The 56,526-nt window shown below is 67.7% G+C and carries 48 protein-coding genes and 3 pseudogenes (1 of these 51 only partly in view); 24 read left to right on the top strand and 27 right to left on the bottom strand.

What is annotated here, in order from left to right; translation table 11 throughout:
- The 4 genes from CFE50_RS20260 to CFE50_RS20245 all read right to left on the bottom strand — a co-directional run.
- On the bottom strand, positions 1 to 1,255 hold the 5' portion of the coding sequence (locus tag CFE50_RS20260; RefSeq protein ID WP_286737064.1) for a dynamin family protein. It extends 704 nt beyond the left edge of the window; 1,255 of the gene's 1,959 nt are visible here — the first part of the coding sequence; its start codon is at positions 1,253 to 1,255; the stop codon falls past the left edge of the window.
- Between the two features lie 118 nt (positions 1,256 to 1,373).
- On the bottom strand, positions 1,374 to 1,967 hold the full coding sequence (locus CFE50_RS20255; RefSeq protein ID WP_007161663.1) for a YggT family protein: 594 nt from the start codon (positions 1,965 to 1,967) through the stop codon (positions 1,374 to 1,376).
- A 9-nt stretch (positions 1,968 to 1,976) separates the two neighbouring features.
- Positions 1,977 to 2,795 carry a pyrroline-5-carboxylate reductase gene (gene proC, locus CFE50_RS20250; protein ID WP_286737063.1) on the bottom strand — a complete coding sequence of 273 codons (819 nt, stop codon included), beginning with the start codon at positions 2,793 to 2,795 and terminating at the stop codon, positions 1,977 to 1,979.
- A gap of 9 nt (positions 2,796 to 2,804) precedes the next feature.
- A complete protein-coding gene (locus CFE50_RS20245; protein WP_286737062.1) occupies positions 2,805 to 3,500 on the bottom strand; it encodes a YggS family pyridoxal phosphate-dependent enzyme in 696 nt (231 codons plus the stop codon).
- A gap of 126 nt (positions 3,501 to 3,626) precedes the next feature.
- On the opposite strand from CFE50_RS20245, the gene pilT reads away from it, so the two are divergent.
- Both pilT and CFE50_RS20235 read left to right on the top strand, forming a co-directional pair.
- Entirely contained in the window at positions 3,627 to 4,661 is a 1,035-nt protein-coding gene (pilT, locus tag CFE50_RS20240) for a type IV pilus twitching motility protein PilT (protein WP_007161666.1), read from the top strand.
- The gene (locus CFE50_RS20235) at positions 4,661 to 5,803 is read left to right on the top strand and encodes a PilT/PilU family type 4a pilus ATPase (protein ID WP_007161667.1); all 1,143 of its coding nucleotides are present in this window, start codon (positions 4,661 to 4,663) and stop codon (positions 5,801 to 5,803) included. The genes pilT and CFE50_RS20235 overlap by 1 nt, the downstream gene beginning before the upstream one ends.
- Here the strand turns inward: CFE50_RS20235 and CFE50_RS20230 are convergent.
- The 3 genes from CFE50_RS20230 to CFE50_RS20220 all read right to left on the bottom strand — a co-directional run bounded on the left by CFE50_RS20230 (position 5,800) and on the right by CFE50_RS20220 (position 9,300).
- Entirely contained in the window at positions 5,800 to 7,248 is a 1,449-nt protein-coding gene (locus CFE50_RS20230; RefSeq protein WP_241807631.1) for a UdgX family uracil-DNA binding protein, read from the bottom strand. The two genes, CFE50_RS20235 and CFE50_RS20230, sit on opposite strands and share 4 nt — an antisense overlap.
- A complete protein-coding gene (locus tag CFE50_RS20225; protein WP_145007638.1) occupies positions 7,249 to 8,460 on the bottom strand; it encodes a putative DNA modification/repair radical SAM protein in 1,212 nt (403 codons plus the stop codon).
- 132 nt (positions 8,461 to 8,592) lie between these two features.
- Entirely contained in the window at positions 8,593 to 9,300 is a 708-nt protein-coding gene (locus CFE50_RS20220; protein ID WP_241807630.1) for a C40 family peptidase, read from the bottom strand.
- A 281-nt stretch (positions 9,301 to 9,581) separates the two neighbouring features.
- Between CFE50_RS20220 and CFE50_RS20215 the strand changes: the two genes are divergently transcribed.
- A complete protein-coding gene (locus CFE50_RS20215; RefSeq protein ID WP_007161671.1) occupies positions 9,582 to 9,986 on the top strand; it encodes an NINE protein in 405 nt (134 codons plus the stop codon).
- A gap of 50 nt (positions 9,987 to 10,036) precedes the next feature.
- On the opposite strand, the gene CFE50_RS20210 is transcribed toward CFE50_RS20215, so the two are convergent.
- The 7 genes from CFE50_RS20210 to gshB form a co-directional block, all read right to left on the bottom strand.
- The gene (locus CFE50_RS20210; RefSeq protein ID WP_241807628.1) at positions 10,037 to 11,314 is read right to left on the bottom strand and encodes a dihydroorotase; all 1,278 of its coding nucleotides are present in this window, start codon (positions 11,312 to 11,314) and stop codon (positions 10,037 to 10,039) included.
- Positions 11,311 to 12,309: an aspartate carbamoyltransferase catalytic subunit gene (locus tag CFE50_RS20205; RefSeq protein ID WP_286737059.1), complete on the bottom strand. Its 999-nt coding sequence runs from the start codon at positions 12,307 to 12,309 to the stop codon at positions 11,311 to 11,313. Before CFE50_RS20205 ends, CFE50_RS20210 begins: the two co-directional genes overlap by 4 nt.
- A gap of 15 nt (positions 12,310 to 12,324) precedes the next feature.
- Complete coding sequence (gene pyrR / locus CFE50_RS20200) at positions 12,325 to 12,834, bottom strand: bifunctional pyr operon transcriptional regulator/uracil phosphoribosyltransferase PyrR (RefSeq protein ID WP_241807626.1); 510 nt, start codon at positions 12,832 to 12,834, stop codon at positions 12,325 to 12,327.
- A gap of 2 nt (positions 12,835 to 12,836) precedes the next feature.
- A complete protein-coding gene (gene ruvX, locus CFE50_RS20195) occupies positions 12,837 to 13,289 on the bottom strand; it encodes a Holliday junction resolvase RuvX (protein WP_007161675.1) in 453 nt (150 codons plus the stop codon).
- Positions 13,286 to 13,855 (bottom strand): YqgE/AlgH family protein, encoded by a 570-nt coding sequence (locus tag CFE50_RS20190; RefSeq protein ID WP_007161676.1) that lies wholly within the window; start codon positions 13,853 to 13,855, stop codon positions 13,286 to 13,288. The genes ruvX and CFE50_RS20190 overlap by 4 nt, the downstream gene beginning before the upstream one ends.
- A 55-nt stretch (positions 13,856 to 13,910) precedes the next feature.
- Positions 13,911 to 14,789, bottom strand: coding sequence for a TonB family protein (locus CFE50_RS20185; RefSeq protein WP_286737058.1), 879 nt, complete (start codon positions 14,787 to 14,789; stop codon positions 13,911 to 13,913).
- 103 nt (positions 14,790 to 14,892) lie between these two features.
- Positions 14,893 to 15,843 (bottom strand): glutathione synthase, encoded by a 951-nt coding sequence (gene gshB, locus CFE50_RS20180; RefSeq protein ID WP_286737057.1) that lies wholly within the window; start codon positions 15,841 to 15,843, stop codon positions 14,893 to 14,895.
- 220 nt (positions 15,844 to 16,063) lie between these two features.
- On the opposite strand from gshB, the gene pilG reads away from it, so the two are divergent.
- The 8 genes from pilG to CFE50_RS20140 all read left to right on the top strand — a co-directional run bounded on the left by pilG (position 16,064) and on the right by CFE50_RS20140 (position 29,186).
- Positions 16,064 to 16,471, top strand: a complete 408-nt coding sequence (gene pilG / locus CFE50_RS20175) for a twitching motility response regulator PilG (RefSeq protein ID WP_007161679.1) — start codon at positions 16,064 to 16,066, stop codon at positions 16,469 to 16,471.
- 40 nt (positions 16,472 to 16,511) lie between these two features.
- Entirely contained in the window at positions 16,512 to 16,877 is a 366-nt protein-coding gene (pilH, locus tag CFE50_RS20170) for a twitching motility response regulator PilH (RefSeq protein ID WP_007161680.1), read from the top strand.
- Between the two features lie 49 nt (positions 16,878 to 16,926).
- On the top strand, positions 16,927 to 17,463 hold the full coding sequence (locus CFE50_RS20165) for a chemotaxis protein CheW (protein ID WP_158893609.1): 537 nt from the start codon (positions 16,927 to 16,929) through the stop codon (positions 17,461 to 17,463).
- A 161-nt stretch (positions 17,464 to 17,624) separates the two neighbouring features.
- Positions 17,625 to 19,655 carry a methyl-accepting chemotaxis protein gene (locus CFE50_RS20160; protein ID WP_286737055.1) on the top strand — a complete coding sequence of 677 codons (2,031 nt, stop codon included), beginning with the start codon at positions 17,625 to 17,627 and terminating at the stop codon, positions 19,653 to 19,655.
- Between the two features lie 61 nt (positions 19,656 to 19,716).
- Positions 19,717 to 20,565 (top strand): CheR family methyltransferase, encoded by an 849-nt coding sequence (locus CFE50_RS20155; protein WP_286737054.1) that lies wholly within the window; start codon positions 19,717 to 19,719, stop codon positions 20,563 to 20,565.
- Between the two features lie 11 nt (positions 20,566 to 20,576).
- On the top strand, positions 20,577 to 27,695 hold the full coding sequence (locus CFE50_RS20150) for a hybrid sensor histidine kinase/response regulator (RefSeq protein WP_286737053.1): 7,119 nt from the start codon (positions 20,577 to 20,579) through the stop codon (positions 27,693 to 27,695).
- Positions 27,688 to 28,707, top strand: a complete 1,020-nt coding sequence (locus CFE50_RS20145; protein WP_286737052.1) for a chemotaxis protein CheB — start codon at positions 27,688 to 27,690, stop codon at positions 28,705 to 28,707. The genes CFE50_RS20150 and CFE50_RS20145 overlap by 8 nt, the downstream gene beginning before the upstream one ends.
- 11 nt (positions 28,708 to 28,718) lie before the next feature.
- On the top strand, positions 28,719 to 29,186 hold the full coding sequence (locus tag CFE50_RS20140) for a chemotaxis protein CheW (protein WP_007161686.1): 468 nt from the start codon (positions 28,719 to 28,721) through the stop codon (positions 29,184 to 29,186).
- On the opposite strand, the gene CFE50_RS20135 is transcribed toward CFE50_RS20140, so the two are convergent.
- From CFE50_RS20135 to CFE50_RS20125, 3 genes are all read right to left on the bottom strand, one after another.
- Positions 29,183 to 29,842 carry an HAD-IA family hydrolase gene (locus tag CFE50_RS20135; RefSeq protein ID WP_241807620.1) on the bottom strand — a complete coding sequence of 220 codons (660 nt, stop codon included), beginning with the start codon at positions 29,840 to 29,842 and terminating at the stop codon, positions 29,183 to 29,185. The genes CFE50_RS20140 and CFE50_RS20135 overlap by 4 nt on opposite strands.
- A gap of 67 nt (positions 29,843 to 29,909) precedes the next feature.
- A complete protein-coding gene (locus CFE50_RS20130) occupies positions 29,910 to 30,638 on the bottom strand; it encodes a 16S rRNA (uracil(1498)-N(3))-methyltransferase (RefSeq protein WP_241807619.1) in 729 nt (242 codons plus the stop codon).
- Positions 30,639 to 30,651: 13 nt separating this feature from the next.
- Positions 30,652 to 32,052, bottom strand: a complete 1,401-nt coding sequence (locus CFE50_RS20125) for an adenosylmethionine--8-amino-7-oxononanoate transaminase (RefSeq protein ID WP_241807618.1) — start codon at positions 32,050 to 32,052, stop codon at positions 30,652 to 30,654.
- 234 nt (positions 32,053 to 32,286) lie between these two features.
- Here CFE50_RS20125 and CFE50_RS20120 point away from each other — a divergent pair.
- The 7 genes and pseudogenes from CFE50_RS20120 to CFE50_RS20090 all read left to right on the top strand — a co-directional run.
- Positions 32,287 to 33,838: pseudogene (locus CFE50_RS20120) on the top strand (flavin monoamine oxidase family protein); the annotation flags it as partial.
- Positions 33,839 to 33,977: 139 nt separating this feature from the next.
- A complete protein-coding gene (locus CFE50_RS20115; RefSeq protein ID WP_027598427.1) occupies positions 33,978 to 34,532 on the top strand; it encodes a cytochrome b in 555 nt (184 codons plus the stop codon).
- A gap of 35 nt (positions 34,533 to 34,567) precedes the next feature.
- Positions 34,568 to 35,146: a YceI family protein gene (locus CFE50_RS20110; protein ID WP_007161692.1), complete on the top strand. Its 579-nt coding sequence runs from the start codon at positions 34,568 to 34,570 to the stop codon at positions 35,144 to 35,146.
- A 346-nt stretch (positions 35,147 to 35,492) separates the two neighbouring features.
- Positions 35,493 to 36,689 carry an efflux RND transporter periplasmic adaptor subunit gene (locus CFE50_RS20105; protein ID WP_286737050.1) on the top strand — a complete coding sequence of 399 codons (1,197 nt, stop codon included), beginning with the start codon at positions 35,493 to 35,495 and terminating at the stop codon, positions 36,687 to 36,689.
- 12 nt (positions 36,690 to 36,701) lie between these two features.
- Positions 36,702 to 39,839 carry an efflux RND transporter permease subunit gene (locus CFE50_RS20100; RefSeq protein ID WP_145155721.1) on the top strand — a complete coding sequence of 1,046 codons (3,138 nt, stop codon included), beginning with the start codon at positions 36,702 to 36,704 and terminating at the stop codon, positions 39,837 to 39,839.
- Between the two features lies 1 nt (position 39,840).
- A complete protein-coding gene (locus CFE50_RS20095) occupies positions 39,841 to 41,343 on the top strand; it encodes an efflux transporter outer membrane subunit (RefSeq protein WP_286737049.1) in 1,503 nt (500 codons plus the stop codon).
- Positions 41,344 to 41,461: 118 nt separating this feature from the next.
- On the top strand, positions 41,462 to 42,049 hold the full coding sequence (locus CFE50_RS20090) for a YajG family lipoprotein (RefSeq protein ID WP_007161696.1): 588 nt from the start codon (positions 41,462 to 41,464) through the stop codon (positions 42,047 to 42,049).
- 60 nt (positions 42,050 to 42,109) lie between these two features.
- Here CFE50_RS20090 and CFE50_RS20085 read toward each other — a convergent pair whose 3' ends face one another.
- Positions 42,110 to 43,270, bottom strand: a complete 1,161-nt coding sequence (locus CFE50_RS20085) for a 1-acyl-sn-glycerol-3-phosphate acyltransferase (RefSeq protein ID WP_286737048.1) — start codon at positions 43,268 to 43,270, stop codon at positions 42,110 to 42,112.
- A 107-nt stretch (positions 43,271 to 43,377) separates the two neighbouring features.
- Here CFE50_RS20085 and CFE50_RS20080 point away from each other — a divergent pair, with 107 nt between their 5' ends.
- From CFE50_RS20080 to CFE50_RS20070, 3 genes are all read left to right on the top strand, one after another.
- A complete protein-coding gene (locus CFE50_RS20080) occupies positions 43,378 to 43,560 on the top strand; it encodes a CPXCG motif-containing cysteine-rich protein (protein WP_017639858.1) in 183 nt (60 codons plus the stop codon).
- Entirely contained in the window at positions 43,560 to 43,820 is a 261-nt protein-coding gene (locus CFE50_RS20075; RefSeq protein ID WP_007162730.1) for a putative signal transducing protein, read from the top strand. The genes CFE50_RS20080 and CFE50_RS20075 overlap by 1 nt, the downstream gene beginning before the upstream one ends.
- A 154-nt stretch (positions 43,821 to 43,974) precedes the next feature.
- Entirely contained in the window at positions 43,975 to 44,592 is a 618-nt protein-coding gene (locus CFE50_RS20070) for an SOS response-associated peptidase (RefSeq protein WP_241807615.1), read from the top strand.
- Between the two features lie 4 nt (positions 44,593 to 44,596).
- On the opposite strand, the pseudogene CFE50_RS22940 reads toward CFE50_RS20070, so the two are convergent.
- From CFE50_RS22940 to CFE50_RS20060, 3 genes and pseudogenes are all read right to left on the bottom strand, one after another.
- Positions 44,597 to 45,124: pseudogene (locus CFE50_RS22940) on the bottom strand (methyl-accepting chemotaxis protein); the annotation flags it as partial.
- A gap of 330 nt (positions 45,125 to 45,454) precedes the next feature.
- Positions 45,455 to 45,655, bottom strand: a pseudogene (locus CFE50_RS22935) (HAMP domain-containing protein); the annotation flags it as partial.
- Between the two features lie 1,198 nt (positions 45,656 to 46,853).
- A complete protein-coding gene (locus tag CFE50_RS20060; protein WP_286737047.1) occupies positions 46,854 to 48,983 on the bottom strand; it encodes a methyl-accepting chemotaxis protein in 2,130 nt (709 codons plus the stop codon).
- Between the two features lie 162 nt (positions 48,984 to 49,145).
- Here CFE50_RS20060 and CFE50_RS20055 point away from each other — a divergent pair, with 162 nt between their 5' ends.
- On the top strand, positions 49,146 to 49,967 hold the full coding sequence (locus CFE50_RS20055; protein WP_286737046.1) for a M48 family metallopeptidase: 822 nt from the start codon (positions 49,146 to 49,148) through the stop codon (positions 49,965 to 49,967).
- Positions 49,968 to 50,150: 183 nt separating this feature from the next.
- Here CFE50_RS20055 and CFE50_RS20050 read toward each other — a convergent pair whose 3' ends face one another.
- Both CFE50_RS20050 and CFE50_RS20045 read right to left on the bottom strand, forming a co-directional pair.
- Complete coding sequence (locus CFE50_RS20050; RefSeq protein ID WP_286737045.1) at positions 50,151 to 51,152, bottom strand: methyltransferase; 1,002 nt, start codon at positions 51,150 to 51,152, stop codon at positions 50,151 to 50,153.
- Between the two features lie 28 nt (positions 51,153 to 51,180).
- The gene (locus tag CFE50_RS20045; protein ID WP_286737044.1) at positions 51,181 to 52,140 is read right to left on the bottom strand and encodes a 2-hydroxyacid dehydrogenase; all 960 of its coding nucleotides are present in this window, start codon (positions 52,138 to 52,140) and stop codon (positions 51,181 to 51,183) included.
- A gap of 94 nt (positions 52,141 to 52,234) precedes the next feature.
- Here CFE50_RS20045 and CFE50_RS20040 point away from each other — a divergent pair, with 94 nt between their 5' ends.
- Positions 52,235 to 52,822: an acyl carrier protein phosphodiesterase gene (locus CFE50_RS20040; protein WP_286737043.1), complete on the top strand. Its 588-nt coding sequence runs from the start codon at positions 52,235 to 52,237 to the stop codon at positions 52,820 to 52,822.
- Here the strand turns inward: CFE50_RS20040 and CFE50_RS20035 are convergent.
- Positions 52,765 to 53,562 (bottom strand): lysophospholipid acyltransferase family protein, encoded by a 798-nt coding sequence (locus CFE50_RS20035; protein WP_241807608.1) that lies wholly within the window; start codon positions 53,560 to 53,562, stop codon positions 52,765 to 52,767. The genes CFE50_RS20040 and CFE50_RS20035 overlap by 58 nt on opposite strands.
- Positions 53,559 to 54,287, bottom strand: a complete 729-nt coding sequence (locus CFE50_RS20030; RefSeq protein WP_286737041.1) for a GNAT family N-acetyltransferase — start codon at positions 54,285 to 54,287, stop codon at positions 53,559 to 53,561. Before CFE50_RS20030 ends, CFE50_RS20035 begins: the two co-directional genes overlap by 4 nt.
- Positions 54,288 to 54,512: 225 nt before the next feature.
- Between CFE50_RS20030 and CFE50_RS20025 the strand changes: the two genes are divergently transcribed.
- Positions 54,513 to 54,998 carry an FKBP-type peptidyl-prolyl cis-trans isomerase gene (locus tag CFE50_RS20025; protein ID WP_027598438.1) on the top strand — a complete coding sequence of 162 codons (486 nt, stop codon included), beginning with the start codon at positions 54,513 to 54,515 and terminating at the stop codon, positions 54,996 to 54,998.
- A 258-nt stretch (positions 54,999 to 55,256) separates the two neighbouring features.
- Here CFE50_RS20025 and attM read toward each other — a convergent pair whose 3' ends face one another.
- Positions 55,257 to 56,048 carry an AttM family quorum-quenching N-acyl homoserine lactonase gene (gene attM / locus CFE50_RS20020; protein WP_286737039.1) on the bottom strand — a complete coding sequence of 264 codons (792 nt, stop codon included), beginning with the start codon at positions 56,046 to 56,048 and terminating at the stop codon, positions 55,257 to 55,259.
- 134 nt (positions 56,049 to 56,182) lie between these two features.
- On the bottom strand, positions 56,183 to 56,526 hold a 344-nt coding region (locus CFE50_RS20015), incomplete at its 5' end, for an aldehyde dehydrogenase family protein (RefSeq protein WP_286737037.1).

The raw sequence follows: 56,526 nt of genomic DNA, 5'->3' as shown, positions 1-56,526 counted from the left end.
GGGTGGTGCGCAGATCCAGCAGGCGGCGGTGATAAAGGTCGTATTCCTGGCGGGTGCGGGCGGTCTGCAATTCCAGGCCGGCACCGGGCAATTCCTCGTCGGCCAGTTGCGCGTACTGGGCGCGAATGGCTTCCAGGCGCTGCTCGATCAGGGTGCGGCTGGCCCCCAGCAGACCACTGGCCTGCTGCACGATGCGCTGCTGCAGCAGGCGCTCGCGGGCGCCGACGATGCGTTCGGCGAGCAACTGTTCGAGGCTGTCCAGCTGGCTGCGCGCGAGCAGTTCCAGATCGCCACGGACCTTGCCCAGCAAGGCCTGCTTGGCCGACAGCGGCAGGATGTGCTCGGCCGGCAGCGCCAGTTGCCGGGCGCTGGCCTGGCGGACGTTTTCCAGCGACTGGGCGACATGGGCGACGCCGCCGAGGTCGTCCCAGAGGCTGTCGATCTTGTTCATCACCGCGAACAGCCGCTCCGGGGCATCACCCAGGGACGGCTTGACGCACTGCTCCCAGAGCGCGAGGTCCGAGGCGGTCACGCCGGTGTCGGCACCGATGAGAAAGAGCACGGCCTGGGCGTGGGGCAGCAGCGACAGGGTCAGTTCGGGTTCGGCGCCCAGGGCGTTGAGGCCGGGGGTGTCGAGGATGCGCAGGCCCTGGCGCAGCAGCGGATGATCGATGCTGATCAGCGCATGGCGCCAGGCCGGGATACTGACCAGGCCGTCGCTGTCGAGTTGTTCCAGCTGCTCGGGATCGAAGCCCAGCTGCACGGCGACGGCGGTTTCCACCTCGCGGGTCTCGGTGACCTTGGCCAGCAGGGCGGCCATGGCGTCCGCGTGGCTGTCGTCCAGGGCGAAGCGCTGCCAGGCCTCGGGCGCCTTGCGCCAGGCGGTCAGGCTGCGTTCGTCCAGGCGGCTGTCGATGGGCAGCAGCTGCAGATAGGGACCGTCGGCCGCGGCGTCGAAGAAGATCTCGGTGGGGCACATGGTGGTGCGCCCGGCCTGGGACGGCAGCATGCGCTGGCCGTAGTCGGCGAAGAAGAGGGCGTTGATCAGTTCGGTCTTGCCGCGGGAGAACTCGCCGGCGAAGGCCAGGGTGATGCCATCGGCCTGCAATTCGCTCTGGCAGGTCGCCAGGGCGGCGTCGAGGGCCGGAGAGGCCAGACGATTACGCTGCAACCAGTCGCGGTAGCGGCCCAATTGGGTGTCGAGTTCGGCTTTCCACGCGGCATAGGCATCGACGTGGCGGAACAGGCGTTCCATAGGGGGACTTCCTTGACCTGAACAGCAAAGGCTGGACGGTGCCCCAGCGTCCAAAGGACGTCAATGCCGCCTCCGCCACGACGCGGCGGGCGGTCGTGGCGGATGCGCGAGTGGTGCGTCAGAGGAAGGGTGCGAGAATCTGCGGCATGCCGGTGGCCGCGGCCAGCTGGCCGATGACGAAGCGGTCCAGCAGATTGATCACGATGAAGGCGAAGATCGGCGACAGATCCAGGCCACCCAGGCTGGGCAGGATACGGCGGAAGGGGGCCAGCAGCGGCTCGCAGATCTGGTTGACCAGTTCGGCGGCCGGATTGTGGGTCTGGGGCGCGACCCAGGAGAGGATAACGCTGACGATCAGGGCGAAGAAGAACACCTTGAGGAACAGCGAGGCCACGCCGAGCAGGGCCCAGATCAGCAGGGCGGGGAACAGGCCGCCGATGCTGGCGCCGAGCAGCACCACCACGACCATCATCAGCGCCAGCTGGACCAGCACGGCCAGCACCAGGGCCGCCAGATCGACGCCGCCGAAGCCGGGAATGATGCGCCGTACCGGCTTGAGCAGCGGCTGGGTGGCGCGCACGGTGAATTGCGACAGCGGATTGTAGAAGTCGGCCCGGACCAGCTGCAGGATGAAGCGCAGCAGGATGATCAGCAGATAGAGACTGCCGAGGGTCTGGATGACATAGACGAGAGCTTGCGCGAGAGCGGACATGGATACTCCTTATCGATCCGGCAACTGGGCCAGTTCCGCAGCCCGGTCGGCCGCGGCGGTGAGGGCTTCTTCCACCAGGTCCTCGAAGGCCCCGGCTTGGAAGGTTTCGATGGCGCGCTCGGTGGTGCCCTTGGGGGACATCACCGAACGACGCAATTGTTCGGGGCTGCGGTCACCCTGGCAGGCCATGGCGGCGGCGCCGCGGGCGGTGTGCAGGGTCAGTTGCTGGGCGACCTCGGCCGGCAGGCCGAGCTTGGTGCCGGCCTGGGTCATGGCTTCCATCAGCAGGAAGAAATAGGCCGGACCGCTGCCGGAGACGGCGGTGACCGCGTCCAGCTGCTGTTCTTCCTCGACCCACAAGGCCAGGCCGACCGCGGCGAGGATCTCTTGGGCCCGGGCACGCTGCTCGGCGCTGACCTGGTCATTGGCGAACAGGCCGCTGGCGCCCAGGCGCAGCTGCGAGGGCACGTTGGGCATGCAGCGCACCAGCGCGCGCTGGCCCAGCCAACGGGTCAGGCTGGCGCAGGTGATGCCGGCGGCAACCGAGACTATCAGCTGGTCCGGGCGCAGATGGGGGGCAAGCTCCTGGCATACCTCGCCCATGACCTGGGGCTTCACCCCCAGCACCACCACGTCGGCGTCGGCGAGCACGGCGCTGTTGCTGGCCTCGACGCGGATGCCGTGCTCCCGGGCCAGGGCTTCGCGCTTGGCCGGATTGCGATTGCTGGCGCTCAGCTGCCGGGCCGGCACGCCCTGGGCGAGCAGGCCGCCGATGATGGCACCGGCCATGTTGCCGGCGCCGATGAAGGCGATGCGGGTGTCGTTCATCGAGACTTCCTAGGTTGAAGAGGCGGCGCCGTAGTCGCGGGCGCCAAAGAGGGCGGTACCGACGCGGACCCAGGTGGCGCCCTCGGCGATGGCGGCTTCCAGATCCTGGCTCATGCCCATGGACAGGGTGTCCAGGCCCAGGTTCAGGGCTTCGCTCAGGGTGCGCAGCCGGGCGAAGGCGGCGCGCTGGCTGGCCGGGTCGTCGGTGGGGTCGGGAATGGCCATCAGGCCACGCAGGCGCAGGTTGGGCAACCCGCTGACCGTGGCGGCCAGGGCCGGCAGTTCGTCGGGGTGGCAGCCGGACTTGCTGGCTTCGCCACTGACGTTGACCTGCAGGCAGATGTTCAGCGGGCCGCGCTCGGGCGGGCGCTGCTCGGCCAGTCGCTGGGCGATCTTCAGGCGATCCACCGAATGCACCCAGTCGAAATGTCTGGCAATGGCGCGGGTCTTGTTGGACTGGATGGGGCCGATGAAATGCCACACCAGGGGCAGGTCGGCCAGCGCCGGCTGCTTGTCCAGCGCCTCCTGCAGATAGTTCTCGCCAAAGTCGCGCAGCCCGGCTACGGCGGCCTCGCGCAAGGCGGCGGCGGGCTTGGTCTTGCTCACCGCCAGGAGGCCGACAGTCGCGGGATCGCGGCCTGCCGTCCGGCTGGCGGCGGCGATGCGTTCGAGTACGGTTGCGCTATTCTCGGCTATCGTGGACATTCAGCCCCTGCTTGCGTCGGCGCATCCGGCAGGCCTCGGCGTACCGGATGAGTGAGTGGCGGTGACCAGGTCAGACCGCCAGTGCTGCGCGGCATTCTACCTGCTTGCTCGACATCTGGGAGTCCCATGGATATCACCGAATTGCTGGCCTTTTCCGCGCGGCAAGGCGCCTCCGACCTGCACCTGTCCGCCGGCCTGCCGCCGATGATCCGCGTCGACGGCGACGTGCGCCGCATCAACCTGCCGGCCTTCGAGCACAAGCAGGTGCACGCGCTGATCTACGACATCATGAACGACAAGCAGCGCAAGGACTTCGAGGAATTCCTGGAGACCGACTTCTCCTTCGAGGTGCCGGGCGTGGCGCGCTTCCGGGTCAACGCCTTCAACCAGAATCGCGGCGCCGGCGCGGTGTTCCGCACCATTCCGTCCAAGGTGCTGAGCATGGAAGAGCTCGGCATGGGCGAGGTGTTCAAGAAGATCACCGACGTCCCGCGCGGCCTGGTGCTGGTGACCGGGCCGACCGGCTCGGGCAAGTCCACCACCCTGGCGGCCATGCTCGACTACCTCAACAACACCAAGTACCACCACATCCTCACCATCGAGGACCCCATCGAATTCGTCCACGAATCCAAGAAGTGCCTGGTCAACCAGCGCGAGGTGCACCGCGACACTCTGGGCTTCTCCGAAGCCTTGCGCTCGGCGCTACGCGAGGACCCGGACATCATTCTGGTGGGCGAGCTGCGCGACCTGGAGACCATCCGCCTGGCGCTGACCGCGGCCGAGACCGGGCACCTGGTGTTCGGCACCCTGCACACCACCTCGGCGGCCAAGACCATCGATCGGGTGGTGGACGTCTTTCCGGCGGAAGAGAAATCCATGGTGCGTTCCATGTTGTCCGAATCCCTGCAGGCGGTGGTTTCCCAGACCCTGCTCAAGAAGGTCGGCGGCGGCCGGGTGGCGGCCCACGAGATCATGATCGGCACGCCGGCCATCCGTAACCTGATCCGCGAGGACAAGGTGGCGCAGATGTATTCCTCGATCCAGACCGGTGGCGGCCTGGGCATGCAGACCCTGGACATGTGCCTCAAGGCGCTCTTGGCCAAGGGCCTGATCAGCCGCGACGCGGCCCGCGAGAAGGCCAAGACGCCGGAGAACTTCTGATGGATTTCGACAGGTTCCTGCAGCTGATGGTGGACAAGGGGGCGTCCGACCTCTTCATCACCACCGGCGTGCCCCCTTCGATGAAGATCAACGGGCGCATGACGCCGGTCACCAAGGACTCGCTCACGCCCGAGCAGTGCCGGGCCCTGGTGCTGGGGGTGATGAACGACGAGCAGCGCCAGGAATTCCAGCAGAAGCGCGAGTGCAACTTCGCCATCAGCGCCCGCGGCATCGGCCGCTTCCGGGTCAGCGCCTTCTACCAGCGCAACCTGGTGGGCATGGTGCTGCGCCGTATCGAGGTCAACATTCCCACCGTCGAGCAGCTGCGGCTGCCGGAGATCATCAAGAAGCTGGCCATGACCAAGCGCGGCCTGGTGATCTTTGTCGGCGCCACCGGCACCGGCAAGTCCACCTCGCTGGCGGCCATGATCGGCCACCGCAACAAGAACTCGGCGGGGCACATCATCTCCATCGAGGACCCCATCGAGTACATCCACCAGCACCAGGGCTGCATCGTCACCCAGCGCGAGGTGGGCATCGACACCGAGTCCTTCGAGGTGGCGCTGAAGAACACCCTGCGCCAGGCGCCGGACGTCATCATGATCGGCGAGATTCGCAGCCGGGACACCATGGAGCACGCCTTGGCCTTCGCCGAGACCGGCCACCTGTGCCTGGCCACCCTGCACGCCAACAACGCCAACCAGGCGCTGGACCGCATCATCCACTTCTTCCCGGCCGATCGGCACAGCCAGACCTGGATGGACCTGTCGCTCAACCTCAAGGGCATCGTCGCCCAGCAACTGGTGCCCACTATCGATGGCCAGGGCCGCCGCGCGGTGATCGAGGTGCTGCTCAATACCCCGCTGGTCGCCGACCTGATCCGCAAGGGCGAGGTGCACGAACTCAAGGCGCTGATGAAGAAGTCCGGCGAGCTGGGCATGCAGACCTTCGACCAGTCGCTCTACGGGCTCTATCGCGATGGCGAGATCACCTACGAGGCCGCCCTGGCCCACGCCGATTCCGCCAACGACCTGCGCCTGATGATCAAGCTGGGTTCGGAAACGGATGCCGATCACCTCAATCAGATCACCCGCAACCTCTCGGTGGACATGGGCGACGAGCCGCCCAAGCGCTTCCGCTAGCCTTCGGCTGTGCTGCCGGCCGCCAGGGCCCTGGCCTCGCGCAGGGCGGCGACCAGGGCTTTGCGCGCCTGGTCCTGCTGCTCGGCATCCGGGGTACGCAGGATGTAGGAGGGGTGATAGGTGGCGATGATCCAGCGCTCGTCCAGTCGCAGGGGTCGGCCCATGAATTGCGCCAGACCCCTTGGCTTGCGCTTGAGCAGGGCTTCCAGGGCGGTCGAGCCCAGGGCCACCACCACGGTCGGCTGGATGTCGCGCAATTCCTGCTCCAGCCAGTAGCGGCAGGGGGCGATCTCCGGTCCCGGGGTGACGTGCTTGCGTCTCCTGCCCTGGGGAATCCACTTGAAGTGCTTGACCGCATTGGTGAGGAACACCTCGCTGCGCTCGAGGCCGGCTTCGGCCAGCGCTGCCATCAGCACCTGCCCGGCCGGGCCGACGAAGGGCCGGCCCGCCAGGTCCTCCTGATCGCCAGGCTGTTCGCCCAACAGCAGGATGCGCGCGGTGCGCGGGCCTTCGCCGGCCACCGGTTGGGTGGCCTTTTCCCACAGCTCGCAGCGACGGCACTCGTCGAGGGTGGTGGGCAGCGGGCGTTCGGGCTGGGCGCGCTCGGCCGCGATCAGCACCTCGCGACCGCTCTGGCGGCCGACGGCCTCGGCCTGGGCCAAGCGCTGGGCGCCGGCCCGCGCCTCGCTGAGCAGCGCCGGGATCAGCGGCCCTTCCGGCAGATCCTTCCAGAAACGCGCCGGCATGTTGCCCCTCAGGGTGCGTGGATTGGCCCGCGCCGGATTGAAGGTGCTGCGGTAATAGGCGCGCCAGAGTTCGTCGCCGGCGTTGCGGTCGTCGTCTTCCGGCGTCTGCCGGGCCAGGCGCTGCAGCTCGGCGGGGCAGGGCTCCACCAGTTGCAGCGCCTGACCGTCCCAGAGCGCGGCGGCTTCGGGGGTCGCGATCAGCCAGCTGCTGTTGCCCATGCGGTCGCAGAAGTGCGGCGCCGCCAGGGCCAGGACGTCGTGGGCCGGCTGGTGCCAGGCCACCCAGGCCGGCGGACCGGCGCTTTCCGCGCGTGGCCGAAAGCGCAGGAAGGCATGCACATGGTGGATCTCGCGGCGGATCGCCTTGACCCGGCGCTGCAATTCGCTGCCGTCTTCGTCACCGGCCAGCATCGCCGCACGTTCGCCGCGGGCGACGCGCCAGAGCACCTGGTAGAGCAACGCCCAGCGATCGTCGCTGCGAAAGCAGGCAGCGTAGCTCAGGGCTTCGGCCAGTTGCGGCGGGATGCGTATGGCGCCGCTGGGTGGGGGCGCCACGGCTGCGGCCGGTTCGTCGAACAGATCGCCCAGGCCGCGACTCTCCTGCCAGCTCACCTGGGCCGGCGGGATACCGGCCTGTAGCAGCCGCCGTGCTTCCTTGCGCCAGCCGGCGAAGGTGCCGTCGAAATCGACTCTCTGCATCTAGAGCAGGGCGAGCTGGGCGGGCGGTTCGGCCAGCTGCCGGCGCAGGTCCAGGGACTCGGCCAGGCGCGGTTGCGGGCGATAGTCCTGGGTGACGATGAAGGGGCGCGCCTTTTCCACGCTGCATTTGAGGCGGATCAGGTCGGCGTAGCGGATGCGTCGCTCGCGTCTGAGCTCCACCAGCCGCTTGGCCGAGAGCACGCCGATGCCGGGTACCCGGGCGATCAGCGCCTGGTCGGCGCGATTGAGATCCAGCGGGAAGATGGCGCGATTGTGCAGCGCCCAGGCCAGCTTGGGATCCACGTCCAGCGGCAGCTGGCCGTCTTCGGTGGGCAGTTCCTCCGCCTGGAAGCCATAGCCACGCATGAGGAAGTCGGCCTGGTACAGGCGGTGCTCGCGCAGCAGCGGCGGCGGTTGCAGCGGCACCGTGCCCGGGCTTTCCGGAATGGGGCTGAAGGCCGAGTAGTAGACGCGCTTGAGGCGATAGGCGCCATACAGCGTCTGGGCGGTATCGAGGATGGTGCGGTCGTTGGTGGCATCGGCACCTACGATCATCTGGGTGCTCTGGCCCGCCGGCGCGAAACGCGGCGCCTTGGCTTCGGCCTCGGCTTCTTCCAGTCCCAGGCGGATATTGCCCATGGTCTTGCGAATGCTGCTGCCGTTCTTTTCCGGCGCCAGCTTGATCAGGCTGCTCTCGGTGGGCAGCTCTATGTTGACCGACAGGCGATCGGCATAGAGACCGGCCTGGGCGATGATCTCGGGATCGGCGTCGGGAATGGTCTTGAGGTGGATGTAGCCGCGGAACTGGTGCTGTTCGCGCAACAGCTGGGCCACCCGGGTCATCTGCTCCATGGTGTAGTTGGAGGAGCGGATGATGCCGGAGCTGAGGAACAGCCCGCTGATGACGTTGCGCCGGTAGAAGTCGAGGGTCAGCTGCACCACTTCCTCGGGCGTGAAGCGCGCCCGCGGCACGTTGCTGCTGCGGCGATTGACGCAGTACTGGCAGTCGTACTGGCAGAAGTTGGTCAGTAGCACCTTGAGCAGCGCCACGCAGCGCCCATCGGGGGTGAAGCTGTGGCAGATGCCCATGCCATCCGTCGAGCCCAGGCCGTCCTTGCCCTTCGAGCTGCGTTTGGGCGCGCCGCTGCTGGCGCAGGACACGTCGTACTTGGCGGCATCGGCGAGAATGATCAGCTTGTCGGCGAGCTCCATCGAGATCTCCTGGACTGTGATTGCATACAGTATCCAGGAAGCGGAGCGTCGTTCAATGGCTTTGCGCCGGGCGGCGCCGAGTGGAGCGACACTCCGCCGGGCGGTAGTGCCCGGCGGAGCGAGGAGGAGGGATCAGGACTTGCGGGTACGCTTGGTACGCGGCTTGTCCGCGACGGGATCGGTTTCCGCCGCCAGGGTGGTGGGCTGCTGCAGTACGCGCTTGGCCGAGGCGAAGCGCTTGGTCCAGTAGGGCTTGCTCAGGTGATCGACGCGCACGCTCTCGCCACTGCGCGGGGCATGGACGAATCTATCGTTGCCCAGGTAGATGGCGACGTGATCGATACCGCTGCGCTGACCGGTCTTGAAGAACACCAGGTCGCCGGCCTTGAGATCGCCACGGGCGACCTTGGGACCTTTGAGCTGGGCCAGTTCCCGGGAAGTACGCGGCAGCTTGACGTTGTGCACGTCGCGATAGACGTAGTTGACCAGGCCGCTGCAATCCAGACCGTTCTGCGGATTGGTACCGCCGAAGCGATAGGGCGTGCCGACCAGGTCCATGGCGCGGGTCGCCACCTGGGCGCCGACGTTGCGGGTGGCAGCCTGGGCGGTGGCCTGTTTGCGGTGCAGGGCGCTGGTCGCACGGGCGGCGCGCTTGGCGCGGGCCGCGGAGGCTGCCTGGGTATGGTCGACGCTGGCAACGTGGCGAGCGGCGGCCTTGGGCGCGGGAGCAGCGGCGGCGTGCCGGGCGGTCTTGGGAGCTGAGGCGGCGGTGACATGCCGGGCTGCGACCTTGTGGACCGGAGCGGCAGTGCGCGCTGCAGAGTTCTCTTTCGCTTGCACTGCCGCGGGCAGTACAAGACAGGCGGAGAGCCATGTCAGAAGAAATAAACGCATTGTCGTAGGGGTGTCTGAAGATCGAAGCGAGGGATTCTATACCAACCCTGTGGATATTTTGTGCACCTCTCATCAAGAAATTATGTAATTTTTAGCGGAAAGTGAGGTCCCTTGAGCGCCAACCAGTGAGACTCCCTGGGCATTCATCCAGTTTTCGACATAAAGTCACGGTGAAGGTAAGGGTGTAGGTAAGGCGGGTCTTTTCCTTCAGTCGCGAGGTAGTAGGCATGCGGTATCAGGACACCCACAGCAAGGTCATGGGCTATCTGCTGTGGATCTTCGGCTTTCTCGGCGCCCACCGCTTCTACTATGGCAAGCCGGTCACCGGCACGATCTGGTTCTGCACCCTGGGCCTGCTGGGCATTGGCTGGCTGATCGATCTGTTCCTGATCCCGGCCATGGACCGCGAGGCGGATCTGCGTTTCCAGTCCGGTTCGCTCAACTACAGCCTGGGCTGGATCCTGCTGACCTTTCTCGGCATCTTTGGCGTGCACCGCCTCTACCTGGGCAAGTGGATCACCGCCATCCTCTATTTCTTTACGGCGGGTTTCTTCCTGCTGGGCGTGCTCTACGACTTCTGGACGCTCAATTCGCAGATCTCCGAGGAGAATCGCCGGCGGCTGGTGCGCTAGCGTCGGCTGGATGGCAGGAAGAAGGGGCTCCATGGAGCCCCTTCTTCTATTCAGGCGTCACGGCGGTAGGTGGTGCGGCCACCCACCAGGGTGCGCTCGATGCGGCCCCCCAGGGTGAGGCCCTGGAAGGGGCAGTTGCGCCCACGGGACAGCCAGGGCGTGGCGGCCTGGGCGGTCGGCTGCTGGGCGAACAGCACCAGGTCCGCCGGCAGGCCCTTGGCCAGGCGGCCCGCCGCGAGGCGCAGGGCCTGGGCCGGGCCGCTGGTGAGGCGGGCCAACAGGGTCGGCAGATCCAGCAGGCCGTCGTCCACCAGGGTCAGGGCCAGGGGCAGCAGCAATTCGACACTGCTGATGCCCGGCTCGGTGGCGGCGAAAGGGGCCAGCTTGGCATCCGCCTCGTGGGGCTGGTGATGGCTGGAGATGGCGCCGATCACCCCGTCCCGTACCCCGGCGCGCAGCGCGTCGCGATCCCGCGCGGTGCGCAGCGGCGGCTTGACGTGATAGAGACTGGAAAAGCCCTGCAGGGCCTCGTCGGTGAGCAGCAGCTGGTAGAGCGCCACGTCGGCGGTCACCGGCAGGCCGCGTGCCTGGGCGGCAGCGATCATCTCCACCGCGCGGGCACTGGTCAGCTGCCCGAAGTGGGCGCGCACGCCGCTCTGCTCCACCAGCAGCAGGTCACGCGACAGGGCGATGGTCTCCGCGGTCTCCGGGATGCCGGTGAGCCCCAGGAAGCTGGCGGTGGGACCTTCGTGGGCCAGGCCGCCGTGGGCCAGCTCGGCATCCAGGGCGGTAAAGACCACGGTGAGGTCGAAGGTGGCGGCATATTCCAGCGCGCGTCGCTGCACCCGCAGATTCTCGAAGGGCTGCAGGCCGTTGGTGAAGGCCACGCAACCGGCGTCGCGCAGGGCCATCAGTTCGGCCAGCTGCTCGCCGGCGAGGCCCTTGGTCAGGGCGCCGATGGGATGGACGCGGGCGTGATCGGCGGTACGCGCCCGGTCGAGGATGAGTTCGGCCACCGCCGTGGTGTCCAGCACCGGGCGGGTGGTGGGCGGGCAGCAGAGGCTGGTGACGCCACCGGCCGCGGCGGCGCGGGTCTCGCTGTCGACGTTGCCCTTTCGGGTCAGGCCCGGTTCGCACAGGGCGACATCCAGGTCGACCAGGCCGGGCGCCAGGGTCAGGCCGCTGGCGTCCAGCTGCTCGTCGGCCTGGAAGCCCTGGGGCGCCTCGCCGAGGGCGAGGATGCGACCCTGGTCGACATGGACGTCGCTGATCTGGTCGAGACCGGTGGCCGGGTCGATCACCCGGGCATTGCGGATGCTCAGGCTCACTGCGCATTCTCCTGTAGCTGACGCTGGGCCGTCTGCCCGCTCATGGTCATCGACAAGACCGCCATGCGGACCGCGATGCCGTAGGTGACCTGGTTGAGGATGACCGACTGCTTGCCATCGGCGACCGCGGATTCGATCTCCACGCCCCGGTTGATCGGCCCGGGGTGCATGACAATGGCATCGGGCTTGGCGCGCGCCAGGCGCTGGCGGGTCAGGCCGAACAGCCGGTAGTACTCGCCTTCGCTGGGCAGGAGGCCGCCCTGCATGCGCTCGCGTTGCAGGCGCAGCATGATCACCACGTCCACGCCGTCCAGGCCCTCGGCCAGGTCGGTGAAGGTGCGCACGCCATAGAGTTCTTCGAGGCCGACCGGCAGCAGGGTGCGCGGGGCGATCACGCGGATGTCGCGGCAACCCAGGGTGCGCAGCGCCAGCATGTCGGAGCGGGCGACCCGCGAATGCAGGATGTCGCCGACGATGGCCACCGACAGGTTGGCGAAATCGCCCTTGTGCCGGCGGATGGTCAGCATGTCGAGCATGCCCTGGGTGGGGTGGGCGTGGCGCCCGTCGCCCCCATTGATGATGGCCACATCGGGGCAGACGTGTTCGGCGATGAAGTGGGCGGCGCCGGAATCGGCGTGGCGCACCACGAACATGTCGGCGGCCATGGCCTCCAGGTTGCGCAGGGTGTCGAACAGCGTCTCGCCCTTGCTGGTGGAGGAGGTGGAGACGTTGAGGGTGATGACGTCCGCCGACAGCCGCTTGGCCGCCAGTTCGAAGGTGGTGCGGGTGCGCGTCGAGTTCTCGAAGAAGACGTTGCACACGGTCTTGCCGCGCAGCAGCGGCACCTTTTTCACTGCCCGGGCACCGACCTCGAGAAAGGAGTCGGCGGTGTCGAGCAATTCGGTGAGGAGTTCGGCGGGCAGGTCGTCGAGTGACAGGAAGTGGCGCAATTGGCTCTGGGCGTTGAGTTGCAGCGAACGCGTAGCGTCGGTCATGGCGGCAGATCCAGGTCAGGCGGCGGGGACGTCGCGGTATTCGAGGGCGAGCGGCGTGGGGCCGGTCAGCTTGACGCGCTGGGTGGGGGCCAGGGTCAGGGTGGCGCCCACCACGTCAGGCTGGATCGGCAATTCGCGGGCATTGACGTCCAGCAGGCAGACCAGGGTCACACTGGCGGGACGGCCATAGTCGAAGAGTTCGTTGAGCGCTGCGCGCACGGTGCGGCCGCTCATCAGCACGTCGTCCACCAGCACCAGGTGGCGCCCGTCGATCTCGAACGGCAGGGCCGAGGGGCGCACCTGGGGGTGTAGACCCTTCTGGGTGAAGTCGTCGCGGTAGAAGGAGACGTCCAGGCTGCCCAGCGGGGTGTCCAGGCCGAGTTCGGCCAGCAGGGCCTCGGCGACCCAGAGGCCGCCGGTGTGGATGCCTACGAAGCCGGGGTCGGTGATGCCACGGCGATCCAGCGACAGGCGCAGGTCGGCGGCCAGCCGCGGCAGGAGCTCGGCGGGAGAGGGCAGGTGCATGGCTACTCCGATTGCGGGCGCGCGGCCCGTTCCAGTTGTTGGGTCAGCCAGCCTTCCAGGAGAAGGGCGGCGGCAAGGGCATCCACCGGGCGCTCGCGATAGCCGTCGCGCTGACCGCCCTGCAGGCGCTCGCCCTTGGCGGCATAGGTGGTGAGGCGCTCGTCATGGGTATGTACGGGCAGGCCGTAGCGACCCTGCAGGCGGCGGGCGAAACGTTCGGCGCGTTCGCTCATCTCGCTGGGCGTGCCGTCCATGTTCAGCGGCAGCCCGACCACCAGGGCGGTGGGCCGCCACTCGTCCAGCAGGCGCTGGATCTGCTGCCAGTCGGGCACGCCGTTCTGCGCCTTGAGGGTGAGCAGCTCGCGAGCCTGGCCAGTCACGGCCTGGCCGACGGCGACGCCGATCTGCCGGGTGCCGTAGTCGAAGCCCAGGTAGAGACCGCTGGGCGCGCTCATGCGTGGCCCGCCTGGCGCGAGAGCAGGCGCAAATCGACCCCCAGCAGGGCGGCGGCCGCGCCGAGGCGCTGCTCGCTCGGCGTCTCGAACAGCAGGGCGCTGGTGGCCGGGGTGGTGAGCCAGAGATTGGCGGCGAGTTCTTCTTCCAGCTGGCCGGGACCCCAGCCGCTGTAGCCCAGGGTGATCAGGTGGCGGCTCGGGCCGGTGCCGTCGGAGAGGGCGAAGAGCACGTCCGGCGAGGTGGTCAGGCTCAGTTCTTCGAGTTCCAGGGTGTTCTGGAACACCGGGCCGGCGTCATGCAGGACGAAACCGCGATCGGTCTGCACCGGACCGCCGGCATAGAGCACGACCCGGGTGTCTTCCGGGGTGGCCGGTATGTCCGGACGCAGCTGTTCGAGCAGGTCGTCCAGGTGCAGGCCATTGGGCCGGTTGATCACCAGGCCCATGGCGCCGTCCGGGCCATGGTCGACGAGGTAGATCACCGTCTCGGCGAAATTGGGATCGTCCATCTGCGGCATGGCGATCAGGAGCTGGTGCTGTAGGGTGGTGCTGGAGGTCGGCTTCATGACCGGCAAGTTTCCCGGTTGCGCGGTCCGGCTTCAAGTCCAACGGCGTCCCGGGCTATTGACTGGACAGGCGGTCGCCGCGCTCGAAGCGCCAGGTGCGGATGATCTCCAGGCGGTCGATGTCGGCCAGATCGCCGCTGAAGGGGGCGAAGGGCGCCGCCAGCCGGACGATGCGCAGCGCCGCCTGATCCAGTACCTGGCGCCCCGAGGACTCCAGCACCTGGACCTCGTAGAGCGAGCCGTCCTTGTTGATGGACACCAGCAGGCGCAGGCTGCCGTAGAGGCGGTCGCGCTTGGCCTGTTCGGGGTAGTTGAGATTGCCGATGCGCTCGATCTTGCGCCGCCATTCTTCCTTGTAGCGGGCGCCCTTGTCCTTTTGCGTCGAGGCGGCGTTGATCCGCCAGATCTTCGGCCGCTTGGCGTATTGCTGGCGCTCTTCGGCGAGCTGGGCCTCCAGGCTGGCGAGTTCGGCGGCCTGGCTGTCGGACTCCGGTGCCGGCGCATCGCGCTGCTCCCGCTCGGGGGTCTCGCGACTGGGTTCGGCCTTGGTCGGCCGCGCGGCGCGGGTGGTCACCGCCGCCTTGGGCGCCTGGGCGCGATCCGCCGCGGGCGGGCGGGCCGGAGGCGCGGCTTGGCGGATCTCGCTGTCGTGAAAGGGCGCCTGCACCGGGGTGCTCGGGGCCGCCGCCTTGTCCAGGGTGCCGCTGCCCTGCTGGTTCTCCTGGGCGAGGAAGTCGGCCTGCTTGGGCGCCTCGTCGCTCTTGAAGCTGGCCAGCGTCACCTCCAGGGTACGACTGATCTGGGTGGGCTCGGGCAGCGAAAAGCCGACGCCTAGAATCAGCACGACGTGCAGCAGGGTCGCGATGAGCAGCGTGAAGCCCAGGCGGTCGGCGGGACGAACCTGGCTGGCGGGGGAGGAGGCGGTGCTGGGCATTGACTGGGTCGGCAAGGGCAGAGGACGCGCGGCAGGGCTGGCGCCAGTCTGCGGATTGTGTCCGCGGTTGTCCATGCCGCCACGGGCGGCACGGACCCTCGCCTCAGCCCGCGCGTTGCTGCGCGATCACGTCCATGAGGCGCTCGGCGATGCGGGTGTCATAGGCCGCATCGATCTCGCGGATGCAGGTCGGACTGGTGACATTGATCTCGGTCAGGTGCTCGCCGATCACGTCCAGGCCGACAAAGAGCAGGCCGCGCTTGCGCAGTTCCGGGCCCACCGTGGCGGCGATCTCGCGATCCCGCGGCGACAACGGCTGGGCGACGCCACGGCCACCGGCGGCCAGGTTGCCGCGGGTCTCGCCTTGGGCCGGAATGCGCGCCAGGCAATAGTCCACGGGTTCGCCGTTGATCATCAGGATGCGCTTGTCGCCGTCCTTGATGCCCGGCAGGTAGCGCTGGGCGATGATCTGCTGGGTGCCGTGGGCGGTCAGGGTCTCGAGGATCACCGAGAGATTGGGATCCCCTTCGCGGTGGCGGAACACCGAGCTGCCGCCCATGCCGTCCAGCGGCTTGAGGATGACGTCGCCATGGGTGCGGGCGAATTCGCGGATGATGTCGGCGCGGCGGCTGACCAGGGTCGGCGGCGCCAGCTCGGGAAACAGGGTGGCAAAGAACTTCTCGTTGCAGTCGCGCAGGCTGGCCGGGCGATTCACCACCAGGGTGCCGCCACGCTCGGCCTGCTCCAGCAGGTAGGTGGCATAGACGAATTCGTTGTCGAAGGGCGGGTCCTTGCGCATCAGGATCACGTCCAGTTCGCGCAGGGGCAGGTCGACGTCCTCGCCAAAGGCGAACCAGCGCTCCGGATCCTGGAACACGTCCAGCTGCCGACCGCGACCGCGGGCCTCGCCATCGACCTGGTACAGGTCCTGAATCTCGAAATAGTGCAGGGTCCAGCCGCGCGCCTTGGCCGCCCACAGCATGGCCATGGAGCTATCCTTCTTATAGGAGATGCGTTCGATGGGATCCATGACGATCCCCAGGCGGATACTCATTGACGCTAGACCTCGGTTGTACGTGGGCAAGGCGTCAGAATAGCCCTTCGATCCCCTCCAGTGCCAATGCTTGCGCGATCGTCGTGGCGGGCGGGCCGGCGGTCCGCCACCAGGGGATCTGCGTGGTACGTCACGGTATTGTGTGCTACAAAGAGGCGCCGCCAAAGTGCCCGGATCGACATCATTCACGTTTCCTCGACGATGAGCTGGTAGCTTGAACATGGAACAGTATTCGGAAGGGCTGAAGGTCATGGTGATCGACGACTCGAAGACGATTCGTCGGACCGCCGAGACCCTGCTCAAGAAAGTTGGCTGCGAGGTCATCACCGCCATCGATGGATTCGATGCGCTCGCCAAGATCGCCGATAGTCATCCCCACATCATCTTCGTGGACATCATGATGCCGCGACTGGATGGCTATCAGACCTGCGCGCTGATCAAGAACAACAGCGCCTTCCGCGCGACGCCCGTCATCATGCTGTCCTCCCGTGACGGACTCTTCGACAAGGCCAAGGGTCGCATCGTCGGCTCTGACCAGTACCTCACCAAACCCTTCAGCAAAGAAGAGCTGATCGGTGCGATCAAGACCCACGTCCCCAGTTTCACTCCGCTCGAACAAGCGTCCTGAGTGTCCTGAGGCGGGCGATTCAATCTAGTAGGAAATTTTCATGGCTCGAATTCTGATCGTCGACGACTCTCCCACCGAGATGTACAAGCTCACCGCCATGCTGGAAAAGCATGGGCATCAGGTGCTCAAGGCCGAGAACGGTGCCGACGGCGTCGCCCTGGCCCGCCAGGAGAAGCCGGATGCGGTCCTCATGGATATCGTCATGCCCGGCCTCAATGGCTTCCAGGCCACCCGGCAGCTGACCAAGGATGCCGAGACCAGCCACATTCCGGTGGTCATCGTCACCACCAAGGACCAGGAAACCGACAAGGTCTGGGGCAAGCGTCAGGGCGCCAAGGACTACCTCACCAAGCCCATCGACGAAGACACCCTGCTGCGCACCCTGGCGGGTGTCCTGCAAGGCTGAGGTCTTTCGTCCGTTTCTCGCGGCAGCGCCCCACTGGGCAGGGAATCCTATGAGCGACGCCTCCACGCCCTACGAACTCTTGCGCCTGATCGACCTGCGCTGCCGCGAGCGGGCGGCCGGCCTGCCGGCGCAGCAGGAAAACCAGCGCAGCTGGAGCGGTATCGGCTTTCGCCTCGGTGAATTGCGCTTCGTGATTCCCATGGGCGAGGTCAGCGAGATCCTGCCGGAGCCGCGTTTCACCGCGCTACCCGGCGTCAAGCCGTGGCTCAAGGGCGTGGCCAACGTGCGCGGTCGCCTGCTGCCGATCGCCGACCTGGGGCAATTCCTCGGGGTGAAGATCCAGGCCCTGCGCAAACAGCGGCGCATCCTGATCGTCGACCATGGCGACCTCTTCGTCGGATTGGCGGTTGACGAAGTCCTGGGGATGCAGCATTTCGACATCGAGGCCTATCGCGAGCACGCCGACAGCGTGCCGGCGGGCCTGCACTTCTTTCTGGAAGGTGTCTTCCAACGCGACGTGCCCTGGCTGGTCTGCAGCCCGCGCGCCTTGGTCGAGCATCCCGAGTTCATGGACGTCGCGGCCTAGCGGGTCGGAGGTCCGGACGCTGCAAGGCGGATCGGGGTCGGGATGGCAGGAGCCGTCGCCGACGGGTGGGGGTAGGGCGACGAGCACCGGCTTCAAGCGAACCGGTCCGGCGACCGACAAGGATAGAACTAAAGGAACCAAGGTCCAGGCGGGGGCCGCTGATGAACAAACTCAATACCGGGAAACTCAACGCGTGGGTCGCGGGCATGTTCGTGGTGCTGATCGTCGCGATCGTGCTGCTGTTCGCCAACTTCGCGTACCTGGGCACCCAGACCAACTACGACAACCAGTACCAGGGCCAGGCCACCGAGCTGCGCATCCTCTCGCAGCAGTTGGCCAAGAGCGCCAGTGAGGCCGCGACCGGCAAGGCCGAAGCCTTCAAGGACCTGCGCCAGGCCCGTGCCGAGTTCGAGCGCCGCCTGAACATCCTGCGCAGCGGCGATCCGCAGACCGGCTTGCCGCCGTCGCCAGCAATTCTGGGTCCGCGGCTGGATACCTTAGAGTCCCAGTGGGAGACCCAGCGCAAGCAGGTCGATACCATGCTCGGCAGCGAGCAGACCGTGCTGTCCCTACACCAGCTGTCCGGCGCCCTGGCCGACACCATTCCCCAGCTGCAGGTCGAGAACGAAGAGATCGTCGACATCCTGATCGAGCGCGGCGCGCCCGCCAGTCAGGTGGTGGTGGCCCAGCGTCAGGCACTGCTCGCCGAGCGGATCCTTGGCGCCATCAACAAGATCCTCACCGGCGACGAAGCCGCCGTGCAGGCGGCCGACAGCTTTGGTCGCGACGCCAGTCTGTTCGGCCGGGTGCTCAAGGCCATGCGCGAAGGCAATGCCTCCATGGGCATCGCCAAGATCACCGATCCCGAGGCGGTCGGCCGTCTGAACGAAGCCAACAAGCTGTTCGAATTCGTCTCCGGCAACGTCGACGAGATCCTCGCGACCTCGCCCGAACTGCTGCAGATCCGTTCCGCCGTGGGCCTGATTTACCGCGGTTCCCAGGCGCTGCTCGGTTCCGCCTCGGACCTGAGCGCCGGCTACGCGTCGCTGGCCCAGAGCCGCAAGATCAACACCGTGGGCAGCTACCTGCTGGTATTCATCGCCCTCGGCGCCATCCTCTGCATCGGCTACATCCTGGTCCGCGACACCCGCCGCCGCCTGGCCGAGACCGACGAGAAGAACCAGCGCAACCAGACTGCCATTCTGCGCCTGCTGGACGAAATCGCCGACCTCGCCGACGGTGACCTGACCGTGCAGGCCACGGTGACCGAAGACTTCACCGGCGCCATCGCCGACTCCATCAACTACTCCATCGACCAGCTGCGCGAACTGGTGGAGACCATCAACCAGACCGCCGTCCAGGTGGCCGCCGCCGCCCAGGAGTCCCAGGACACCGCCACCGTGCTGGCCGAGGCCTCGGAACACCAGGCCCAGGAAATCGCCGGGGCTTCCGCGGCGATCAACGAGATGGCCGTGTCCATCGACCAGGTATCCACCAACGCCTCCGAATCCACCGCGGTGGCGGAGCGTTCCGTGGCCATCGCCAACAAGGGCAACCAGGTGGTGCACAACACCATCATCGGCATGGACAGCATTCGCGAGCAGATCCAGGACACCGCCAAGCGGATCAAGCGCCTGGGCGAATCCTCCCAGGAGATCGGCGACATCGTCGGCCTGATCAACGACATCGCCGACCAGACCAACATCCTGGCCCTGAACGCCGCCATCCAGGCCTCCATGGCCGGTGATGCCGGCCGCGGCTTCGCCGTGGTCGCTGACGAGGTCCAGCGCCTCGCCGAACGTTCCTCCGGCGCCACCAAGCAGATCGAGGCTCTGGTCAAGGCGATCCAGACCGACACCAACGAAGCGGTCATCTCCATGGAGCAGACCACCTCGGAAGTGGTGCGCGGGGCCGCCCTGGCCCAGGACGCCGGTGTGGCCCTGGAAGAGATCGAGAAGGTATCCCAGAGCCTCGCCGGACTGATCCAGAACATCTCCAATGCCGCGCGCCAGCAGTCTTCGTCCGCCAGCCACATCTCCAGCACCATGAACGTGATTCAGGAGATCACCTCGCAGACCTCGGCCGGCACCACCGCCACCGCGCGCAGCATCGGCGAACTGGCCAAGCTGGCCAGCGAGATGCGGCGTTCGGTCTCGGGCTTCAATCTGCCGAACGAGCAGCCGCTGGGCTGAACACTGCGGCCACATCGCGGTGTGGCGAGGGGGAGACGGGGTGGGGGAGTCGAGTTGGGCGTTGCGCCGTGCTCCCGAGCTGCCGGATGCGGACTTCGAGCGTTGGCGACAGTTGCTGGAAACCCGTGCCGGCATGGTGCTGGACGATCGCCAGCGCAGCTTTCTGCAGATCCAGCTGGCCGCGCGCATGCGCGAACTGGCGATCGCGGACTACGACAGCTACTACCAGATCGTCTGCGCGGGCATTGGCGGGCGCATCGAATGGGTGCGGTTGCTTGATCGACTGACCATCCAGGCTACCCGCTTCTTTCGCCATCCACCGTCCTTCGCGCTGCTGGAAACCTATGTGAACGAGTTCGCCAAGACCGCCGAGGGCGATAGTCTGACCCTCTGGAGTCTGGGGTGTGCCAGTGGCGAGGAAGCCTTTTCGATGGCCATCAGCACCGCCGAAGTGCTCGCGCGGCAGGCGCGCGCCCTGACGTTCGCCCTGACCGGTACCGACATCAGCAGCGAAGCCCTGCGCCAGGCGCGGCAGGGGACCTACAGCCTGCAGCGGCTCGCTGGAGTGCCTGCCGGCCTGCGCGAGCGCTATTTCCGTGCTCAGGCGGACGGCAGTTTCGAAGTCGTCGCGGGCCTGGCGGAGCGACTGTGCTTCGCCCGACTCAATGTGCTGGAGCTGGGGCAGGCCCCCTTGCAGGGGCTCAATGTCATTTTTTGTCAGAACTTGCTGATTTATTTCCGCCGCTGGCTGCGTCGAGACCTGCTCAACCAGCTGGTCCAGCGGCTTGCACCGGGTGGGCTCTTGGTCCTGGGTGTCGGTGAGGTGAGCAATTGGAGCCACCCGCAACTGGTACCCGTCGATCATCCCGAAGTCCTGGCGTTCACCCGCCAGGTAAGCCCCCCGGCATGACAGGAGCCGAGATGATCGATCGACACGACTACGTAGCCCTCGAGTGGGTCAAGGGAGAGATCGCCGAAACCTTGCAGCAGGCCCGCAAGGCGCTCGAGGCGTTCGTCGACAACCCGCACGACCGTAGCCGCCTGGGTTTCTGCCGGACCTATGTGCACCAGGTCTACGGCACCCTGCAAATGGTGGAGTTCTATGGCGCCGCGCTGCTCGCCGAAGAGATGGAGCTGCTGCTGCAGGCCCTTCACGAAGAACGGGTGAACAGCTCGGACGAGGCGCTGGAAGTCCTGATGCAGGCCATCCTGCAGGTGCCGCCCTATCTGGACCGGGTCCTGGAGGCCCGCCGCGATCTGCCACTGGCCATCCTGCCGCTGCTCAACGACCTGCGCTCGGCGCGCGGGGAAAAGCTGCTCTCGGAAACCAGCCTGTTCTCGCCGGATCTGTCCGCCACGCCGCTGTCGCTGAGCGATGCCGAACTGGCCGACCGCGCGGCGCCGGACTGGCTGCCGCGCCTGCGCAAGCTGCGCCAGGCGCTGCAGGGCGCCCAGGTCGGACTGTTCCGCGACCGCGACGTCCAGTTGCACCTGGATTATCTGCTGCGGGTCTTCGAGCGGCTGGATCAGCTCTGCGCCGGCTCGCCCTTTGGCGCCCTCTGGCCGGTGGCGGCGGGTCTGACCGAGCTGTTGCAGGCCGGCGAGCTGGACAACAGCAGCTCGATCCGCGGTCTGCTCCGGCAACTGGATCGTGAGCTCAAGCGACTCATCAGCGATGGGGTGACCACCCTCAACCAGCCGGCGCCGGCCGATCTGCTGAAGAATCTGCTGTTCTACCTGGCCAAGGCGCCGGTGCAGAGTCCGCGCATCGCCGCGCTCAAGGCGCACTATCGTCTCGACGAGGCCCTGCCGGATGCCGAGCTGGTGGGCTTCGAGCGTTCGCGCATCGTCGGCCCGGATCGCGAAGCCATGCGCTCGGTGGTGACCGCGCTCTGCGAAGAGCTGGTACAGATCAAGGACAGCCTGGACCTGTTCGTGCGCAGCGATCGCCAGCAGCCCGGCAGCCTGCGCGGCCTCCTGGCGCCGCTCAAGCAGATCGCCGATACCCTGGCGGTGCTGGGCTTCGGCCAGCCGCGCAAGGTGGTGCTGGAACAGCACGAAGCCGTGGCCGAACTGGCCGAGGGCGTGCGCGAAGCCAGCGACGCCGCCCTGATGGATATCGCCGGGGCGCTGCTCTATGTCGAAGCCACCCTGGCCGGCATGGTCAGTGGCAACGAGGTCGGCGATGCCGAAGAGAGCCGGCTGCCCACCACCGACATCGATCAGCTGCATCGGGTGGTGGTGCGCGAGGCGCGCAACGGCCTGGAGCAATCCAAGGACGCCATCATCGAGTTCATCGCCTCCCAGTGGAACCATGTCCACCTGGAGTCGGTGCCCCTGCTGCTGACCCAGGTCCGTGGCGGCCTGGCGATGATTCCGCTGGAACGGGCCGCGGCCCAGGTGCAGGCGGCCAACGACTACATCTGCCAGCAGCTGCTGGGCAAGCAGGCCGTGCCCGACTGGCAGAGTCTGGACACCCTGGCCGACGCCATCACCAGCGTCGAGTACTACCTGGAGCGCCTGGCGGAAGACCCGTCCACGCCCCACGACATGATTCTCGACATCGCCGACGAAAGTCTCATCGCCCTCGGCTATCCGCCCAGGGCGGCTGGCGAAGACGAGGCGGCGGCCGCGCCCCTGGCCTCCGGCGACGTCGAGCCGCCGCCTCAGGCGCTGCCCGAAGAAACGCCGTCGCCGGCGGAGCCGGTGGCCGAAGAGGCGCTGGAACCTACCGCCCTGTCGGTCGAGGAGCCTGCGGACGCCGACGATGAATTCCTGGTCGAATTTGAGCCCGCCGCAGCCCAGGAGCCTCCGACCTCCGCGCCCCAGGCGGACGAAGAGGACGCGGCCGCGGTGACCGATGAAGCGCCGCAGGCCGAGGCCGAGCCTGAGAGTGCAGAGCCCGAGGAGTTGCTGGCCGGCATCGAGCTGGACAGCCTGCCGCCGGCGACCCCCGATGCCGAGGCGATCGCCGAGGTGCTGGCGGCGCCGGTCAATCCCATCAATCCTCCGGCGGCGCAGGTGCCGCAGGCGTTGCTGCCGCCCGCGGCCGATGCCGAGCCGGTCGAGGAGGAGCTGCGCGAGGTCTTTATCGAAGAGGCCGGCGAGGTCCAGGCCGAACTGGAGCGCTGGCTGCCGACCTGGCAGGCCGAGCCCGAGCAGCGCACCGCGCTGAGTGAATTGCGGCGCAATTTCCACACCCTCAAGGGCAGTGGCCGCATGGTCCAGGCGCTGGTCATCGGCGAACTGGCCTGGGCGCTGGAGAATCTGTTCAATCGCCGGCTGGATCACAGCGTCGCGCACAGCGCTGCCGTGCAGACGGTGGTCGAACAGACCTGCGCGCTGCTGCCGGAGCTGGTCGCGGAATACGCTGCGGATCGTCAACGGCAACGCGACGACGTCGACTGGCTGGCCCACGCCGCCCATGCGCTGGCCCGCAACGAAGCCCTGCCCGAGCGAGCGCCGGCAGGCAGTACAGCCCAGTCAGCGGCAGCTGCGCTGCCCGTGGCAGAGGTCATCGAATCCGCGATCCCTGTACCTGCACCTGCCGTCGCCGAAGCCGATACCCAGCTGCTGGATATCTTCCGCACCGAAGCCCAGGCGCATCTGGAAACCGTGCGCCGTTTCCTCGAGTCGGCCGACGCCGGCAGTGCCCAGCCGGTCTCCGACAATCTCCTGCGCGCCCTGCACACCCTCAAGGGCAGTGCCCACATGGCGGGCAGTTCGCCGATGGCCGAGCTGGCGTCGGCGCTGGAGCGGCTGGCCAAGGAATACAAGCTCGCCCATGTCGCCTTCGCCGAACCCGAGTGCGGCCTGCTCGCCCAGGGCGCCGAGTTGCTGGAGCAGCGACTGGCCGAACTCGACGAAGGGTCGCTGGCGACCCCGCTGGCGGGTGCGGCGGAAGTGATCGCGCGCTGCGAAGCGCTGCTGGAAGAGCTGAATCCCCAGTTGCCGATCCCCGCGGCGCCGCTGCCGGAGCAGCGTGACGTCCTGCGCCTGACCGATTTCCTGATGCCGGCCATGGATCTGCTGCTGGAAGCCGACGAGCGCCTGCATGCCTGGCGCACCGACGGTGATCTGGCCGCCTGCCCGGATCTGCTGGCCGAACGCCTGAACACCTTTGCCGACGGAGCCGCCCGGGTCGGGCTGGCCGATGTCGAGCAACTGGCCGAAGCCCTGCAGGTGGTCTATGCCGCCGCGGCGAGCGGTTCGCTGCCCGCCGATGCAGCCTTCTTCCGCGAGGCGGAAGAGGCCCAGGAAGCCCTGATCAGCATGCTCAATCAGCTGGCCGGTGGCATGCGGGCGACGCCCAGCGAGGAACGCATCCAGGGCCTGCGCGGCCTGCTGGCCGGCATTCTCGCCGGGTTGCCCATGGCGGACACCAGCCTGCTGGCCGAGCCCGAACCCGAAGCGCTGTTCGATCCGGCAACGGCCACGCCGGTGGCACCCGAGCGGGCGCTGGACGTCGAACTGCCCGCCGAAGCCGAAGCCGAAGCCGAAGCCGAAGCCGAAGCCGAAGCCGAAGCCGAAGCCGAAGCCGAAGCCGAAGCCGAGCCTGACCTCGAGCGGCCGGAAGCGCCGCAGCCGCTGGCAGCGGACAGCGAGCCGGCGGCGGTCGAGCCCGAGGCTGCCGAGCCCGTCGATCCGGAAATGCAGCTGATCTTCCTCGAAGAGGCCCAGGATCTCCTGGACAGCGCTGACCGGGCATTGAAACGCTGGTTGGTGGAGCCGCAGCAGCGCTTCCACCTCGGCACCCTGCAGCGCGATCTGCATACCCTCAAGGGCGGCGCCCACCTCGCCGGGGTGGCGCCGGTCGCGCACCTGGCCACGGAGCTGGACGCCATCTACGAAGGCCTGCTCGATGGCCGTCTCGCTGGCGGTGCCGAACTGGCCCAGCCCCTGAGTGACGCCCATGGCTGCCTGGCAGCGCAGCTCGAAGAACTGGCGGCGGGGGAGCCGGTCAGCGAGCATGCCGATCAGGTCGAGCGCCTGCAGCGGATCCGTAGCGGTCATCTCGATGACCTGCCGGTGCTGGACGACAGCGGATCGGCCCCGAGCGAGCCCGCACTCGGCGAATCGCTCGCGGAGCACCCGGCAGACGCCGAGTCCGCGCTCCGAGAGCCGGCGCCCATGGCGACTGCGCCGGAGGCGGAGGAAGGTCCCGACGCCGAGTTGCTGGCCATCTACATCGAAGAGAGTCGCGACCTGCTCGACAGCATGGCGACCTCGCTGCGCGCCTGGGAAGCCGAGCCGCACAACAGTCTCGAACTGGAATCCCTACTGCGCGACCTGCACACCCTCAAGGGCGGTGCGCGGCTGGCCGAGGTGGATGCCATCGGCGATCTCGCCCATGCCCTGGAGACCTTCTACGAAGGACTGGCGCGCGGACGGATCAAGCCCGGCGCGGAGCTGGGCGACCTGCTGCAGCGCTGCCATGACCGCCTGCACGAGCAACTCGAAGCCCTGGCCCGGGACGAGACCCCGCTCCCGGCCGCCGATCTCATCGCGGCCTTGCGCGACTACCGCGGCGAGCCGCTGGCGACCGGCGTGACCGCCGCGGCCGTGGTGGCGGCACCGGTCTTCGACGCCGACACCGATGCGGAAATCCTCGAGATCTTCATCGAGGAAGCCCAGGACCTGCTGGTCAGCATGGACGAGGCCCTGGCGGACTGGTCGGCCGCGCCCGATGTGGCGGTGGACGAATTGCTGCGCTGCCTGCATACCCTCAAGGGTGGCGCGCGCCTGGCCGGTCTGCACGGCCTGGGCGAGCAGGCCCATGAACTGGAACAGCAACTGGCGGAATTGCGCTCGCTCGCCGTGGGGCTGAGCGAGGGCGACCGCGAACGGGTACGCGCCCTGGCGACCCAGGGCGTCGACGGGCTGCAACTGGCGGTCGCCCAGCTGTCGCTGCCGGCCGCCGCCCAGGCGAGTGCGACGGCCGAGCCGGTCGAGATGGCCGAGGCCGAACCGGACGCACCGCGCGAGGCTGAGCAGCCACCGGTCGCGGATGTCGCCGAGGAGGAGGCGCCTGCCGACCCGGACGTCGAGCCCGCCGTCGAGGGCCTGCCTGTTGCCCTGCCTGAGCAAGACAGCGCGGCGGCCCCCGTCATGGTCGCGGCCAAGACACCCGCGGCCCCAGTGGCGCCACTGCCCTTCGTGCAACGCCTGCAGCAGGTCCGCCAGCAGGCGGCGCAGCGGCGTTCGTCCCAGGAGCTGGTGCGGGTACCGGCCGCGCTGCTGGAGCAGCTGGTCAACCTGGCCGGCGAGACCTCGATCTTCCGCGGTCGCGTCGAACAGCAGGTCAGCGACATCGGCACCACCCTAGGCGAGATGGAAGCCACCATCGAGCGGGTGCGCGATCAGCTGCGCCGGCTGGATACCGAGACCCAGGCGCAGATCATCAGTCGTCACCACGAAGACGTGGATCGCGCCGGCTACGAGGATTTCGACCCCCTGGAGCTGGATCGCTATTCCCAGCTGCAGCAGCTGTCCCGCGCCCTGTTCGAGTCGGCGTCCGACCTCCTGGATTTGAAGAACACCCTGGGCCAGCGCAATCGCGATGCCGAGACCCTGCTGCTGCAACAGGCGCGGGTCAACACCGAGCTGCAGGAAAGCCTCATGCAGACGCGCATGGTGCCTTTCGAACGCATGGTGCCGCGACTACACCGGGTGGTACGCCAGGTCAGCGCCGAACTGGACAAGCCGATCGAGCTCAGGGTCGGCAACGCCGAAGGCGAGCTGGACCGCACGGTGCTCGAGCGGATCATTCCGCCGCTGGAGCACATGCTGCGCAACGCCATCGACCACGGCGTCGAGGACGCCGCCGGACGCCAGCGCGCCGGCAAGCCGGCCGAAGGCGTGATCAGCCTGGATCTGCGCCGCGAAGGTGGCGACATCATCCTGACCCTGGCCGACGACGGCCGTGGCATCGACCTGGCCGCGGTACGCCGCAAGGCCATCGAGCGCGGCCTGATGGCGGAAGACGCGCAGCTCGCCGATGAGGAGCTGCTGCAATTCATCCTCGAATCGGGCTTCTCCACCGCGCCGACCGTCACCCAGATCTCCGGGCGGGGCGTGGGCATGGACGTGGTGCACCAGGAGGTGAAGCAGCTCGGCGGCAACATGGACATCCACAGCGTGGCGGGCGAGGGGACGCGCTTCACCATTCGCCTGCCGTTCACCGTGTCGGTGAACCGCGCGCTCATGGTGCATGCCGGCGACGACCTCTATGCCGTGCCGCTCAACACCATCGAAGGCATCGTGCGGGTGACCGCGGCCGATCTCGAACGCTATTACCGTCCGGGGGCGGGCACCTTCGAATACGGCGGCCAGCACTATGACCTGCGCTATTTGGGGCACCTGCTTGGCAACGGCCAGCAGCCCAAGCTGAGCGGCCAGAGTCTGCCGCTGCCGGTAGTGCTGGTGCGCGCCGCCGAATACGCGGTGGCCGTGCAGGTGGATGCGGTGGCCGGCTCGCGGGAGATCGTGGTGAAGAGCCTGGGTCCGCAATTCGCCGGGGTGCCGGGTCTGTCCGGTGCCACCCTGCTGGGGGACGGGCGCGTGGTGGTGATTCTCGACCTGCTGGCGATGATCCGCAGTCAGCGCGCCAGTGGCGAAGAGCTGGCGCGGCTGGCGCAGGGTCCGGCCACCGTGGCCGAGGTCACCCGACCGGCGCTGGTCATGGTGGTCGACGATTCGGTCACGGTGCGCAAGGTCACCAGCCGCCTGCTGGAACGCCACGGCATGGAGGTCTTCACCGCCAAGGACGGGGTGGACGCCATCGCCCAGTTGCAGGAGCGGCAGCCGGACATCCTGCTGCTGGACATCGAGATGCCGCGCATGGACGGCTTCGAGGTGGCGACCCTGGTGCGCCACGATGCGCGCCTCAAGGACCTGCCGATCGTGATGATCACCTCCCGTACCGGGGAAAAACACCGCGAGCGGGCGCTGAGCCTGGGCGTGAACGAATACCTGGGCAAGCCCTACCAGGAGAGCGAACTCCTGGCCCACATCCATCGGTTGGTCAGGGAACATGACTGAGATGCACACCGCCCGCGTCGCCATCCTGGCCGACAGTCCGCTGCAGCGTCACGTGCTGCAGCAGGTGCTGGCCGACAATGGCTATCACGTCGTCCTCAACAGCGATCCGGAGCGCTTCGACGAAGCGGCCTGGCCCTCGGTCGCGACCGACCTGTGGCTGATCGACCTGAGCCAGACCGAGGAATCGCCGCTGGTGGACGCGCTGCTGGAGGGAGCCGAGGTGCCCATCCTGTTCGGCGAAGGCCAGGCGCCGGAGCGCTTCACCGATCCCTTCACCCAGTGGGAGAAACGCCTGATCGGCAAGCTCAAGCGGCTGATCGGCGATCCGGTGGCGGCGGTCGGTCCGGCCCTGGAGACCCTGTTGCAGGACCAGCCGCGACCGCCGCGCCTGAGCCTGCCGGAACCCCTGGCCAATCTGCCGCTGCCCGCCGGCGATCCGGCTCCCGAGGTCTGGTTGCTGGCCGCCTCCCTGGGCGGTCCGGCGGCGGTGAAGGCCTTTCTCGATGCCTTGCCGGGCGGTCTGCCGGTCGGCTTTCTCTATGCGCAGCACATCGGTGACGGCTTTGCCGCCAACCTGCTGCGTGCGGTCGGCCGGCACAGTCAGTGGCACATCCAGGGCGTGCGCCCGGGTGAGCCGGTGCGCTGTGGCGAGGTGGTGGTGGTGCCGACCCAGCAGGAGCTGACCTTCCGGGCCAACGGCGCCCTGGACATCGTCGAGCGCGCCTGGCCCGAGCCCTATACGCCGTCGATCAGCCAGATGATGCTCAACCTGGCGCAGCACTTCGGCGCGCGCTGCGGGGTCATCGTGTTCAGCGGCATGGGCAACGACGGCACCGCCTCGGCGCCCTATGTGCGGCGGCGCGGTGGCACGCTCTGGACCCAGTCGGCGAGCACCTGCATCGCCCCGAGCATGCCGGAAAGCCTGCGCGAATCGGGTCTCGCGACCCTTACCGCCGATCCCCGCGGCCTGGCCGAAGCCCTGGTGGCGCGCCTGGCCGAGCAGCAAAGCTGAAGGAATCCCCGATGTCGACCGCCGCGCCCGCCGAACACCTGACCGGTCTGCTGCTGACCCTGGCCGATCGCACCCTGCTGCTGCCCAACGCGGCGGTGGCCGAGCTGGTGCCCTGTCGCGAGATCCGGCCATTGCCGGTGCAACCCGACTGGTGCCTGGGCCAGGTGGCCTGGCGCGACCTGCGTCTGCCGCTGATCAGTTTCGAGGCGCTGTCCAGTGGCAGCGCCGCGCAATTCGATGGCGATCGCCATGCGCGGGTGGCCATCCTCAACGCCCTGGGCGGGCGCGAGCGGGTGCGCTTCCTGGCGCTGCTGATCCGCAGCATTCCGCGCTCGTTGCGCATCACCCCCGAGCTGGTCGCCGCCGAGGTGCCCCTGGCCGCCCTGGAACTAGGCGCCGTGGCCTACGAAGGCGGCACGGCGCGCATTCCCGATCTGATCGGGGTGGAAGAGCGCCTCGCCGCCGCGGGTGTGTTCTAGTCCTTCTGGATCAGGCGCAGGGCGCCATCTTCGTCACGGCTGATGCCGACGCCGCGGTAGTCGGCCAGGGTCGGTAGCCCCAGGTCCAGCGGCTGGCGATGGGTCGCGGTGATGGCCACCGCATCGGCGCCGGCGGCCTTGGCCGCGGCAAAGCCGGCGTGGGCATCCTCGAACACCAGGCAGTCGCCGATCGCCACCCCCAGCTTGCGCGCACCCGCCAGGAAACAGTCCGGCGCGGGCTTGCCCTGGGTGACGTCTTCGGCGCAGATCATCACCGGCGGCAGGGCCATGCCAGCCGCGGCGAGCCGCACTTCGGCCAGCCGGCGCGAGGCCGAGGTGACCAGCGCCCAGCTGCCGGCAGGGAGGCTGGCGAGAAAGGCCGCGGCGCCGGGGATTTCCTGGATGTCGGCGACGTCGGCGATCTCCAGTTCGGTGATGGCGCGGGTCTCGGCGTCGATGTCCGCGCCCGCCGGGGCGAAGCGCCTGACCGTCTCCACCGCCCGCACCCCGTGCATCACGGCGAGGACGTCCGCCGGATCGAGGCCATGGCCGAGGGCCCAGGTGCTCCAGGCGCGTTCGGCGGAGGCCACGCTGGTGAGCAGGGTGCCGTCCATGTCGAACAGGAAGGCGGCGTAGGGGCGAGAGGGCAGGGTCATCCGGGGCTCCAAAACTATCCGTGGGGAAAGGGACGGACTGCCGTGGGGCGGCGGCCCGAAGGGCAGATCAGGGGGTCTGGAAATCACCCCAGAGTTGCTGGGCCACGCTCAGGGCCACCACCGGCGCGGTCTCGGTGCGCAGCACCCGCGGCCCCAGGCGGGCCGGCTGGAAACCGGCGGCGCGGGCGGCCGTGACTTCGGCCTCGCTCAGGCCGCCTTCGGGCCCGATCAGCAGGGCCAGGCGAGTGGGGCGGGCATGGCTTTCCAGAGGCTCGGCCACCGGGTGTAGGACCAGCTTGAGATCGGCGTCCAGCGTGGCCTGCCAGTCGGCCAGCAACTGCGGCGGATGGATCAGCGGCACCGTGGAGCGACCGCACTGTTCGCAGGCGCTGATGGCGACCTGGCGCCAGTGCTGCAGGCGCTTGTCGGCGCGCTCGTCCTTGAGGCGCACCTCGCAGCGCTCGCTGACCAGCGGGGTGATCTCGGCCACGCCCAGTTCGGTGGCCTTCTGGATCGCCCAGTCCATGCGCTCGCCGCGGGACAGGCCCTGGCCGAGGTGGATCCGCAGCGGCGAATCGGGTTGGCCGGGCAGCTCTTCGGTGAGCTCGACGCTGAGGGTCTTCTTGCCCACCTCGGCGACCTGGCCGAGGTATTCGCGGCCGCTGCCGTCGAACAGTTGCACGGCATCCCCCGGCGCCAGGCGCAGCACGCGGCCCAGGTAGTGGGCCTGGGCCTCGGGCAGGTCGAGACGGCCGAGGGCCAGGGGCAGGTCGAGGTGGCAGCGGGTGAGACGCATGGCGGACTCCAGATCAGCCGGGATCGCGGTGGTTGGGGTGCAGGTCGCTCAGGGCGACGCTGACCGAGGTGCGGGTGGCGAGGTCGATGCCTTCGCTCGCCACCTCGGCGAGGAAGTCGATCTGCTCGGGGGTGATCACATAGGGCGGCAGGAAGTAGACCACGTTGCCCAGCGGCCGCAACAGGGCGCCGCGGGAGAGGGCGTGCTGGTAGACGGCCAGGCCGCGGCGCTCCTGCCAGGGGTAGGGCGTGCGGCGGGCCTTGTCGGCGGTCATCTCGATGGCCAGGGCCATGCCGGTCTGGCGCACCTCGCCGACCTGGGGATGCTCGGCCAGGTGCGCGGTGGCCTCAGCCATGCGTCGGGCCAGGGGTTTGTTGGCTTCGATGACGTCGTCCTGGGCAAAGATGTCCAGCGTCGCCAGGGCGGCGGCACAAGCCAGCGGATTGCCGGTGTAGCTGTGGGAATGCAGAAAGGCGCGCAGGGTGTGGTAGTCGTCGTAGAAGGCCTGGTAGACCGCGTCGGTGGTCAGGCAGGCGGCCAGCGGCAGGTAGCCGCCAGTGAGGGCCTTGGACAGGCAGAGGAAGTCCGGGCGGATGCCGGCCTGTTCGCAGGCGAACATCGTGCCGGTGCGACCGAAGCCCACGGCGATCTCGTCGTGGATCAGGTGCACGCCATAGCGATCGCAGGCCTCGCGCAGGAGGCGCAGATAGACCGGGTGGTACATGCGCATGCCAGTGGCGCCCTGGATCAGCGGCTCGACGATGACCGCGGCGACGCTGGCGTGGTGCTCGGCCAGGGTGCGCTCCATGTGCGCGAACATCTGCCGCGAATGCTCCTCCCAATCCATGCCCTCGGGGCGCAGGTAGCAATCGGGGCTCGGCACCTTGAGGGTGTCCAGCAACAGGCCCTGGTAGGTCTCGGTGAACAGCGCCACGTCGCCCACCGACATGGCCGCCACCGTCTCGCCGTGGTAGCTGTTGGTCAGGGTGACGAAGCGGCGCTTGTCCGGCTGGCCCACGTTGCGCCAGTAGTGGTAGCTCATCTTCAGGGCCACCTCGATGCACGAGGAGCCGTTGTCGGCGTAGAACACCCGGTCGAGACCGGCCGGGGTCAGGGCGACCAGGCGCTCGGACAGTTCGATCACCGGCTGGTGGCTGAAGCCGGCGAGGATGACGTGCTCCAGCTGATCGACCTGGGCCTTGATGCGGTCGTTGATGCGCGGATTGGCGTGGCCGAAGACATTGACCCACCAGGAGCTGACGGCGTCCAGGTAGCGCTTGCCGTCGAAGTCCTCCAGCCAGACGCCTTCGCCACGGCGGATCGGGATCACCGGCAGCTGCTCGTGATCCTTCATCTGGGTGCAGGGGTGCCAGAGCACCTCCAGGTCACGGCGCATCCAGTCGTGATTGGTCATTGGCGGTCTCCTGGCGGTGGGCCCGGCGATAAAAAGGGGGCGCAAGCCTAAGCCAGGGCGCGCGACGGGAGCAAGGCGCGGGCCGATTGCCGGTCATGGCGCCGTCTGGTTGCCCCGGGGCCGCTGGCGTATGCTGCGCCACCGCCGTTTCCCGGTCCCAGGAGTCTAGAAAAGATGTCGTCGCGTTGGACAGGTTTTACCGTCTGCTTGGCAGCCGGCGTATTCGCTACCAGCCTGAGCGCAGGCGCTGCCGAGAAGGCCCATAAAGAGTCGCACAAGGCGCCGGAGAAGGCTGCCGCGGCGCCCGTCGCGCCCAGTGGTCCCTCGGTGATCGTGGTCGGTGCCGGCATGGCCGGTCTGGCCTCGGCCTATGAACTGCAGCAGGCCGGCTGGAACGTGACCCTGCTGGAGGCCGGCGCGCGCGTCGGCGGTCGCTCCGGTCTCGCCTCCAGCGAATGGATCGGCGACACCAAGGCCCAGCCGGTGCTCAACCACTACCTGGACACCTTCAAGCTCAAGACCGTGGACGCGCCGTCCTTTGTGCGCACCCCGGGCTATCTGATCGAAGGCCAGTACTATTCCCAGGACGACCTGGCGCAGAAGATGCCGGCCGTGGCCGATGCCCTGAAGCGCGTCGACAAGTCCCTGGACGACCTGGCCGCCGCCATCAGCGATCCGCTGCAGCCGACCGCCACCCCGACTCTGCACGCCCTCGACCAGATCAATGCCGCCACCTGGCTGGACAAGCAGAATCTGCCGCCGGTGGCCCGCCAGCTGATCAACCAGCGCATCCGCGTGCGCTACGACGAGCCCTCGCGGCTGTCGCTGCTCTATCTGGCCCAGCAGACCCGCGTCTATCGCGGCGTCGAGGACAAGGACCTGCGCGCCGCGCGGCTGCCCGGCGGCAGCGACGTCCTGGCCCAGGCCTTCGTCAAGCAGATCAAGACGATCAAGACGGACAGCAAGGTGTCGAGCATCGTCCAGGATCCGAGTGGCGTGACCGTCAAGGCCGGCGCCAACGGCTACAAGGCCGACTACGTGGTGATGGCGGTGCCGCTGCGCGCCCTCGGCCAGGTGCAGATGACCCCGGCGCTGGACGCCACCCAGCAGGCCGCCATCAAGGGCACCACCTACGGCTGGCGCGACCAGATCCTGCTCAAGTTCAAGACCCCGGTGTGGGACAGCAAGTCGCGCATGAGCGGCGAGATCTACAGCGACCAGGGCCTGGGCATGCTGTGGGTGGAGCCGGACGTCAAGGGCGGCGCCAATGTGCTGGTCAACCTGGCCGGCGACAGTGCGCGCCTGGTGCAGGCCTTTGGCGACAAGCAGATGGTCGATCAGGTGCTGATCCGCTTCCACGCCCTCTATCCCAAGGCGCGCGGTGCCTTCTCCGGCTACGAAGTCCGTCGCTACAGCCGCGATCCGGGTGTGGGCGGTGCCTACCTGGCCTATGGTCCGGGCCAGATCACCCGTTACTGGCGGCTGTGGGAAAAGCCCACCGGCCGGGTGATCTTTGCTGGTGAGCACACCGATCCGCTGCATCCGGGCACCCTGGAAGGCGCCCTGGCCAGCGGTCAGCGCGCCGCCGGCCAGGTCCGCGATCTCAAGGCCGGCAAGGCCGTGGTCCCGGTCGTCGCCAGCGCCAAGGCCCCGGCTCAGCCGGCTGCCGCGCCCAAGGCCGTCGACGCCGCGCCGGCCAAGGACAGTGGCGAGCACGGCTTCTTCTGGAAGCTGTTCCACTGGTCGTTCTGATCCAGGCCCGCGCCCGGACGCTGCCCCTGCGCAGCCTCCGGGCCGGAGCGGAAGGGGCCTTCGCGCCCCGTCCGATCCATCGATTCCTTCGATATTGATTCGATACTTTTTCCGCTTTCCATCGATACGTTTGCGGCTAGGCTTAGGCAAAGCTTTTTCAGGAGAGAAAAGCGATGCACTGGCGCAACGATGGCCTTCGCTACGGTCTGGTAAGTCTGGTTCTGCATTGGGTCATGGCCCTGGCGATCGTTGCCATGTTCGCCTCCGGCCTGTGGATGCGCACCCTGGACTACTACGACACCTGGTACCACACCGCCCCCGAATTGCATAAGAGCGCCGGCATCCTCTTGCTGATCGCCCTGGTGCTGCGCCTGCTCTGGCGCCTGGTCAGTCCGCCGCCGCCGGTGGAGGGCAGCCCCCTGGTGCGCCGCGCCGCCGGTGCCGGGCACTTCCTGCTGTATGCCCTGATGCTCAGCGTCATGGTGGCCGGTTACCTGATCTCCACCGCCGATGGCGTGGCCATCGATGTCTTCGGCTGGTTCAAGGTACCGGCGACCCTGAGCGGCCTGCCGGACCAGGCCGACACCGCCGGCAAGATCCACCTCTGGTTCGCCTGGACGCTGATCGTCCTGGCCGGCCTGCATGTGCTGGCCGCGCTCAAGCACCATTTCGTCGACCGCGACGGCACCCTGGTGCGCATGCTCGGCCGCGTCCATACCCCTTCCTGATGTTCGCTTCCCACCACCACATGGAGCTCCATCCAATGCTGAAGAAAACCGTTGCCGCCCTGGCCCTGGGTACCGCTCTGCTGGGCGCCGGCCAGGCCATGGCCGCCGATTACAAGATCGACAAGCAGGGCCAGCACGCCTTCATCCAGTTCCGCATTCAGCACCTGGGCTACAGCTGGCTGTACGGCACCTTCAAGGACTTCGACGGCAACTTCAGCTTCGATGCCAAGGATCCGTCCGCCGACAAGATCAAGGTGACCATCAACACCGACAGCGTCGACACCAACCACGCCGAGCGTGACAAGCACCTGCGCAGCGCCGACTTCCTCAACGTCGCCGCCCATCCCCAGGCCAGCTTCGAATCCACCAAGGTCACCCCCACCGGCGACGGCACCGCCGACGTCACCGGCAACCTGACCCTGAACGGCGTGACCAAGCCGGTCACCATCAAGGCCCACTTCATGGGCGAGGGCAAGGATCCGTGGGGCGGCTACCGCGCCGGCTTCGAGGGCACCACCACCCTCAAGCTCAAGGACTTCAACATCCAGAAGGACCTCGGCCCGAAATCCCAGGAAGTGGAATTCATGCTGTCCTTCGAAGGGGTACGCCAGTAACGGGACGCCCTCAGGTTGTAACCAAAGATGCCGGATTCGTCCGGCATTTTTGTGCCTGGTCGTTTTTGGTGAGGGGGCGGGCGCCAGGGCGATCCCCTGGCAGAACTCGCCTTCAGCCTGATGGTCTGCTACCGAGGTCGGTCGCCTGGGCCTGATGTCGTAGGAATAGCCGTTTTCACGAGGCGCCGGAGCCGCCGGCGCGATACCCGAGCATGGCACTTGGGTTATTTACAAACAGTCGTGAACGTAAGTATATTTGTCTGATAATAATTCCTATGCTCGAGCCGGTGCGGATCCACAAGGCGCGCTGCGCATGCTCATTTCCCCGCTTTCAAGGACTTTTGATATGCAGATCAAGCCGGCGCATGCCTTTTTCGCTCCCGCCCTGCTGGCCGTGGCCCTGGCCCTGGGCGCCTGCGGCAAGCAGGACAACAAGGACCAGCAGCAGCAACAGCAGCAGAAGCCCGCGGAGGTCGGGGTGGTGACGATGCAGCCCCGCACCGTGACCCTGACCGACGAACTGCCCGGGCGCACCGCCGCCTTCCGCATCGCCGAGGTGCGTCCCCAGGTCAGCGGCATCCTCCTCAAGCGCTACTTCACCGAGGGCGCCGACGTTAAGGCCGGCACCCAGCTCTATCAGATCGATCCGCGCACCTACGAAGCCAACGTCAACTCGGCCAAGGCCTCGCTGGCCCAGGCCCAGGCGACCCTGGCCTCCAACCGGCTCAAGGCCCAGCGCTATGGCGCCCTGGTCAAGGAGCAGGCGATCAGCAAGCAGGAAGCGGACGACGCCCTGTCCATGCAGCGGCAGAACGAAGCCCAGGTGGAATCGGCCCGGGCCGCCCTGCGCAACGCCGAGATCAACCTGGCCTACACCAAGGTCGCCGCGCCCATTTCCGGCCGCATCGGTCGCTCGATGATGACCGAAGGCGCCCTGGTCACCGCCGACCAGACCAGCGCCCTGACCAGCATCACCCAGCTCGATCCCATCTATGTCGACGTGACCCAGTCCGCCACCGACCTGCTGCGCCTGCGTCGCGAACTGGACAGCGGTCAGCTGCAGAAGGTGCAGGGCGAGAACGCCGCCGAGGTCAAGCTGATGCTGGAGGACGGCAGCGCCTACAGCCGTTCCGGCAAGCTCAAGTTCGCCGAGGTCTCGGTGGATCAGGGCACCGGCTCGGTGATCATCCGCGCCGAATTCCCCAACCCCGACAAGCTGCTGCTGCCCGGCATGTTCGTGCGTGCCCAGCTGCAGTCCGGCGTCCGCCAGAATGCCCTGCTGGTGCCGCAACAGGGCGTGACCCGCGACATCAAGGGCCAGCCCACCGCCATGGTGGTCAACGGCGAAGGCAAGGTCGAGCAGCGGATCCTCAAGACCGAGCGTACCGTAGGCTCCGACTGGCTGGTCACCGACGGCCTCAAGGCGGGTGACAAGGTCATCACCGAGGGCCTGCAGAAGATCAAGCCGGGCGCCACCGTCACCGCCAAGCCGGCGAGCAACATCGCCTCCGCCGAGCAGAAGCCGGCGGGTCAGGCTCAGTAAGGGGAGCGCCCGATGTCCAAGTTCTTCATCGACCGGCCCATCTTCGCCTGGGTGATCGCCCTGGTGATCATGCTCGCCGGTATCCTGTCGATCCTCAATCTGCCGATCAACCAGTACCCGAACATCGCCGCCCCGGCGGTCTCGATCCAGGTGAGCTACCCGGGCGCCTCGGCGCAGACGGTGCAGGACACCGTGGTCCAGGTCATCGAGCAGCAGATGAACGGGATCGACAACCTCAGGTACATCTCCTCGGAGTCCAACTCCGATGGCAGCATGACCATCATCGTGACCTTCAACCAGGGCACCAACTCCGACATCGCCCAGGTCCAGGTGCAGAACAAGCTGCAGCTGGCGACGCCGCTCCTTCCGCAGGAAGTCCAGCAGCAGGGCATGCGCGTCGCCAAGTACCAGCGCAACTTCATGATGGTGGTGGGCCTGGTCTCCATGGACGGCTCCCTGACCAAGGAAGACCTGTCCAACTACATCGTCTCCAACATGCGCGATCCCATCGCGCGGACCAGCGGTGTGGGTGACTTCCAGGTGTTCGGTGCGCAGTACGCCATGCGCATCTGGCTGGATCCGCAGAAGCTGGTGAAGTACCAGCTGACACCGGTCGACGTCAGCAGCGCCATCCAGAGCCAGAACGTGCAGATCGCCTCCGGTCAGCTCGGCGGCCTGCCGGCGGTGCCGGGGCAGCAGCTCAACGCCACCATCATCGGCAAGACCCGCCTGACCAGCGTCGAGGAATTCGGCAAGATCTTCCTCAAGGTCGATCAGAGCGGCGCCCAGGTGCGCCTGCGCGACGTGGCGCGGGTGGAGCTGGGGGGCGAGAACTATTCCATCGACGCCCAGTTCAACGGCAAGCCGGCCTCCGGCATGGCGCTGCGTCTGGCCACCGGGGCCAACGCCCTGGACACCGCCAAGGCAGTTCGCGCCACCATCGAACGCCTCAAGCCGTTCATGCCGCCGGGCATGGAAGTGGTCTATCCCTATGACACCACCCCGGTGGTGACCGCCTCCATCCATGAGGTGGTCAAGACCCTGGGCGAGGCGATCCTGCTGGTGTTCCTGGTGATGTTCCTGTTCCTGCAGAACTTCCGGGCCACCCTGATCCCCACCATCGCCGTACCCGTGGTCCTGCTGGGCACCTTCGCGGTGCTGCTGGCCGCCGGTTTCACCATCAACATCCTGACCATGTTCGGCATGGTGCTCGCCATCGGCCTGCTGGTGGACGATGCCATCGTGGTGGTGGAAAACGTCGAGCGGGTGATGGCCGAGGAGGGGCTCTCGCCCAAGGAGGCGACGCGCAAGTCCATGGGCCAGATCCAGGGCGCCCTGGTCGGTATCGCCATGGTGCTGTCGGCGGTGTTCGTGCCCATGGCCTTCTTTGGCGGCTCCACCGGGGTCATCTATCGCCAGTTCTCCATCACCATCGTTTCCTCGATGGTGCTCTCGGTGCTGGTGGCCCTGATCCTGACCCCGGCGCTGTGCGCCACCCTGCTCAAGCCGGTCAAGCAGGGGCACCACGAGAAGCGCGGTTTCTTCGGCTGGTTCAACCGCAAGTTCGAGAGCGGTCAGCACCGCTACGAGCGCAGCGTGGCCGCGGTGATCCGCCACAAGGTGCCCTTCCTGCTGCTGTACCTGCTGATCGTCGGCGTCATGGTGTTCCTGTTCACCCGCATCCAGTCGTCCTTCCTGCCGGAAGAGGACCAGGGCGTGATCTTCGCCCAGGTCACCACGCCGCCGGGCTCCAGTGCCGAGCGGACGCAGAAGGTGCTCGACACCATGCGCGAGATGATGATGAAGAACGACTCGAGCGCGGTCAGCTCGATGTTCACCGTCAACGGCTTCAACTTCGCCGGTCGCGGCCAGAGTTCGGGCCTGGCGTTCATCCAGCTCAAGCCCTGGGAAGAGCGCCCGGACGCAAAGGACGGGGCCAGTGCCGTGGCCGGTCGCGCCATGGGCTACCTGTCGGGCATCAAGGACGCCATCGTCTACGCCATCGTGCCGCCGGCGGTGCTGGAGCTGGGTAACGCCACCGGCTTCGACTTCTATCTGCAGGACCAGGGCGGCATTGGCCACGAGGCGCTCATGGCGGCGCGCAACCAGCTGCTCGGCATGGCCGCGCAGAATCCCAAGCTGATGCAGACCCGTCCCAACGGCCTCAACGACGAGCCGCAATTCAAGCTCATCGTCGACGACGAGAAGGTACGCGCTCTGGGGCTGTCGCAGAGCGACGTCAACCAGACGCTGTCCATCGGCTGGGCGTCCAGCTACGTCAACGACTTCATCGACCGCGGTCGGGTGAAGAAGGTGTACCTGCAGGGCGAAGCCAGCGCGCGGATGAATCCCGAGGACTTCAACAAGTGGTACGTGCGCAACAGCGCGGGCGAGATGGTGCCGGTGTCGGCCTTCGCCCGCGGCGAGTGGATCTACGGCTCGCCCAAGCTGGAGCGCTATAACGGCATCTCCTCGCTGGAGATCCTCGGTTCCGCGGCACCCGGCTACAGCACCGGTGACGCCATGGCCGAGATCGAGCGCATGGCCAAGGACTTGCCGCAGGGCGTAGGTATCGCCTGGACCGGTCTGTCCTACGAGGAGCGCCTGTCGGGCTCCCAGGCGCCGGCGCTCTACGCCCTGTCGCTGCTGGTGGTGTTCCTTTGCCTGGCGGCGCTGTACGAGAGCTGGTCGATCCCGATCGCGGTCATCCTGGTGGTGCCGCTGGGGGTGGTGGGGGCCTTGCTGGCCACCTACTTCCGTGGCCTGGCCAACGACGTCTTCTTCCAGGTCGGTCTGTTGACGACCATCGGCCTGGCGGCGAAGAACGCCATCCTGATCGTGGAATTCGCCAAGGAGCTGCACGAGGGCGGCAAGAACATCGTTGATGCGGCGGTGGAAGCCTCGCGCATGCGCCTGCGGCCCATCATCATGACCTCCATGGCCTTCATCCTGGGCGTGGTGCCCCTGGCGATTTCCTCGGGCGCGAGCTCCGGCAGCCAGCACGCCGTGGGTACCGGCGTGATCGGCGGCATGCTCACCGCCACGATACTGGCGATCTTCTGGATTCCCATGTTCTACGTGGTGGTCAGCAGCCTGTTCAAGGACAAGGCCACCAAGGACCAGGAAGCCCATGGCAAGGAAGGACACTGATATGAAGAAGTCTCTCTTGGCAGTGGTCGTGGGCATGCTGGCCGTCTCCGGCTGCAGCCTGATCCCCGACTACCAGCGACCCAACGCGCCGGTGGAGAATGCCTGGCCCCATGGCCAGGCCTACGATGCCCTGACGGTCAATCGCGACCAGCAGGCGGCCGACATCGGCTGGCGCGATTTCTATCGCGACCCGGCCCTGCAGCGGCTGATCCAGCTGTCGCTGGACAACAACCGCGACCTGCGCCAGGCCGCGCTCAACGTGCGCCTCTACCAGGCGCAGTACCGCGTGCAGCGCGCCGAGCTGTTTCCCGACATCAGTGTCAGCGGCACCGGGACCCGTACCCGCCAGCCGGAAGACCTGAGCCAGGTCTCCGCGATCCGCGAACTGCTCGCCGGCAACAGCGCCAACGGCGCGGGTGGCGGTGGTGGTGGCGGCATCAGCAGCCAGTACAGCGTGACCCTGGGCTTCACCTCCTATGAGCTGGACCTCTTCGGTCGCCTGCGCAGCCTCAGCGAGCAGGCGCTGCTCAACTACTTCGCCACCAGCGAAGGACGTCGCAGCACCCAGATCTCGCTGGTCTCGGAAGTGGCCAACGCCTACTACGCCTGGCTCACCGACCAGCGCATGCTGCAACTGACCCGCGAGACCCTGGACGCCTATCAGCGCTCCTACGACCTGACCCGTCAGACCGTGGAGAACGGCGTGGCCAGCGGCCTGGACCTGCGCCAGTCGCGCACCGCCCTGGAAGGGGCGCGGGCGAATCTGGCGCAATACACCCGCCAGGTGGCCCAGGATCGCAACGCCCTGACCTTGCTGCTGGGCACCTCGATCCCGGCCGACCTGCCGCAGGGCAAGGGCCTGGACGGCAAGGACCTGCTCGCCGACCTGCCGGCCAACCTGCCGTCGGATCTCCTGCAGAAGCGCCCGGACATCCTCCAGTCCGAGCTGCAGCTGCGCGCCGCCAACGCCAACATCGGCGCGGCGCGGGCGGCCTTCTTCCCGCGCATCAGCCTGACCGCCCAGGGTGGCACTGCCAGTCGCGATCTGAATGGCCTGTTCGACGCCGGCTCCGGCTACTGGACCTTCTCGCCGAGCATCAACATCCCGATCTTCACGGCCGGCAGCCTCAAGGCCAGCCTGGATGCGGCCAGGATCCAGAAGGACATCAACGTCGCCACCTACGAGAAGTCGATCCAGACCGCCTTCCGCGAAGTGGCCGATGCCCTCGCGGCGAAGGGCACCTACGACGACCAGCTGCAGGCCCAGCAGGACCTGGTGCAGGCCAGCCAGGAGTACTACGACCTGGCCAACCTGCGCTATCGCCAGGGCATCGACAACTACCTCACGGTGCTCGACGCCCAGCGCTCGCTGTACAGCGCCCAGCAGCAGCTGATCACCGATCGACTCAACCAGCTCAACAGCGAGGTCACCCTGTACAAGGCCCTCGGCGGTGGCTGGCTGGAGCGCAGCCAGACGCGACCGCCGCTGGCGGCCAAGCCCTGACCCTGCTCCAGGAAGACGCCGGCCTCGTGCCGGCGTTCTTCTGTCCGGGGTGCCCGTCTATCGACGCCGCTGGGGGGCTGGGTATACTGCCCCCTGTCCCTTTCTCTGGAGTCTCTGCATGCGCTATCGCCTGTTGCTCGGCCTGCTCGCCGCCACTGGTCTGACCCTGGCCGGCTGCGCCAGCAGCCCCCAGCAATTGAGTCCGCAACCCCAGATCACCGCGCCCATCGCCCCGGTCGGCCAGGGCCAGCCGGTTTCGGTACGGGTGGTCGACGGCCGTTCTTCCTTTACCCTCGGCACCCGCGGCGGTCTCTATCCCGACACCAGCGTGGTGGTGGTGCAGACCCAGGACGTGATTCCCAAGCTGCAGGCCGAAGCCGAGAAGGCGGTCCGCCAGATGGGCTTCACCCCGTCGCCCAATGCCGGCCCCGGCGCGCCCCAGCTGACCCTGACCCTGGCCGAGCTGAACTACCAGTCGCCCAAGGAGCTGTACGTCACCGCCTCCGACGTCGCCGCGGCCTTCCAGGTCGACGTGCGCAACAGTCAGCGCGGCTATCGCGGCCGCTACGGCGCCAGCCTCAACCAGCGTTTCGGCATGGCGCCCAACGCCGAGGCCAACACCAAGCTGGTCAGCGATGTGCTGAGCGATGCCCTGACCCGGGTGTTCAAGGATCCGACCGTGGTCCAGGTGCTCAGCGGTCGCTGAAAACCCGACGCCCACAAAAAAGCCCGGCCAGTGCCGGGCTTTTTCATGGGTAGCCGACCGCTATTCCAGGCCGGCCAGCACGCGGTATTTGTTGAGCACCGGCTGGGCGTACTGGCGCACCAGCTGCGCGCGGTATTCCGCCGGGCACTCGGCCAGGCGCTTTTCCCATTCGCCGCGGGCGACCGCGATCTCCTCGGCGGGAAAGAGGGCGTCCACCGCGGGCACGGCCAGCTGCGGATCGCGACCCTCCCAGGCGGCATAGGCGAGGTAGCTGGCCGGGAACAGCCGGTAGTTGCCGAGGATCTGCCGGTCCATTTCCTGGGCCAGCGCCTTGGCATCCTCGAACTCCCCCGTGACCGGCTCGCCAAAGGCCACGTGCACCCGGCCCTTGTAACCGGTGATGCCCAGGGCGATGCTGACGTCGTCCTCGCCCGGTGCCTTGGTATAGCCGCCGGTGGTGGCGCGGATGTGCAGTTCGCGGGCCTTGGCCTGGTCGCAGGGATCGAATTCGTAGCTGATCGACACCGGGACGATGTTCAGCGCCTTGACCAGCTCGGCGAAGGGCGCGTCCTTGCAGCTCATGTGAAACATCTTGAGGATGGCCGAATCGGTGCGGTCATCGCCGTCCTTGGCCCGGCCCTCGGCCTGGGCGATCCAGATGGACTGGCCGTCCTGGCGGATCGAGTGATTGATGTAGGCGGACAGATTCTGGTACGCCGCCAGCTTTTCGCGCCGACCGCTGATGGAGCGGTGCACGATGAAGCTCTTGTTCAGTCGCATCAGGTCGCTGACGAAGGGCTTCTGCAGGAGGTTGTCGCCGATGGCGATGCGCGGCGTTGGCAGACCGGCGTGGTAGACGGCATAGTTGACGAAGGCCGGGTCCATCACGATGTCGCGGTGGTTGGCCAGGAACAGATAGGCCCGGCCGCTGCGCAGCTGGTCGATACCGGAGTAGGTGACGCCGTCCGAGGCCTTTTCGATGGCGCGATCCACATAGGGTTCGAGCTTGTCCTGCAGCGCGGCGACGCTTTGGATGCCGCCCAGTTCCTGGCGCAGGCGGGTGCGCAACAGGGGCCGCACTACCCAGCCGAGGCCCTTGGACAGGCGCGGGAAACGGTAGCCGGCGAGGATGGCGATGAAGTGGTCGTCGTCGATCAGGCGGGCCAGAACCCCGGGGACTTCCGCGTCGTTATAGGGTCGAATGGCTTCGAACTCGCCCATGGTGTTCTCTTGTAGAAATTCCGGCGGCCATAGTAGTGGGCGTGGCGCCAGATGCAAGCGCCAGGGGCCGGATGGGCGGCAGGTTGGCGGTCGAGGAGTGCAGGCAGATGCTGGAAAGCCAGGAATACGATTGCCCTTATTGCGGCGAACCGGGCGAGGTGGTGCTCGACCTCAGCGGCGGTGATCAGGATTACTACGAAGACTGCGAGGTCTGCTGCCGGCCGATCCGCTTCGGCTTGCACACCGATGGCGAGGACTGGAATCTCGAGGTTCGTCGGGAGGACGACTGATGCGGCGCATCTACGAGCCGGGTTCGCTGCACGAGGGTGAATTGCTCCTGGCGGTGCTGGCCAGCGAAGGCATCAGCGGCTTTCTCGCCGGGCGCCATCTGCTCGGGGGCATCGGCGACCTGCCGGCGGCCGGGCTGCTCGGCCTGCTGGTCGAGGATGAGGAGGCCCTCCGCGCGCAGGCGCTGATCGCCGCGTACAATGCCGCCACGCCCCTGCCGGGAGAGGATCCCTCCCCCGAGCAGGGCATCCTCGTCTGCTAGGTTCTAGACGAAAAGTGCCTACGCATCGGTGATGCTTCGTTGAAAAACGCTTCGGAATGCTCATTTACCACTTGTAAACTCCGCTTCCTCAGCATTTTTCGCCTCGCCTGACCTTCGCTCGGCGACTTTTCGTAAAGAACCTAAAAAGGTTTTCATGTCCGGACGCTACGCCCTGTTCCGCTGGCCCGCCGAATTCGCCGCCCTGGCGGGATTCCCCAAAAAGCATGCGCCGCGCTGGAACATCTCCCCCCACCAGCAGGTGCTGCTGCAGCGGCGGACCGCCGAGGGCGAGCGGGTCGACAGCGGCCGCTGGGGGCTGACCCCGCCCTGGCTCACCGATCTTTCCCGCACCCCCACCCATGCCCGCGCCGAAAGCCTGGCCACCCAGCCGATGTTTCGCGAGCCCTTTCGCCTGCGGCGTTGCCTGCTGCCCGCCAACGGCTTCTACGAATGGCGCGGCAATCATCGCAAGCGGCCCTACTGGATGCTCAATGGCGAACCCCTGGCCTGGTTCGCCGCGCTCTGGGAGGCCTATCCGGCCGGGGACCAGCTCTGGCTGTCGGTGGCCATGGTCACCCAGGCCGCCGGCCCGCTGCGGCGGCCGATCCTGCTGGATGAAGCGGGGCGTGCCCTGTGGCAGGATCCGGACAGCCCGCCCGAAGCCCTGCAGGCGCTGTTGGCCGCGGGCGGCATGCCGCTGCGCGAGCGGGTGCTGGCCGATATCGTCAACCGGCCCGAGGTGGACGGACCGGAGTGTTTGACGCCCTTGTGATCCGCTAGACCTTGAAGCGCGCCGCCAACTGGCGCTGCCGTTCGGCCAGTTCGCTCAGGTGGCTACCGGCGCGGGTGGCCTGATCAGCCTGGTCGTGTACGCCATTGGCCGCCTGGCCGATGTTGACCACGTTGCGATTGATGTCCTCGGCCACCGCGCTCTGCTCCTCGGCGGCGCTGGCGATCTGCAGGTTCATTTCGGTGATCTCGCCCACGGCGGTGAGGATGACCTCCAGGGCCCGGCTGGCCGCCTGGGTCTGTTCCACCTGATTGCTGGTCTGGGCATGGCTGTTCTGCATCAGTGCTACGGTCTCCCGAGTGCCGCTCTGCAGGCGCTGGATCATGCTCTGGATCTCGCCGGTGGCGACCTGGGTCTTTTGCGCCAGGGTGCGCACCTCATCGGCCACCACGGCGAAGCCACGGCCCTGCTCGCCGGCGCGGGCCGCCTCGATGGCCGCATTGAGCGCCAGCAGATTGGTCTGCTCGGCGATGCCGTTGATGGTGGTGAGGATGGAGCCGATGTTCTCGCTGTCATCGGCTACCAGGCGTACCTGGGTCACGGCGCGCTCGATTTCCGCGGCGAGGGTGGCGCAATCGCTGACATTCTGCCGCACCACGCGCTGGCCTTCGCTCACGGCGCTATCGGCCTGGGTGGCCGCCTGAGCGGCGCGTCCGGCATTGCTGGCGACATCCTGGGCGGTGGCGGTCATTTCCTGCATGGCGGTGGCCACCTGGTCGATCTCCTGCAGCTGGCGCTGCACGCCGTCGCGGGTGCGCTGGGCGATGTTGGAGGTCTGGGTGGCGGCCATGTTCACGTCGCTGACCGAATGTACCAGCTGACCGATGAGGTGCTGCAGCGAACCGAGGAAGGCATTGAAACCGCTGGCGATGGCACCGAGTTCGTCGCGGCGATTGACCGTCAGCCGCTGGGTCAGGTCCCCATCGCCCTTGGCGATGTCGTCGAGCATGGCCACCATTTGCCGGAGCGGGCGGGCGATGCGCAGGCTGACCAGCCAGAGCAGCAGCAGGCCGCCGCCAGCTACCAGCAGGCCTACCAGCAGCATGCCGGCCATATCAGTACGGCGTTGTTCGCCGAGGGCCTGTTGCAGAAGATGCAGATCGCTTAGCACCGCCGCGCGGGGCAGCTGCAGGATCAACGTCCAGGTGGTGGCATTGCTGCCCAGGCGCAGCGGCAGATACACCTGATAGAGGTCGTGTTGGCTATCGAAGCGACGGGTCACCCCATCGCCGAGTTGCGCCAGGCCCTGGGCCGCGTCGCCGAGTATCTGCGTGGCCGGCTGACCGAGCGCCTTGGGATCCCGGGTATAGGCCACCAGGGTGCCGCGGTTGGCGACCAGCGCCATGCTGCCCGCGCCCTTGTAGAGATTGGCGTTGGCTTGCTTGAGCTGCTCCTGGATGAAGGCCAGGGACAGGTCGGCGCCTACCACGCCCTTGAAGGCACCCTTGACCAGGATGGGCACGTTGAAGGAGGACATCAGGATCTTCTGCCCATTCATCTCGTAGGGTGCCGGATCGACGATGCAGGGCTTGAGGCTCTGCCGCGGGCAGAGGTAGTACTCACCCTCGCGGACCCCGGTGGGCAGCACCGTCTGGCTTTCCATGGTCGGCCCCAGGGGCTCCACCTTCAGACCGCCTTCGGGTGTGCGATACCACCAGGGCATGAAGCGACCCGTGGCGTCATAGCCGGCTTCGCTGCGTCCGGCGTACTGGGCGTCTGCGCCGTCGAAGGCATTGGGCTCCCAGCCCGCGTAGACGTCGAGCAGGTCGGGATTGTCGAGCAGGGTCTGCTGGAGCAGGTTGTTGAGGCCTTCACGGTCGATCCGCAGGGGCCGTTCGGCGCTGCTGTCGGCCTGGGCATTGAGTTGAGCGATACCGCGGGCGACCGTGAGCGGTAGATCCAGCTTCTGCATCAGGCTGCCGGCAATCGCCTGGGCCTGGGCATCCAACCGGGCCTGGGCAGCACGCTCGGCAAGCTGGGCGGTATGGGTGTCGACCAGGCTTTGGGTGCGCATGCCGGCAAAGAGCACATAACCGACGAGCGCCATGACCACGGTCAGGATGCAGCTCCCCGAGAGCAGCGTGATGGTCGTACGGACTGAGCGGAAAGACATCGACAACACTCCAGTGCTTGGGTGGCGCCAGGTTGTCGGCAGTGCACCGCGCTACCTTTAGGTTTTAGTGGCGCATCGCTGCCGACGAACCCCTCCCCAAACAGAGAGGAGGGGCACGCAGCTAGCCTTGCTAGACCCGGAACCGCCCTGCCAGCTGGCGTTGCTGCTCGGCCAGTTCGCGCAGCTGCTGGCCGGCGCGGGAGGCGCTGTCGGCTTCGCCGTGGACCGCCTGGGCGCTCTGGCCGATGTTGACCACGTTGCGATTGATGTCCTCGGCCACCGCGCTTTGTTCTTCCGCGGCGCTGGCGATCTGCAGATTCATGCTGGTGATCTCGCCCACCGCCGCCAGGATGGTGTTCAGGGCCTGCCGGGTGGCCTCGGTCTGGGCGACCTGGGTGCTGGTCTGGGCGCCGCTGGCCTGCATCACCGTCACCGCCTCGCGGGTGCCCTGCTGCAGGCGCTGGATCATCTCCTGGATCTCGCCGGTGGCGACCTGGGTCTTTTGCGCCAGATTACGCACCTCGTCGGCCACCACGGCGAAGCCGCGGCCCTGCTCGCCGGCCCGCGCCGCCTCGATGGCGGCGTTGAGCGCCAGCAGATTGGTCTGCTCGGCGATGCCGTTGATGGTGGTGAGGATGGAGCCAATGTTCTCGCTGTCCTCGGCGACCCGGCGGACCTGCTCCACCGCGCGCTCGATCTCCCGGGCAAGGGCGGCGCTGCTGGCGACGTTCTGCTGCACCAGCCGCTGGCCTTCGTTGACCGCGCCGTCCGCCTCGGTGGCGGCCCGCGCCGCGCGACCGGCATTGCCGGCCACGTCCTGGGCGGTGGCGGTCATCTCCTGCATGGCGGTGGCCAGTTGGTCGATCTCTTGCAACTGGCGCTGCACGCCGTCGCGGGTGCGCTGGGCGATATGGGAGGTGTGCTCGGCGGCCGATGCCACCTCGCCCACCGAGCGGATCAGCTGGCCGATGAGGCCCTGCAGCGAGGCCAGGAAGCGATTGAAGCCGCCGGCCATGGCGCCAACCTCGTCGCGGCGCTCGGTGGCGAGGCGCTGGGTGAGGTCACCGTCGCCCTGACCGATGGCGTCGAGCATGGTCACCATCTGCCGCAGCGGCCGGGCGATGCGCAGGCTGATCAGCCAGAGCACCAGCAGACCGGCGCCGGCGACCGCCAGGCCCACCAGCAGCATGCCGACCACATCCTGGTGGCGTTGGCTGCCGAGGGTTTCCTTGAGGCTGTAGAGGTCGGCCAGTACGGCTTCGCGGGGGAGTTCGATGATCAGCGTCCAGACCTGGCGGTTGTCGCCGGCGAAGCGCAGCGGCAGATAGACCTGATAGCGCTCGCTCTGGGCGTCGAAGCGACGGGTGACGCCTTCGCCGAGGTCCTTGAGGCCGGCCAGGGGCGCGCCCAGCACCGGTTCGGCCGGTTTGCCCAGCTGGCTGGCATCGGCGGTGTAGGCGACCAGGGTGCCGCGGCCGGCCACCAGGGCCATGCGGCCCACGCCGCCATAGAGGCGGCCATTGGCCTTGACCAGCTGGCGCTGGATGAAGTCCAGCGGCACGTCGGCACCGACCACGCCCTTGAAGGCGCCGCCGACCAGGATCGGCACGTTGAAGGAGGCGATCAGCACCTGCTGCTCGTTGACCGTGTCAGGCATGGGGTCGAGCACGCAGGTCGTCCGATTTTCCCGCGGGCAGAGGTAGTACTCGCCTTCGCGCACGCCCGAGGGCAGGCGGGTCTGGCTTTCCACGGTCGGGCCGATCGGTTCCACCGTCACATCGCCGTCCAGGGTCTTGTGCCACCAGGGGGTGAAGCGCCCCTGCTCGTCGTAGCCGGCCGCGGCGTCGCCGCGATGGCGGTCGTCCTGGCCGTCGATGGCATTTGGCTCCCAGACGGTATAGAGACTGAGCAGGCCGGACTGGCGCTTGAGACTCTGGCCCAGCAGGCGGACCAGGCCCTGGCGATCCAGCTCGACCTGCTGGTCGCCCGGACTGGCCATGGCCACGTTGAGTTGCGCCAGCTGATTGGCCAGTTGCAGGGGGACGTCCAGCTGCCGCTGCAGCTGGTTGCCCACGGCCTCGGCCTCGGCCGTGAGCCGGGCTTCGGCGGCCGTGGCGGCCAGGGCCTCGGTGTGGCTGTCGACCAGGGCGCGGGTGCGCTGACCGGCGAACAGGGTGTAGGCGATCAGGGCAGCGACCACCGCCAGGATGCAGGCGCCGGCCAGCAGGGTGATGGAGGTGCGAATGGAGCGGGAATTCATGGGGGGACTCCGGGGCGTTCGATACCGGGAGCTATCGGCGCTGACGCCTGTCCATTGAGGCCTCCGGTCGGCTGGCAGGAGAGCGTTGCCGGGCATTACCGGACGTTGCCGGGTCTGACGCCCCTCTCTAGACTGTATCCGCCTCGATACCTGGAGATTCCCATGCGCCGTATCCTTCCCCTCGCAGGCCTGTCCCTGAGCCTGCTGCTGGTCGCCTGCCAGACCGTCAACACCACCTCGGGTGGTGCGGTCGGGGTGCAGCGCAAGCAGTACATGTTCAGCATGCTGTCCGAGCAGCAGGTCAACCAGATGTACGCCCAGTCCTATGCCAAGACGGTCAGCGAGGCCAAGGCCGCCGGCAAGCTGGCCAACGACACGGCCGACGGCAAGCGCGTGGCCGCCATCGCCAAGCGGCTGATCCCGCAGACCGCGGCCTTCCGTCCGGACGCGGTGAACTGGGACTGGCAGGTCAACCTGGTGCAGAGCGACGAACTCAATGCCAACTGCGGCCCCGGCGGCAAGATATTCGTCTACAGCGGCCTCATCGATCAGCTCAAGCTGACCGACGACGAACTGGCGGCGGTGATGGGCCACGAGATCGCCCACGCCCTGCGCGAGCACAGCCGCGAGCAGATGTCGCGGGCCTATGCCATCCAGATGGGCGAAAACCTCGGCGGGGCCCTGCTGGGCGTCGGCCAGGGCGGCATGCAGCTGGCCGACCAGGTGTCCCAGGTGGCCCTGACCCTGCCGTTCAGCCGCGGCAACGAGAACGAAGCCGACCTGATCGGCCTGGAGCTCTCGGCGCGCGCCGGCTACAACCCCAATGCCGCCATCACCCTCTGGCAGAAGATGGCCCAGGCCAGCCAGGGCAAGCAGCCGGCGGAATTCCTCAGTACCCACCCCTCCGATGCCAACCGCACCAAGGCCCTGCAGGCGGCGATTCCCAAGGTGATGCCGCTGTACGAGGCGGCGAAGAAGGGTTGAGGGTTCGGGTTGGGGAGGGGTTTCCCTCACCCCCAGCCCTCTCCCAGGGGGAGAGGGGGCTCCACCGTTGCCCCGGTTCACTGCGACCTGTTGGGCTTAGACGATGAAGCCGTCTCAACCCAACCTACGGATGCCGCGTAGGTTGGTGCTGAGCGCAGCGAAGCCCAACGCCCAAACTTGTCGCTACCGCAGCCGGGCGCTGTAGACCTTGAAGCCGTCGCGTTCGGCCAGGGTGCGGCAATTGCCGAAGGCGGCCTCGATCAGCGGCGGATAGCGCAGGAAGCTGTTGGCCACCAGGCGCAATTCGCCGCCGGGACGCAGATGACGCACCGCCTCGGCCAGCAGGGTCTCGGTGGTGCGGTAGTCGGTCTTCACGCCGCTGTGGAAGGGCGGATTGCTGACGATGGCGGCAAGACCGGTGGGCGCCGCGGCGATGCCGTCACCGGCGATCACGGCTCCGGCCAGACCATTGGCCGCCAGCGTCTGGCGACTGCTGGCCACGGCGAAGGCGTCCACGTCGAGTAGATGCAGGCTGCTGGCGGGATAGCGGCGGGCCAGGGCGGCGCCGACCACGCCGGCGCCACAACCGAAGTCCAGCACCGCCCCCTCGGGCAGGTCGTCGAGGTGTTCCAATAGCAGCGCCGTGCCCACGTCCAGCCGGCCATGGCTGAACACGCCCGGCAGGCTGAAGATCTCCAGACTCATTCCCGCCCGCTCCAGCCGGTGGCGTTGCAGCCAGGTGTCCGGCTGCGGATCGGCCGAGGTGCGCGGGTCCTGCACCACCCACAGTTGGCAATGGCGAGCGCTGTCGAGCTTGCTGGCCTGGCCCAGGGCGCCCAGTTGGCGCGCCGCGCGTTCGATACCGGCCTTTTTTTCACCGACCAGATAGAGACTGCCCGCGGCCGGCAGGCGCTGGCTCAGGGCGGTGAGCAGGAAGTCGGTGGCCTCGCGGGACTTGGGCAGGAACAGCACGGCAGCGGTGAAGTCGCCTGCCGGGGGTTCGATCCCCAGGCTGACGCGACCCGGATAGCGCCGCATCAGTTGTTCGGCCTCGCCCGCATGCCAGCTCCAGCCGCTGGCCGCGGGCAGGGCGCCCAGCAGGTCGTCGGCCGGCAAGCCGGCCAGCAGCAAGGCGCCGCCAAAGCGCTCGGGGTGACGGAGGAGGACTTCGCTGCGCGGATCCATGGGGCTACCTGGCGAAAAAGCGCGAACTTTAGCAGACCACCCGCTGCGGCGTGCCGGCGAAATGGCCCTCGGCATTGGCGGCGAGCTGGCCAATGATCCGCTGGCGCGCCTCGCGACTGCCCCAGGCGTTGTGCGGGGTGACGATCAGTCGCGGAATGTCGCCGGCCAGCAGCGGATTGCCGTCGCGCGGCGGCTCGACGCTGAGCACGTCGGTGGCGGCGCCGGCCAGGTGGCCGCGTCTCAGGCAGTCGGCCAGGGCCTGTTCGTCGACGATGCCGCCGCGGGCGGTGTTGACCAGGAAGGCCGTGGGTTTCATCGCCGCCAGTTCCGCCGCACCGATCAGGCCGCGAGTCTGCTCGGTCAGTGGGCAGTGCATCGTCAGGGCATCCACCTGGGGCAGCAGCTCGGCCAGCGGCAGGCTGCCCGGGCGGGCGGGCCGACCGGGCAACTGGCCCACCAGGGTTTGCATGCCGAAGGCTTCGGCCAGCCGCTTGACCGCGCTGCCCAGTTCGCCGAGGCCGAGCAGGCCGAGGGTCTTGCCCTCCAGCTCGACGATGGGGTGATCGAGCAGGCAGAACTGGCTGGCGCTCTGCCAGCGACCGGCGCGAATGTCCGCCTGGTAGTCCGGCAACCGGGTGGCCAGGGCCAGCAGCAGCGCCAGGGTGTGCTGGGCGACCGAGGCGGTGCCGTAGCCCTGGCAGTTGCAGACGCGCACGCCCTGGGCGCGCGCGGCTTCCAGGTCGATGTTGTTGGTGCCCGTGGCGCTCACCAGCACCAGCTTCAACTCGGGGCAGGCGGCCAGGATGGCGGCGTCCAGCACCACCTTGTTGACGAGGGCGACCTGGGCGCCGGCCAGGCGCGCCGCGACCTCGTCCGGGGCGCTCGCCGGATGGAGGTCCAGTTCGTCGAACACCGCGCGCAAGGGCGCCGGGTCCAGATCGCCCAGGTCGAGAGAGGCATAGTCGAGGAACACGGCGCGAACGGGCATGACGACTCCAGCGGACAGGGAAGGGAGGTCCGAGCCTAGCAGCCGCGGGTCGTCCAGGAAAACCGCCCGGGCGCGGCTGGAGTATGCTGAGGGGATGAATTATCTCGCGCACCTGCACCTGGGCGGCCCCGACCGCGAAGATCGCCTCGGCAGCCTCTATGGCGATTTCGTCAAGGGCTCGGCGGACGCCTGGCCGGCCGGGATCGCCGCCGGCATCCGGCTGCACCGGCGCATCGACGTCTATACCGACGACCACCCCCTGGTGATCAGGGCCAAGACCCGGCTGCCCGCGGCGCGGCGGCGGGTGGCCGGACTGCTGGTGGATGTCTTCTTCGATCACTGCCTGGCGCGTCTCTGGCACGACTATGCCGAGCAGCCGCTGCCGGATTTCGTCGCGGACTGCTACCAGACCCTGCTGGAGGAACCGGAGCTGCCGCCCCGGCTGGCCCGCATCGCGCCCCTGATGGCGCGCCAGGACTGGCTGGGCAGCTACCAGGACTTCGCCGTGCTGGAGCGGGTGGTGGAGGGGATGGCGCGGCGGCTGTCACGCCCGGAACTGCTGGCCGGGGCCTTCGCCGAGCTAGAGGCCGCCTACGACGGCCTGCTGGCAGACTTTCGCGACTTCTATCCGCAGTTGCAGGCCTTTGCCGCCGCCGAGCGGGCGGCGCGGGTTTCCAGCTGAATCCCGAGGCGGGCGGCGATGGCCGCCTGGCAGCGACCCGCCAGTACCTGGCGCGCCTGGCCCTGGGGCAGCACCGCAGGCAGCAACTCGATCCTCAGGGTGGTCCCGCCATTCTCCAGTAGCCGCAGCAGATGACTCACCAGGTCGTCGTCGCCGATGAAGGCCGCGGCCCGATCCGGCTCGCCGTGGCGCCAGTAGCTCAGGGCCACGGGTTGCAGCGGGGTGCCGGTGGCGATGGCCGAACTCAGCAGCCGGCCGTGAAAGGTCCGCAGCACGCTGCCGTCGGTGGTGGTGCCTTCGGGAAAGAGCGCCAGCGACAGGCCCTGGGTCAGGCGCGTGGTCAGGGCCTCGCCCAGGGCGTCACCGCGTTCGGCGCCGCGGCGGATGAACAGGGTGCCGGCCTGGCGCGTCAGCCAGCCGGCGAAAGGCCAGTCCGCCACCTCCGCCTTGGACAGGAAGCCCAGCGGCCGCAGGCTGCCGAGGGCGACGATATCCAGCCAGGACACATGATTGGCCAGCCACAGGTGGGTGCCGCGCGGCACCTCGCCGCGGACCTCCAGGCGCAGGCGCAGCGCCCGGGCCAGCAGCTGGAAGAAGCGCCGCGTCAGCCGTTGCCGCAGCCCCAGGCAGGGCCGGCGACCGAGCGTTACCGCCAGCGCCACCGTCAGGGCGAACAGCGCCCCGAGCAGCAGCGCGGCCAGCACCGGCAGCAGCCGCAGGGCGAGGCGCAGTCGCCTCATACCGCGGCCTTGAAGTGGCGGGCATAGCGCGGGCAGAGGTCTTCGCGCTTGAGCAGGATGAAGACGTCGGCCACGCCGAATTCCGGATCCCAGCAGGGCGCGCCGCAGACCTGGGCGCCCAGGCGTAGATAGGCCTTGAGCAGGGGCGGCAGCTGCACCACCAGGTTGTCCGGCACGGCGACGAAGGGCAGCGGGCGCCGCGGCGTGGCGCGGATCGCCGGGATGCGTTCGTCCCGCGCGGCCTGGCGCAGCAGGGCGGCGGCCTGCAGACCGCCATCGGCCATGGGCACGCTGGCGCAGCCCATGAGGTAGCGATAGTCGCCGCAGGCCATGATCTCGGCCAGCTCCGCCCACAAGAGGGCGATGGCCGCGCCGGTGCGATGCCCGGGCGCCACGCAGGTGCGGCCGATTTCCAGCAGCGGACCCTGTAGGCCGTCCAGGCCTTCCAGCTGGAATTCGCTTTCGCTGTAGAGACTGCCCAGACGCTCGCGGCGGCGGCCGTCGAGCAGTCGCGTGGTGGCGATCAGCTCGCCGCTGCGCAGGTCGCGCACCCCCAGGTGCAGGCAGTGCGCGTCGTAGGCGTCCTGGTCGAGATTGTCGGCGAAATGCACGCCGTAGGTACTGCCGAAGACCACGGCCCGCAGGCGCTGGGCGGCGCGGATATCCGCGGCGGTCGACAGGCGTTCGGCGCGCAACGCGGGCGGTGCGGACACTGGAATCGGCATGGCAGGGCTCCGGCAGTGGGTATGCAGCAAACCCTAGGTAGCCGGGATGACAGCCCCGTGAAGCGGCCATGGCGATCTCGTGACGAGCGGTCGGGCACCGTTGCAGGGGCGCCCTCCAGATGCCTGCGGGCGCCAGGGGACTGACCGAACGCATTCGCAATTGCTAGGTTGGACGCGTAGACTGATGCGTCAATCCTATTTTTTCCCAGCATGAAGGTTCTGGCCATGCAGATCGCGGCGAACACGGCAGTATCCATCGACTACACCCTGACCAACGACGCCGGCGAAGTCATCGACAGCTCCGCTGGTGGTGCTCCGCTGGTGTACCTGCAAGGCGCGGGCAACATCATTCCCGGCCTCGAGCGCGCCCTGTCCGGCAAGCAGGCCGGCGACGAGTTGAAGGTGGCCATCGAGCCGGAAGACGCCTACGGCGAATACACCCCCGAACTGGTTGCCACCCTGGGCAAGGAAATGTTCGAAGGCGTGGACGAGCTGGAAGTGGGCATGCAGTTCCACGCTTCCGGTCCGGACGGCGCCATGCAGATCGTCACCGTGCGTGACATCGATGGCGACCAGGTCACCGTCGACGGCAACCACCCCCTGGCTGGCCAGCGTCTGAATTTCGACGTCAAGGTGGTCAACGTGCGTGCGGCCAGCGACGAAGAAATCGCCCACGGCCACATCCATGGCGAAGGTGGTCACCACCACTAAGCCTGGCGACAGGCTTCCACGACGCCCGTGTCCGGCCTTGCCGGCACGGGCGTCGTCGTTTCCGGACGGTATGAGTTCGGGCGGCCCTCACCCCAACCCTCTCCCGAGGGGAGAGGGTTGGGGTGAGGGCCTCTCTTGGGTTTCGGGTAACGCGTGGAAAACGCTGCGCGGTTTTCCACCCTACCGAGAGGCCGTCATCCGGCCTCTCGGCCGGGTCGTAGGGTGGACGACGGCGCAGCCTCGTCCACGCGGTGGCACTCAGGCGTAGTAGTCGGGCGCCTGCCGGAATTCCGGCCATGCATCGGGGTCGTGCCCGGTCACCACTCGTGCCCCGGTCTTTTCCGCGAGCTGTCGCAGTTTCTGCACCGAATGCACCGTATCGATGGTCGACGAGAGGAAGCCCGGCAGGGCCTTTTCGTCCCAGTGATCGGTGGTGTAGGCGGCGTCGATGGTGAGCAGCAACGGTCCGCTCTCGGGCAGCCGGACCAGCATCGACTGGTGGCCGGGCGAGTGCCCCGGGGTGAACACCGTGGTCAGCACGCCGTCGCCATAGAGGTCGTAGAAGTCGTCGGCGTTGCCATTGAGGAAGGACCACTTGAGTCCGGGCTTGTCGAAGTCCTTGCGGATGTAGCCGCCCGCGGCGAACCAATCCGGGGCGAAGGCGTATTGGTACTCCAGGCGCTGCACGATATGGGTGGCGTTGGGGAAGCGACCGATGGCGCCGGTATGGTCGAGGTGCAGGTGGGATTGCAGTACGTAGCGCACGTCTTCCGGACGGATGCCGATGCGCTTGAGCTGGTCGACGCAGCCCATGTCAGGCGCCAGGACCGGCTGGTAGATGTCGCAGATGCTGCCCCAGTGGCCGCGGGGATCGGTCGCCACCTCGATGGCATTGCCGCCGTCGATGATGGTATGACCCTGGGGATGGGTCAGCACGTAGAAGGGCACCGGGATTTCGTAATCGGCGCCATTACCCTGGTTCATCTTGATGTTATGGACCTTGCACCTCAGGGATCCCGATTGGAACATGTAGAGTCGGATATCCGTCATGGTTCATTCCTTCTTGGTAGCTCTTGTTGTCGGAAGGTCGCCGCGAAACGGACGGCGAACCAGGTGGTGCCTGCCCACCGCCTATCGCGGCAGGTCGCGCGCGGGCCGTTCCCCGCGCCTTGCAGTTCTGACGGCTAGACGCCCAGGCAGAGGTACTTGATCTCCAGGTAGTCCTCGATACCGTACTTGGAGCCTTCGCGGCCCAGGCCCGAGGCCTTGACGCCGCCGAAGGGGGCGAGCTCGGTGGAAATCAGGCCGGTATTGATGCCGACCATGCCGTACTCCAGCGCCTCGGCCACGCGGAACACGCGCGACAGGTCACGGGCATAGAAATAGGACGCCAGGCCGAACTCGGTGTCGTTGGCCAGCTCGATGACCTCGGCCTCGTCCTTGAAGCGGAACAGCGGCGCCAGCGGGCCGAAGGTCTCTTCCTTGGACACCTTGGCGCTCTTGGGCACGTCGGCGAGGATGGTCGGCT

Source organism: Pseudomonas sp. PGPPP4, assembly GCF_002256045.1.
Taxonomy (GTDB): Bacteria; Pseudomonadota; Gammaproteobacteria; order Pseudomonadales; family Pseudomonadaceae; genus Chryseomonas; species Chryseomonas oryzihabitans.
This window is presented reverse-complemented; position numbering and strand designations above follow the sequence as displayed.

Bases quoted from the DNA above. Each gene is read 5' to 3' on its own strand.
- pilH (WP_007161680.1), top strand. From the start codon at position 16,512: ATGGCTCGAATTCTGATCGTCGACGACTCTCCCACCGAGATGTACAAG.
- CFE50_RS20255 (WP_007161663.1), bottom strand. From the start codon at position 1,967: ATGTCCGCTCTCGCGCAAGCTCTCGTCTATGTCATCCAGACCCTCGGC.
- CFE50_RS20100 (WP_145155721.1), top strand. From the start codon at position 36,702: ATGTCCAAGTTCTTCATCGACCGGCCCATCTTCGCCTGGGTGATCGCC.
- CFE50_RS20075 (WP_007162730.1), top strand. From the start codon at position 43,560: ATGCGGCGCATCTACGAGCCGGGTTCGCTGCACGAGGGTGAATTGCTC.
- CFE50_RS20205 (WP_286737059.1), bottom strand. From the start codon at position 12,309: ATGACCGACGCTACGCGTTCGCTGCAACTCAACGCCCAGAGCCAATTG.
- CFE50_RS20190 (WP_007161676.1), bottom strand. From the start codon at position 13,855: ATGAAGCCGACCTCCAGCACCACCCTACAGCACCAGCTCCTGATCGCC.
- CFE50_RS20080 (WP_017639858.1), top strand. From the start codon at position 43,378: ATGCTGGAAAGCCAGGAATACGATTGCCCTTATTGCGGCGAACCGGGC.
- ruvX (WP_007161675.1), bottom strand. From the start codon at position 13,289: ATGAGCGCGCCCAGCGGTCTCTACCTGGGCTTCGACTACGGCACCCGG.
- CFE50_RS20030 (WP_286737041.1), bottom strand. From the start codon at position 54,287: ATGCCGATTCCAGTGTCCGCACCGCCCGCGTTGCGCGCCGAACGCCTG.
- CFE50_RS20110 (WP_007161692.1), top strand. From the start codon at position 34,568: ATGCTGAAGAAAACCGTTGCCGCCCTGGCCCTGGGTACCGCTCTGCTG.
- CFE50_RS20215 (WP_007161671.1), top strand. From the start codon at position 9,582: ATGCGGTATCAGGACACCCACAGCAAGGTCATGGGCTATCTGCTGTGG.
- CFE50_RS20140 (WP_007161686.1), top strand. From the start codon at position 28,719: ATGTCGACCGCCGCGCCCGCCGAACACCTGACCGGTCTGCTGCTGACC.
- gshB (WP_286737057.1), bottom strand. From the start codon at position 15,843: ATGAGTATCCGCCTGGGGATCGTCATGGATCCCATCGAACGCATCTCC.
- CFE50_RS20085 (WP_286737048.1), bottom strand. From the start codon at position 43,270: ATGGGCGAGTTCGAAGCCATTCGACCCTATAACGACGCGGAAGTCCCC.
- pilT (WP_007161666.1), top strand. From the start codon at position 3,627: ATGGATATCACCGAATTGCTGGCCTTTTCCGCGCGGCAAGGCGCCTCC.
- CFE50_RS20070 (WP_241807615.1), top strand. From the start codon at position 43,975: ATGTCCGGACGCTACGCCCTGTTCCGCTGGCCCGCCGAATTCGCCGCC.
- CFE50_RS20055 (WP_286737046.1), top strand. From the start codon at position 49,146: ATGCGCCGTATCCTTCCCCTCGCAGGCCTGTCCCTGAGCCTGCTGCTG.
- CFE50_RS20230 (WP_241807631.1), bottom strand. From the start codon at position 7,248: ATGCAGAGAGTCGATTTCGACGGCACCTTCGCCGGCTGGCGCAAGGAA.
- CFE50_RS20040 (WP_286737043.1), top strand. From the start codon at position 52,235: ATGAATTATCTCGCGCACCTGCACCTGGGCGGCCCCGACCGCGAAGAT.
- CFE50_RS20160 (WP_286737055.1), top strand. From the start codon at position 17,625: ATGAACAAACTCAATACCGGGAAACTCAACGCGTGGGTCGCGGGCATG.
- CFE50_RS20050 (WP_286737045.1), bottom strand. From the start codon at position 51,152: ATGGATCCGCGCAGCGAAGTCCTCCTCCGTCACCCCGAGCGCTTTGGC.
- CFE50_RS20045 (WP_286737044.1), bottom strand. From the start codon at position 52,140: ATGCCCGTTCGCGCCGTGTTCCTCGACTATGCCTCTCTCGACCTGGGC.
- CFE50_RS20025 (WP_027598438.1), top strand. From the start codon at position 54,513: ATGCAGATCGCGGCGAACACGGCAGTATCCATCGACTACACCCTGACC.
- CFE50_RS20095 (WP_286737049.1), top strand. From the start codon at position 39,841: ATGAAGAAGTCTCTCTTGGCAGTGGTCGTGGGCATGCTGGCCGTCTCC.
- proC (WP_286737063.1), bottom strand. From the start codon at position 2,795: ATGAACGACACCCGCATCGCCTTCATCGGCGCCGGCAACATGGCCGGT.
- pilG (WP_007161679.1), top strand. From the start codon at position 16,064: ATGGAACAGTATTCGGAAGGGCTGAAGGTCATGGTGATCGACGACTCG.
- CFE50_RS20060 (WP_286737047.1), bottom strand. From the start codon at position 48,983: ATGAATTCCCGCTCCATTCGCACCTCCATCACCCTGCTGGCCGGCGCC.
- CFE50_RS20245 (WP_286737062.1), bottom strand. From the start codon at position 3,500: ATGTCCACGATAGCCGAGAATAGCGCAACCGTACTCGAACGCATCGCC.
- CFE50_RS20165 (WP_158893609.1), top strand. From the start codon at position 16,927: ATGAGCGACGCCTCCACGCCCTACGAACTCTTGCGCCTGATCGACCTG.
- CFE50_RS20145 (WP_286737052.1), top strand. From the start codon at position 27,688: ATGACTGAGATGCACACCGCCCGCGTCGCCATCCTGGCCGACAGTCCG.
- CFE50_RS20135 (WP_241807620.1), bottom strand. From the start codon at position 29,842: ATGACCCTGCCCTCTCGCCCCTACGCCGCCTTCCTGTTCGACATGGAC.
- CFE50_RS20235 (WP_007161667.1), top strand. From the start codon at position 4,661: ATGGATTTCGACAGGTTCCTGCAGCTGATGGTGGACAAGGGGGCGTCC.
- CFE50_RS20105 (WP_286737050.1), top strand. From the start codon at position 35,493: ATGCAGATCAAGCCGGCGCATGCCTTTTTCGCTCCCGCCCTGCTGGCC.
- CFE50_RS20125 (WP_241807618.1), bottom strand. From the start codon at position 32,052: ATGACCAATCACGACTGGATGCGCCGTGACCTGGAGGTGCTCTGGCAC.
- CFE50_RS20035 (WP_241807608.1), bottom strand. From the start codon at position 53,562: ATGAGGCGACTGCGCCTCGCCCTGCGGCTGCTGCCGGTGCTGGCCGCG.
- pyrR (WP_241807626.1), bottom strand. From the start codon at position 12,834: ATGCACCTGCCCTCTCCCGCCGAGCTCCTGCCGCGGCTGGCCGCCGAC.
- CFE50_RS20150 (WP_286737053.1), top strand. From the start codon at position 20,577: ATGATCGATCGACACGACTACGTAGCCCTCGAGTGGGTCAAGGGAGAG.
- attM (WP_286737039.1), bottom strand. From the start codon at position 56,048: ATGACGGATATCCGACTCTACATGTTCCAATCGGGATCCCTGAGGTGC.
- CFE50_RS20185 (WP_286737058.1), bottom strand. From the start codon at position 14,789: ATGCCCAGCACCGCCTCCTCCCCCGCCAGCCAGGTTCGTCCCGCCGAC.
- CFE50_RS20090 (WP_007161696.1), top strand. From the start codon at position 41,462: ATGCGCTATCGCCTGTTGCTCGGCCTGCTCGCCGCCACTGGTCTGACC.
- CFE50_RS20225 (WP_145007638.1), bottom strand. From the start codon at position 8,460: ATGGAGCTCGCCGACAAGCTGATCATTCTCGCCGATGCCGCCAAGTAC.
- CFE50_RS20130 (WP_241807619.1), bottom strand. From the start codon at position 30,638: ATGCGTCTCACCCGCTGCCACCTCGACCTGCCCCTGGCCCTCGGCCGT.
- CFE50_RS20115 (WP_027598427.1), top strand. From the start codon at position 33,978: ATGCACTGGCGCAACGATGGCCTTCGCTACGGTCTGGTAAGTCTGGTT.